At 42.5% G+C, this 55,559-nt stretch carries 55 protein-coding genes and 3 pseudogenes; 30 read left to right on the top strand and 28 right to left on the bottom strand.

The genetic code is table 11. The features are described 5' to 3' along the window. Positions 1 to 343 precede the first annotated feature (343 nt). Both LC653_RS27195 and LC653_RS27190 read left to right on the top strand, forming a co-directional pair. Entirely contained in the window at positions 344 to 2,560 is a 2,217-nt protein-coding gene (locus LC653_RS27195) for a peptidase domain-containing ABC transporter (RefSeq protein WP_229497785.1), read from the top strand. Positions 2,561 to 2,676: 116 nt separating this feature from the next. Beyond that, entirely contained in the window at positions 2,677 to 4,047 is a 1,371-nt protein-coding gene (locus tag LC653_RS27190; RefSeq protein ID WP_229497784.1) for an HlyD family secretion protein, read from the top strand. Positions 4,048 to 4,094: 47 nt separating this feature from the next. Here the strand turns inward: LC653_RS27190 and LC653_RS27185 are convergent, their stop codons facing one another. Both LC653_RS27185 and LC653_RS27180 read right to left on the bottom strand, forming a co-directional pair. Beyond that, the gene (locus tag LC653_RS27185) at positions 4,095 to 4,631 is read right to left on the bottom strand and encodes a CPBP family glutamic-type intramembrane protease (RefSeq protein ID WP_229497783.1); all 537 of its coding nucleotides are present in this window, start codon (positions 4,629 to 4,631) and stop codon (positions 4,095 to 4,097) included. 64 nt (positions 4,632 to 4,695) lie between these two features. Then, positions 4,696 to 4,992: a DUF3288 family protein gene (locus tag LC653_RS27180; protein WP_229497790.1), complete on the bottom strand. Its 297-nt coding sequence runs from the start codon at positions 4,990 to 4,992 to the stop codon at positions 4,696 to 4,698. 369 nt (positions 4,993 to 5,361) lie between these two features. Between LC653_RS27180 and LC653_RS27175 the strand changes: the two genes are divergently transcribed. The 3 genes from LC653_RS27175 to LC653_RS27165 all read left to right on the top strand — a co-directional run bounded on the left by LC653_RS27175 (position 5,362) and on the right by LC653_RS27165 (position 8,709). Beyond that, the gene (locus LC653_RS27175; protein ID WP_233718575.1) at positions 5,362 to 7,815 is read left to right on the top strand and encodes an ATP-dependent Clp protease ATP-binding subunit; all 2,454 of its coding nucleotides are present in this window, start codon (positions 5,362 to 5,364) and stop codon (positions 7,813 to 7,815) included. Positions 7,816 to 8,038: 223 nt separating this feature from the next. Then, complete coding sequence (locus tag LC653_RS27170; protein WP_229497782.1) at positions 8,039 to 8,329, top strand: hypothetical protein; 291 nt, start codon at positions 8,039 to 8,041, stop codon at positions 8,327 to 8,329. A gap of 101 nt (positions 8,330 to 8,430) precedes the next feature. Continuing rightward, complete coding sequence (locus tag LC653_RS27165; RefSeq protein ID WP_229497781.1) at positions 8,431 to 8,709, top strand: hypothetical protein; 279 nt, start codon at positions 8,431 to 8,433, stop codon at positions 8,707 to 8,709. A gap of 222 nt (positions 8,710 to 8,931) precedes the next feature. Here the strand turns inward: LC653_RS27165 and LC653_RS27160 are convergent, their stop codons facing one another. From LC653_RS27160 to LC653_RS27150, 3 genes are all read right to left on the bottom strand, one after another. Beyond that, a complete protein-coding gene (locus LC653_RS27160) occupies positions 8,932 to 10,032 on the bottom strand; it encodes an AI-2E family transporter (protein WP_229497780.1) in 1,101 nt (366 codons plus the stop codon). A 301-nt stretch (positions 10,033 to 10,333) separates the two neighbouring features. Then, positions 10,334 to 11,767, bottom strand: coding sequence for a bifunctional orotidine-5'-phosphate decarboxylase/orotate phosphoribosyltransferase (locus LC653_RS27155; RefSeq protein ID WP_229497779.1), 1,434 nt, complete (start codon positions 11,765 to 11,767; stop codon positions 10,334 to 10,336). A 263-nt stretch (positions 11,768 to 12,030) separates the two neighbouring features. Next, positions 12,031 to 12,627, bottom strand: coding sequence for a cytochrome b/b6 domain-containing protein (locus LC653_RS27150; protein ID WP_229484066.1), 597 nt, complete (start codon positions 12,625 to 12,627; stop codon positions 12,031 to 12,033). Positions 12,628 to 12,876: 249 nt separating this feature from the next. On the opposite strand from LC653_RS27150, the gene LC653_RS46970 reads away from it, so the two are divergent. After that, on the top strand, positions 12,877 to 13,785 hold the full coding sequence (locus LC653_RS46970) for a helix-turn-helix transcriptional regulator (protein ID WP_229497778.1): 909 nt from the start codon (positions 12,877 to 12,879) through the stop codon (positions 13,783 to 13,785). 46 nt (positions 13,786 to 13,831) lie between these two features. Here the strand turns inward: LC653_RS46970 and LC653_RS27140 are convergent, their stop codons facing one another. After that, a complete protein-coding gene (locus tag LC653_RS27140) occupies positions 13,832 to 14,323 on the bottom strand; it encodes a GNAT family N-acetyltransferase (RefSeq protein ID WP_229497777.1) in 492 nt (163 codons plus the stop codon). Positions 14,324 to 14,573: 250 nt separating this feature from the next. Between LC653_RS27140 and LC653_RS27135 the strand changes: the two genes are divergently transcribed. Beyond that, complete coding sequence (locus tag LC653_RS27135; RefSeq protein WP_229497776.1) at positions 14,574 to 15,011, top strand: DUF6640 family protein; 438 nt, start codon at positions 14,574 to 14,576, stop codon at positions 15,009 to 15,011. After that, positions 15,008 to 15,832: a nickel/cobalt transporter gene (locus tag LC653_RS27130; protein ID WP_229497775.1), complete on the top strand. Its 825-nt coding sequence runs from the start codon at positions 15,008 to 15,010 to the stop codon at positions 15,830 to 15,832. The genes LC653_RS27135 and LC653_RS27130 overlap by 4 nt, the downstream gene beginning before the upstream one ends. 112 nt (positions 15,833 to 15,944) lie before the next feature. Here the strand turns inward: LC653_RS27130 and LC653_RS27125 are convergent, their stop codons facing one another. Further along, entirely contained in the window at positions 15,945 to 17,471 is a 1,527-nt protein-coding gene (locus tag LC653_RS27125) for a PAS domain-containing sensor histidine kinase (RefSeq protein WP_229497774.1), read from the bottom strand. A gap of 540 nt (positions 17,472 to 18,011) precedes the next feature. On the opposite strand from LC653_RS27125, the gene LC653_RS27120 reads away from it, so the two are divergent. Beyond that, a complete protein-coding gene (locus LC653_RS27120) occupies positions 18,012 to 19,379 on the top strand; it encodes an AAA-like domain-containing protein (protein WP_229497773.1) in 1,368 nt (455 codons plus the stop codon). Between the two features lie 67 nt (positions 19,380 to 19,446). Here LC653_RS27120 and LC653_RS27115 read toward each other — a convergent pair whose 3' ends face one another. Beyond that, complete coding sequence (locus tag LC653_RS27115; protein WP_229497772.1) at positions 19,447 to 19,863, bottom strand: putative toxin-antitoxin system toxin component, PIN family; 417 nt, start codon at positions 19,861 to 19,863, stop codon at positions 19,447 to 19,449. Then, positions 19,863 to 20,102, bottom strand: a complete 240-nt coding sequence (locus tag LC653_RS27110; RefSeq protein ID WP_229497771.1) for a hypothetical protein — start codon at positions 20,100 to 20,102, stop codon at positions 19,863 to 19,865. The genes LC653_RS27115 and LC653_RS27110 overlap by 1 nt, the downstream gene beginning before the upstream one ends. Before the next feature lie 130 nt (positions 20,103 to 20,232). On the opposite strand from LC653_RS27110, the pseudogene LC653_RS27105 reads away from it, so the two are divergent. Then, positions 20,233 to 20,325, top strand: a pseudogene (locus tag LC653_RS27105) (AbrB/MazE/SpoVT family DNA-binding domain-containing protein); the annotation flags it as partial. Here LC653_RS27105 and LC653_RS27100 read toward each other — a convergent pair. Then, positions 20,325 to 20,534, bottom strand: coding sequence for a hypothetical protein (locus LC653_RS27100; RefSeq protein ID WP_229497770.1), 210 nt, complete (start codon positions 20,532 to 20,534; stop codon positions 20,325 to 20,327). The pseudogene LC653_RS27105 and the gene LC653_RS27100 overlap by 1 nt on opposite strands. A 200-nt stretch (positions 20,535 to 20,734) precedes the next feature. On the opposite strand from LC653_RS27100, the gene LC653_RS27095 reads away from it, so the two are divergent. The 4 genes from LC653_RS27095 (at position 20,735) to LC653_RS27085 (ending at position 22,221) form a co-directional block, all read left to right on the top strand. Then, positions 20,735 to 21,007, top strand: a complete 273-nt coding sequence (locus LC653_RS27095; RefSeq protein ID WP_229497769.1) for a type II toxin-antitoxin system HicB family antitoxin — start codon at positions 20,735 to 20,737, stop codon at positions 21,005 to 21,007. A gap of 73 nt (positions 21,008 to 21,080) precedes the next feature. Further along, positions 21,081 to 21,215 carry a hypothetical protein gene (locus LC653_RS46400; RefSeq protein WP_267923181.1) on the top strand — a complete coding sequence of 45 codons (135 nt, stop codon included), beginning with the start codon at positions 21,081 to 21,083 and terminating at the stop codon, positions 21,213 to 21,215. A gap of 384 nt (positions 21,216 to 21,599) precedes the next feature. Further along, the gene (locus LC653_RS27090; protein WP_229497768.1) at positions 21,600 to 21,845 is read left to right on the top strand and encodes an AbrB/MazE/SpoVT family DNA-binding domain-containing protein; all 246 of its coding nucleotides are present in this window, start codon (positions 21,600 to 21,602) and stop codon (positions 21,843 to 21,845) included. Beyond that, entirely contained in the window at positions 21,832 to 22,221 is a 390-nt protein-coding gene (locus LC653_RS27085) for a type II toxin-antitoxin system VapC family toxin (protein ID WP_229497767.1), read from the top strand. The genes LC653_RS27090 and LC653_RS27085 overlap by 14 nt, the downstream gene beginning before the upstream one ends. Positions 22,222 to 22,369: 148 nt before the next feature. Here the strand turns inward: LC653_RS27085 and LC653_RS27080 are convergent, their stop codons facing one another. Beyond that, positions 22,370 to 22,657 carry a hypothetical protein gene (locus LC653_RS27080; RefSeq protein WP_229497766.1) on the bottom strand — a complete coding sequence of 96 codons (288 nt, stop codon included), beginning with the start codon at positions 22,655 to 22,657 and terminating at the stop codon, positions 22,370 to 22,372. A gap of 227 nt (positions 22,658 to 22,884) precedes the next feature. Between LC653_RS27080 and LC653_RS27075 the strand changes: the two genes are divergently transcribed. The 3 genes from LC653_RS27075 to LC653_RS47500 all read left to right on the top strand — a co-directional run bounded on the left by LC653_RS27075 (position 22,885) and on the right by LC653_RS47500 (position 23,636). Continuing rightward, the gene (locus tag LC653_RS27075) at positions 22,885 to 23,115 is read left to right on the top strand and encodes a DUF433 domain-containing protein (protein ID WP_099103625.1); all 231 of its coding nucleotides are present in this window, start codon (positions 22,885 to 22,887) and stop codon (positions 23,113 to 23,115) included. A 9-nt stretch (positions 23,116 to 23,124) separates the two neighbouring features. After that, positions 23,125 to 23,277, top strand: coding sequence for a DUF5615 family PIN-like protein (locus LC653_RS27070; RefSeq protein WP_229497765.1), 153 nt, complete (start codon positions 23,125 to 23,127; stop codon positions 23,275 to 23,277). Positions 23,278 to 23,405: 128 nt separating this feature from the next. Further along, complete coding sequence (locus LC653_RS47500; protein ID WP_372478227.1) at positions 23,406 to 23,636, top strand: DUF5615 family PIN-like protein; 231 nt, start codon at positions 23,406 to 23,408, stop codon at positions 23,634 to 23,636. A 169-nt stretch (positions 23,637 to 23,805) separates the two neighbouring features. Here LC653_RS47500 and fxsT read toward each other — a convergent pair whose 3' ends face one another. Both fxsT and LC653_RS27060 read right to left on the bottom strand, forming a co-directional pair. After that, positions 23,806 to 26,751, bottom strand: a complete 2,946-nt coding sequence (fxsT, locus tag LC653_RS27065; protein ID WP_308189148.1) for an FxSxx-COOH system tetratricopeptide repeat protein — start codon at positions 26,749 to 26,751, stop codon at positions 23,806 to 23,808. A 75-nt stretch (positions 26,752 to 26,826) separates the two neighbouring features. Then, positions 26,827 to 27,216, bottom strand: coding sequence for a hypothetical protein (locus tag LC653_RS27060; RefSeq protein ID WP_229497764.1), 390 nt, complete (start codon positions 27,214 to 27,216; stop codon positions 26,827 to 26,829). A gap of 190 nt (positions 27,217 to 27,406) precedes the next feature. Here LC653_RS27060 and LC653_RS27055 point away from each other — a divergent pair, with 190 nt between their 5' ends. Further along, positions 27,407 to 27,628, top strand: a complete 222-nt coding sequence (locus tag LC653_RS27055; RefSeq protein WP_229497763.1) for a RelB antitoxin-like protein — start codon at positions 27,407 to 27,409, stop codon at positions 27,626 to 27,628. Between the two features lie 613 nt (positions 27,629 to 28,241). After that, positions 28,242 to 28,931 (top strand): PD-(D/E)XK nuclease family protein, encoded by a 690-nt coding sequence (locus tag LC653_RS27050; protein ID WP_229497762.1) that lies wholly within the window; start codon positions 28,242 to 28,244, stop codon positions 28,929 to 28,931. 223 nt (positions 28,932 to 29,154) lie between these two features. On the opposite strand, the gene LC653_RS27045 is transcribed toward LC653_RS27050, so the two are convergent. The 6 genes from LC653_RS27045 to LC653_RS27020 form a co-directional block, all read right to left on the bottom strand. Next, entirely contained in the window at positions 29,155 to 29,607 is a 453-nt protein-coding gene (locus LC653_RS27045; RefSeq protein ID WP_229497761.1) for a type II toxin-antitoxin system VapC family toxin, read from the bottom strand. Beyond that, positions 29,588 to 29,830, bottom strand: a complete 243-nt coding sequence (locus LC653_RS27040) for a hypothetical protein (RefSeq protein WP_229497760.1) — start codon at positions 29,828 to 29,830, stop codon at positions 29,588 to 29,590. The genes LC653_RS27045 and LC653_RS27040 overlap by 20 nt, the downstream gene beginning before the upstream one ends. 97 nt (positions 29,831 to 29,927) lie before the next feature. Beyond that, a complete protein-coding gene (locus LC653_RS27035) occupies positions 29,928 to 30,164 on the bottom strand; it encodes a hypothetical protein (protein WP_229497759.1) in 237 nt (78 codons plus the stop codon). A 94-nt stretch (positions 30,165 to 30,258) separates the two neighbouring features. Continuing rightward, positions 30,259 to 30,501, bottom strand: coding sequence for a hypothetical protein (locus tag LC653_RS27030; RefSeq protein WP_229497758.1), 243 nt, complete (start codon positions 30,499 to 30,501; stop codon positions 30,259 to 30,261). A gap of 15 nt (positions 30,502 to 30,516) precedes the next feature. After that, positions 30,517 to 31,731: a DUF790 family protein gene (locus tag LC653_RS27025; protein WP_229497757.1), complete on the bottom strand. Its 1,215-nt coding sequence runs from the start codon at positions 31,729 to 31,731 to the stop codon at positions 30,517 to 30,519. Further along, a complete protein-coding gene (locus tag LC653_RS27020) occupies positions 31,661 to 33,310 on the bottom strand; it encodes a DEAD/DEAH box helicase family protein (protein ID WP_229497756.1) in 1,650 nt (549 codons plus the stop codon). The genes LC653_RS27025 and LC653_RS27020 overlap by 71 nt, the downstream gene beginning before the upstream one ends. Positions 33,311 to 33,559: 249 nt before the next feature. Between LC653_RS27020 and LC653_RS27015 the strand changes: the two genes are divergently transcribed. Continuing rightward, positions 33,560 to 34,066: a DUF4118 domain-containing protein gene (locus LC653_RS27015; RefSeq protein WP_229497755.1), complete on the top strand. Its 507-nt coding sequence runs from the start codon at positions 33,560 to 33,562 to the stop codon at positions 34,064 to 34,066. Further along, positions 34,020 to 34,178, top strand: a pseudogene (locus tag LC653_RS46395) (response regulator); the annotation flags it as partial. The gene LC653_RS27015 and the pseudogene LC653_RS46395, both read left to right, overlap by 47 nt. A gap of 584 nt (positions 34,179 to 34,762) precedes the next feature. Here the strand turns inward: LC653_RS46395 and LC653_RS27010 are convergent. After that, positions 34,763 to 34,963, bottom strand: a complete 201-nt coding sequence (locus LC653_RS27010) for a hypothetical protein (protein WP_229497754.1) — start codon at positions 34,961 to 34,963, stop codon at positions 34,763 to 34,765. A gap of 273 nt (positions 34,964 to 35,236) precedes the next feature. Between LC653_RS27010 and LC653_RS27005 the strand changes: the two genes are divergently transcribed. Next, positions 35,237 to 37,081 carry a tetratricopeptide repeat protein gene (locus tag LC653_RS27005; RefSeq protein WP_229497753.1) on the top strand — a complete coding sequence of 615 codons (1,845 nt, stop codon included), beginning with the start codon at positions 35,237 to 35,239 and terminating at the stop codon, positions 37,079 to 37,081. 305 nt (positions 37,082 to 37,386) lie between these two features. Here the strand turns inward: LC653_RS27005 and LC653_RS27000 are convergent, their stop codons facing one another. The 3 genes from LC653_RS27000 to LC653_RS26990 form a co-directional block, all read right to left on the bottom strand. After that, positions 37,387 to 38,091, bottom strand: coding sequence for a DevA family ABC transporter ATP-binding protein (locus LC653_RS27000; protein WP_229497752.1), 705 nt, complete (start codon positions 38,089 to 38,091; stop codon positions 37,387 to 37,389). Positions 38,092 to 38,186: 95 nt separating this feature from the next. Beyond that, positions 38,187 to 39,362 carry an ABC transporter permease DevC gene (gene devC, locus LC653_RS26995; RefSeq protein ID WP_229497787.1) on the bottom strand — a complete coding sequence of 392 codons (1,176 nt, stop codon included), beginning with the start codon at positions 39,360 to 39,362 and terminating at the stop codon, positions 38,187 to 38,189. 153 nt (positions 39,363 to 39,515) lie between these two features. Next, entirely contained in the window at positions 39,516 to 40,826 is a 1,311-nt protein-coding gene (locus LC653_RS26990) for an HlyD family efflux transporter periplasmic adaptor subunit (RefSeq protein ID WP_229497751.1), read from the bottom strand. Positions 40,827 to 41,108: 282 nt separating this feature from the next. Here LC653_RS26990 and LC653_RS26985 point away from each other — a divergent pair, with 282 nt between their 5' ends. Beyond that, on the top strand, positions 41,109 to 41,723 hold the full coding sequence (locus LC653_RS26985; RefSeq protein WP_229497750.1) for a TetR/AcrR family transcriptional regulator: 615 nt from the start codon (positions 41,109 to 41,111) through the stop codon (positions 41,721 to 41,723). 379 nt (positions 41,724 to 42,102) lie between these two features. On the opposite strand, the gene infC is transcribed toward LC653_RS26985, so the two are convergent. After that, positions 42,103 to 42,570, bottom strand: coding sequence for a translation initiation factor IF-3 (gene infC / locus LC653_RS26980; RefSeq protein ID WP_225892454.1), 468 nt, complete (start codon positions 42,568 to 42,570; stop codon positions 42,103 to 42,105). A gap of 257 nt (positions 42,571 to 42,827) precedes the next feature. Between infC and LC653_RS26975 the strand changes: the two genes are divergently transcribed. Further along, complete coding sequence (locus LC653_RS26975) at positions 42,828 to 44,171, top strand: DEAD/DEAH box helicase (protein ID WP_229497749.1); 1,344 nt, start codon at positions 42,828 to 42,830, stop codon at positions 44,169 to 44,171. Positions 44,172 to 44,895: 724 nt separating this feature from the next. Here LC653_RS26975 and LC653_RS26970 read toward each other — a convergent pair. Further along, complete coding sequence (locus tag LC653_RS26970) at positions 44,896 to 45,639, bottom strand: hypothetical protein (RefSeq protein WP_229497748.1); 744 nt, start codon at positions 45,637 to 45,639, stop codon at positions 44,896 to 44,898. A 455-nt stretch (positions 45,640 to 46,094) separates the two neighbouring features. Beyond that, on the bottom strand, positions 46,095 to 48,050 hold the full coding sequence (gene dnaG, locus LC653_RS26965; RefSeq protein WP_229497747.1) for a DNA primase: 1,956 nt from the start codon (positions 48,048 to 48,050) through the stop codon (positions 46,095 to 46,097). 281 nt (positions 48,051 to 48,331) lie between these two features. Here dnaG and tftA point away from each other — a divergent pair, with 281 nt between their 5' ends. Next, positions 48,332 to 49,684: a hormogonium tapered terminus morphoprotein TftA gene (gene tftA / locus LC653_RS26960; protein ID WP_229497746.1), complete on the top strand. Its 1,353-nt coding sequence runs from the start codon at positions 48,332 to 48,334 to the stop codon at positions 49,682 to 49,684. Between the two features lie 390 nt (positions 49,685 to 50,074). On the opposite strand, the pseudogene LC653_RS47980 reads toward tftA, so the two are convergent. Beyond that, positions 50,075 to 50,645: pseudogene (locus LC653_RS47980) on the bottom strand (IS982 family transposase); the annotation flags it as partial. Between the two features lie 130 nt (positions 50,646 to 50,775). Here LC653_RS47980 and LC653_RS26950 point away from each other — a divergent pair. The 5 genes from LC653_RS26950 (at position 50,776) to LC653_RS26930 (ending at position 55,256) form a co-directional block, all read left to right on the top strand. After that, positions 50,776 to 52,305, top strand: a complete 1,530-nt coding sequence (locus LC653_RS26950) for a YifB family Mg chelatase-like AAA ATPase (protein WP_229497745.1) — start codon at positions 50,776 to 50,778, stop codon at positions 52,303 to 52,305. 829 nt (positions 52,306 to 53,134) lie between these two features. Beyond that, positions 53,135 to 53,989: a DUF4394 domain-containing protein gene (locus tag LC653_RS26945; protein ID WP_229497744.1), complete on the top strand. Its 855-nt coding sequence runs from the start codon at positions 53,135 to 53,137 to the stop codon at positions 53,987 to 53,989. A gap of 139 nt (positions 53,990 to 54,128) precedes the next feature. Further along, complete coding sequence (locus tag LC653_RS26940) at positions 54,129 to 54,332, top strand: hypothetical protein (protein WP_229497743.1); 204 nt, start codon at positions 54,129 to 54,131, stop codon at positions 54,330 to 54,332. 160 nt (positions 54,333 to 54,492) lie between these two features. After that, positions 54,493 to 54,909, top strand: a complete 417-nt coding sequence (locus LC653_RS26935; protein ID WP_229497742.1) for a hypothetical protein — start codon at positions 54,493 to 54,495, stop codon at positions 54,907 to 54,909. Positions 54,910 to 54,947: 38 nt separating this feature from the next. Further along, positions 54,948 to 55,256 (top strand): hypothetical protein, encoded by a 309-nt coding sequence (locus LC653_RS26930; RefSeq protein ID WP_229497741.1) that lies wholly within the window; start codon positions 54,948 to 54,950, stop codon positions 55,254 to 55,256. Positions 55,257 to 55,437: 181 nt separating this feature from the next. Here LC653_RS26930 and LC653_RS26925 read toward each other — a convergent pair. Next, positions 55,438 to 55,559 (bottom strand): transposase (locus LC653_RS26925; protein WP_229497786.1); only part of this gene is annotated, 122 nt, incomplete at its 5' end.

The raw sequence follows: 55,559 nt of genomic DNA, 5'->3' as shown, positions 1-55,559 counted from the left end.
AGAAGTTACTACTCTTAAGGCGGAAGCTGCTACAGACTGCGCGAAACACCGAAACGTGAAGGCAGAAGTTACTACTCTTAAGGCGGAAGCTGCTACAGACTGCACAAAACACCGAAACGTGAAAGCAAATCAAATTTATCTATCAGCATGAGAATTAAGTCGCACACGACATAACCCAATACGCTTGGGTTAAGGATAATTGTAGGTTGGGTTGAGGCAATGCGTTACCCAACAAAGCCGAGAGAATGTTGGGTTTCGTTCCTCAACCCAACCTACGCAAAATCAGGTTTTTAGCTCTAACCCAAGCGTATTGCGACATAACCAAGTAATCCCCGGATTTTTTATGAAATACCAAGTTGTTCTCCAACATAGTGAAGAAGATTGCGGCGCTGCTTGCCTTGCAACTATTGCCAAACATTACGGACGCACTTTGACTCTGAGCCGGGTACGAGAAGCGGTAGGCACGGGGTCACGAGGTACTACCCTGCTTGGTTTGAATCGAGGTGCAGAAGCTTTAGGATTTAATGTCCGCCAAGTCAAAGCTTCTGCTCAATTGATCGACAGTTTAGATAAAGCTCCAATGCCCGCAATCATACATTGGAAAGGTTACCACTGGGTAGTTTTATACGGGCAAAAAGGAAACAAATATGTGATTTGTGATCCTGGCGTTGGTATCCGCTACCTCAGTCGTAAGGAATTAGCCGAGGGTTGGAGTAATGGGATTATGCTGCTATTGATGCCAGATGACACCCGTTTTTACGAGCAGCCGGACGATAAAATGAGTGGCTTTGGACGCTATCTGGTGCGTGTTTGGCCCTATCGCTTCCTTCTGGGCCAGGCGATCGCCATCAATATTGTAATCGGACTTTTGTCTCTCGCCTATCCCTTGATGATGCAACTCCTCACTGATGATGTGCTAGTGCGGGGAGATACTCAACTATTAACTACCGTGGCAATTGGGGTAATTGCCATCAACTTGTTTAAAAGTGCAATTGGTTTGGTACAGTCTCACCTCATCGGTCACTTCGGTCAACGGCTGCAATTAGGAATGCTGCTGGACTACGGTCGAAAACTTTTACACTTGCCTTTATCTTACTTTGAAGGACATCGTAGTGGGGAAGTCGTCAGCCGAATTGGCGATATTAATGCCATCAATGGGTTAGTTTCCCAGATTGTCCTTGGCTTACCTAGCCAATTTTTTATTGCTCTAGTTTCCTTGAGCTTTATGCTGTTCTTGAGTTGGCAACTGACTCTAGCTTCTATACTCGCATTTGCCATCGTTACTTTAGTTAATCTGCTTTTCCTGCCCGCCTTGCGCCAGAAAACCCGTAAACTTATCGTTTTAGGCACTGAAAACCAAGGCTTTTTGGTGGAAACTTTTCGCGGTGTCCAAGTACTTAAAACCACCCAAGCAACTCCTCAAGCTTGGCAAGAGTATCAAACCAATTATGGTCGCCTCGCTAACTTGGGTTGGAGTACGATGAAATTGGGACTCTACAGCAGCACATTCACTAATATTCTTTCAAGTTTAACTAATATAGGTTTACTCTGGTTAGGCAGCTATTTAGTAATTAATCAAACATTATCCATTGGTCAGCTGCTAGCGTTTAACGGCATGAGTGGGAATTTTCTCGGTTTTTTGAGTTCAGTAATCGGGCTAGCTGATGAGTTTATTACTGCCCAAATTGTCATCCAACGAATGGCAGAAGTGATTGACGCTACCCCAGAAGACTTGAATGCAGAGAAAAAGCCTTGGGCAGCAATTTCCACTGATGCAAATATTATTTGCACTAAAGTTAACTTCCACCATGCTGGTAGAGTTGATTTGTTACAAGATTTTTCGTTGACTATCCCTAGCGGTAAAGTTATTGCTTTAATTGGTAAATCTGGTTGTGGTAAAAGTACCCTAGCCAAACTGATTGCTGGTTTATATTCCCTCCAGTCAGGCAATATCCGTTATGGCATCTATAACATACAAGACTTATCTGTAGAATGTCTGCGACAGCAGGTAGTCTTAGTACCGCAAGACCCGCACTTCTGGAGTCGCTCAATTTTTGATAACTTTCGCTTTAGCTATCCCGACATAACTTTTGAAGAAATTGTCACAGCTTGCCACATAGCAGGAGCTGATGAATTCATTAGCGAACTACCTGACAAGTATCATACCGTTTTAGGAGAATTTGGAGCTAATCTTTCTGGTGGACAACGCCAAAGATTAGCGATCGCTAGAGCAATAATTACTAACCCACCTATATTGATTTTGGATGAATCCACTGGCGCTCTCGATCCGGTGAGTGAAGCTGAAGTACTAGATCGACTGCTTACCTATCGCCAAGGCAAAACCACAATTTTAATTAGTCACCGCCCGAAAGTCATTGAGCGAGCCGATTGGATTGTATTACTAGAGAAAGGACGTTTGCAAATCCAAGGTTCTCCAGAAGAATTGCGCCAAATTGCTGGCGAACACTTGGGCTTCCTAGACGATGTTCGGTTATCAACTCCGAGTTTACTGGTGAAATCTTCCGGTCATGCTAATGGCAAATATGCCGCCATTAGTTAATACCATCTTCTTTCTTTGAGATTTTGGATTGCTCCTCGACCAAATAATTACTAATTCGTAATTCGTAATTCGTAATTCGTAATTCAAATCAAAAATCATCTCTTCCTCAATTTATTATGGTTAGTCAATCGAATTCTGTCTTGCTGCCCCAAGTTGAAGAAAACGATTTTCTTCCACCACTTGGTAATTGGACTACTATTGGCGGCGCGATCGCATTGGTTACTGTGACAATAGCAATTGCTGTAGCCTCTGTAACTAAATATAAAGTCATTGTTCAAGCACAGGCAAACCTGCGTCCGGCTGGTGAGTTGCGGCTCGTTCAGGCTGCTACGGAAGGCCCAGTTATGCGGATTTTTGTGAAAGAGAATCAGGTAGTGAAAACAGGAGATGCGATCGCTACTATTGATGACTCCCGCCTGCAAACCAAGAAGAGTCAACTAGAAAGTAGTATTGGGCAAATCAAATTACAACTGGTTCAAATCGACGCTCAAATTCATGCTCTTAATAACCAAGTTGTAGCCCAAACTGACAGCACCAAGCGTGCGGTTGCGGGCGCTGAAGCCCAATTGAGCAGTCGCAAGCGGGATTATCGAGATAAGCAAATTACTACTGTTAGTGATGTTCAAGAAGCCGCAGCGAATGTCAGAGCAGCAGATGCTGGTTTAAGAGCAGCCGAGTCAAAGCGAAACCGATATGAGAACGTAGCCAAAGTTGGAGCTTTGTCACAAGATCAATTCGAGGAAGCACAACTAGCTGTTCGCCAGCAAGAACAAGCACTCTCTGCTGCCAAAGCCAAATTGCAAAGCCTACAAGCTGCCCTGAATCCAACTCCAGCAGAAGTAGCGATCGCACAAGAACGCATTGCTCAAGAAAAAGCTACGGGGCAAGGTAACATCGCCACATTAAACAAAGAACGCAACGCGCTGATTCAGCAACGGATTGAAATGCAAAAACAGTTCGAGCATGATGGCCGCGAACTTAAACAGGTGAATATCGAACTTAAGGAGACGATCGTTTCTGCCACAGCAGACGGTGTTATCTCCAAACTCAACCTACGTAACCCCGGCCAAACATTGCGCCCTGGAGAAGAAATCGCCCAAATTGTTCCTACTTCTGCCCCCTTGGTAATTAAGGCAGTGGTAGAAACTGAGGAGAAAAGCAAGTTGAAGCCAGGACAAAACGTCCAAATGCGAGTTTCTGCCTGTCCCTATCCAGATTACGGTACTCTCAAAGGTAAAGTTAAATCAATTTCTCCAGATGCATTTTTCCCACCAACGAATAATGGTGCTTCTACAATGGCAACTACTCCCAAAGCTACTGCTGCCTTCTATGAGGTAACAATTGAACCTGAAACTCTTTCTTTAGGTCGAGGAAACAAACAATGTTCCGTTCAAATGGGAATGGAAGGCAGAGCCGAGATTATTTCTAAAGAAGAGACTGTACTCCAATTCTTTTTGAGAAAAGCAAGGCTAATTGTAGATGTTTGAGTTGTTACTCACTATTGGCGCAATCAAGAATGAGTTTGATGTCAGTCTTACTCTTGGTGAGTATTTAATTTACTGTATCCACCCAAGAAGAGTAGCCAAACTATTACAACTATCCAATGAATAATAACAGATGTCCATAAAGAACCTGTTTTAAAATATATAATGATGCAGAAACTTCCTAAGAGTGCTGCTAATAACAGAAAGACTGGATTAATGAATGTAGGAAACCCTGCTTTATACACTGTGATGGCTTCAAGAGGATGATAAATAACAAAAATTACTAAACTGAGACATCCCCATAGCCATTGGTCACTTATTGAAACATTTTCTGTCAAATGAGGAAGTAATAAAACACGAAAAAATAATTCTTCTGCTATTGCAGGGGCAAAAATAGAAATTATTATGATTTTAGCTGCTTCTAATGATGACTTTTGAAACAACTCAAACTTTAAAAATTTGAAATATAAGCCTATAGGCAAAGAAAGTACTGCAAATAATACTACTAATATTGCCGAGTATAGCCAAGCTTGAGGAGAAGGAATTGTTAAAATTGCGTGGTGTACACGGAAGATAAGCGTATTCATTTTTTACACTATAAGCAACACAGTAGGTTAGGTTGCCTAATACCCAATATCCAATGCCCCATTCCTAATTCCAATCCTGTTCTTCCTTCTTCCCGTGACTTTTGTAAATACCCCCCAGGTTGTGAATTTGGCGAGTTTTCTCATAAAGTTCGGCCTCGGTCAAACCCCACTGCTGCAAGACTTTATCAAGGTCTTTTTGGATATCTCTTGCCCCTGGAAACCCTTGATAACGCATTCGCAGCCTAGCTAATTCTGCTAAGTTATAGTCTGTCGCCTCTTGAGAGAGTAAAATATCAATAAGGGGGCGATCGCGGTTATAAAGAGGATGTTGTTGGTCTTTACCTGCGGGTGCATTAGTCATCATGAGTCAGTCCTGAGTGTCGTTAGCGGATAGTTATGGTTGAGCCAGTGCTGAGTCCTGAGTTTTAAGTTTAGCCCAGAGATGAGGAGCAGAAAAGGCAAAAGAAAATCATCTTCTGCACTGACAAGGTAATTGTCAAATTGAGAACTCCTGTACGCGATTAATCGCGTCTCTCCTGTACGCGATTAATCGCGTCTCTACTCCCAACTCTTCTTAGACGGCTACTACACCTGAGGTCTTACGGCTCTCACCACTGCCAGCTAACTTTAAATAAAGTTACATTAGTCCTTAAGAAAATACAAAAAACTTTAGATGAGGGTGAATTTTATCTCACCCAAAGTCCAAGCAGCTAGGGAGCAAGAACCCATTATGTTTGAACACTTCACTTCCGAAGCCATTAGAGTAATTATGTTAGCTCAGGAGGAAGCACGTCGCCTGGGACACAATTTTGTAGGAACTGAACAAATTCTCCTAGGTTTGATGGGAGAAGGAACTGGGGTTGCTGCTAAAGTGCTGGCGGAATTAGGCGTTACCCTCAAAGATGCACGTCGCGAGGTAGAAAAAATTATTGGTAGGGGTTCTGGCTTTGTACCACCAGAAATTCCTTTTACTCCTAAAGTAAAAAGCCTCTTCGAGCAATCGTTTAAAGAAGCTCATAGTCTGGGACAGAATTACATTAACACTGAACATCTACTCTTAGGATTGACCGAGGCTGGTGAAGGTGTTGCCGCCAAAGTACTGCAAAATCTAGGAGTTGACTTCAAGACTGTCCGCAGTGCCATAGTTCGCCGTTTGGGTGAAAATGCACCAGCTATAGCTGGTGGTGGTGGTCAAAAGCGCACTCAACCGCTAACTATGGAAGAGTTTGGTAGGAATTTGACCAAATTAGCACAAGAAGGCAGACTCGACCCTGTAGTTGGTCGCCAGAAGGAAATTGAGCGGGCGATCCAAATCCTTGGTCGCCGCACCAAGAATAACCCAGTGTTGATTGGAGAACCAGGAGTTGGTAAAACTGCGATCGCAGAAGGTCTAGCTCAACGAATTATCAACCAGGATGTTCCCGAAAGTTTGCAAGACAAGCAAGTTATCAGCCTCGATATGGGGTCATTGGTAGCTGGAACTCGCTTCCGTGGCGATTTTGAAGAACGCATCAAAAAAGTTGTGGAAGAAGTCCGCACTGTGGGCAATATCATCTTGGTGATTGACGAAATTCACACCTTGGTTGGCGCTGGTGGTACAGAAGGTGGTTTGGATGCAGCCAACATCCTCAAACCAGCCTTAGCACGGGGTGAACTCCAGTGCATCGGCGCAACTACCCTCGATGAGTATCGTAAGCATATCGAGCGCGATGCCGCCCTAGAGCGTCGTTTCCAACCAATCATGGTCGGGGAACCCTCAGTAGAGGAAACCGTACAAATTCTTTACGGCTTGCGCGGCGCTTACGAACAGCACCACAAAGTCACAATTTTGGATTCAGCACTTGTAGCAGCAGCAGAATTATCAGACCGCTACATTAGCGATCGCTTCTTGCCAGATAAGGCAATAGACTTGATTGATGAAGCTGGTTCTCGCGTTCGTTTGCGGAACTCTCAAAGTTCTCCGAATAAAGAACTCAAGCGTGAACTCGCTGGCGTTACCAAAGAAAAAGAAGCAGCAGTCAGAGTCCAAGATTTTGACAAAGCTACACAACTGCGCGACCAAGAGTTAAAACTCGCAGAACAACTGCAAGCAACGTTTGCACAAAACGATCAACCTGTCAACTCGACTGTAGTTGACGAAGAAGACATCGCCCAAATCGTTGCCTCTTGGACTGGCGTACCAGTCAACAAACTAACCGAATCTGAGTCAGAGTTGCTCCTGCACCTAGAAGACACTCTGCATCAACGGCTTATCGGTCAAGAGCAAGCAGTCTCGGCTGTATCTCGCGGTATCCGTCGCGCCCGTGTCGGCTTGAAGAATCCCAATCGTCCCATTGCTAGCTTTATCTTCTCTGGGCCTACCGGAGTCGGTAAAACAGAATTGGCGAAGGCACTAGCTGCCTACTTCTTCGGTGCGGAAGACTCCATGATTCGCCTAGATATGTCCGAATACATGGAAAGCCACACCGTCGCCAAGCTAATTGGTTCGCCTCCTGGTTATGTGGGATACGACGAAGGCGGACAGCTTACAGAAGCTGTGCGGCGGAAACCTTACACGGTATTGCTATTCGACGAAATCGAAAAAGCACACCCCGATGTATTCAATATGCTGCTGCAAATGTTGGATGACGGTCATCTTACCGATGCCAAAGGTCGGAAAGTGGACTTCAAGAACACGCTAATCATTTTGACTTCCAACATCGGTTCCAAGGTGATTGAAAAAGGTGGTAGTGGTTTAGGCTTTGACTTCGATACTCAAGCCGATGCTAGTTATAACCGCATCCGCACCTTGGTAAATGAGGAATTGAAAGCTTACTTCCGTCCTGAGTTCCTTAACCGTCTCGATGAAATTATCGTCTTCACCCAGCTTTCTAGGGATGAAGTTAAGCAAATCGCTGAGATTATGCTTCGTGAAGTTTCTAAGCGCTTGACAGAAAAGGGAATTATCTTAGAAGTTAGCGATCGCTTCAAAGAGCTTGTAGTCCAAGAAGGCTACAGCCCCAGCTACGGTGCTAGGCCATTACGTCGGGCAATTATGCGCCTTTTAGAAGATTCTCTCGCCGAAGCAATGCTGTCTGGTCAAATTACAGAAGGAGACACAGCGCTTATCGATGTTGATGATGACTCTCAGGTGAGAGTACAAAAATCAGAAAAACGAGAATTGCTCTTGGCAAATGTTGGCTAATTTTATACCAGATCGCTTTTTGCTGTAATATTTGAGAAACACTCCAGCCTCTTATGTAAGTAGAGGCAATGGCAGGGGCATCTCCGACAAACATAAAGTGAAATGGTATTATATCTCACCCCTAGTATAAATGCTGGGGGCTTATTTTTATGCAATTCCTTTTTAATGGCCAATACCCACCTACCCACAGCTGTTTATAATGAGTTTAGGACATAGCAGCAATATGATTGAAAATCAGAACTTCCACATAGTTAAAGATACTGTCAGAACTGATGAAAAAGGACGATTAACCTTGGGTACTGTTGCCAAAGCAAAGAGCTACCGAGTCCTCATCAATGACGCAGGACAAATTCTGCTAGACCCAGTTGTAAACATTCCAGAAAGAGAACTTTGGATATGGGAAAATTCTGTAGCTCGTACTTCGTTAGAAGTTGGTATAAAACAGGCAAGTTCTGGTGAACTTCACGACTTAGGCTCATTTACCCAGTATGCGGATCTAGAAATTGATGAATAGGGTGTCTCTACGACACAAAGATGTCACAAGGACACTAGCCCTGGACACTGATCTCAAAATATAATCTTTGTCACAAGGTTAATCTCCAACACTAAGCAATAGTGAATTTTAAGATAATATTTTCAACCGAGGCTAGTACAGCATTAGCTAATTTACAACAAACTGACTCTAAGAAGTACCAAAAAGTTTTAAAAACGCTGGGTTTAATGGAAATAAACCTGCGACACCCTAGTTTGAATACTCACAAATATGAATCTTTATCAGGGCCTAATGGAGAAGAAATTTTTGAAGCCTATGTAGAAAACAAAACACCTGCTGCTTTTCGAGTTTTTTGGTATTACGGTTCTGAACAAGGAGTTATATCATGTCCGGATAATTAGTTATGATTCCCACAGTCATTGCACCCCTCCCCTTAATCCCCTCCCCTTACTAAGGGGAGGGGAGACAAAGCGTAGCTTTGGCGGGGTGGGGTTCTCCGGGTTTAGTAAGTAATCAAGCGGACATGATATTATAACTATACTGACAATTACACCCCATCCTTAATAACACCGTTGAACTTCTTGTTAACGGTATAAATGGGGCATAATATTTTTATCTACAAATCATTGCGATATTGATTTCTCTGTTAACAATTCTGATGCTACTTCACTCTTAACTACATTATCAGAATCACCAGATTTAGAAAAACCATCTGCTACATCTTTGATAAAACCAGCTACAGGTACCGCGATTAGCAAACCCAAGACTCCACCAACATTGGTTCCTACAAGCAAAGCAATTAATACCCATATTGGTCTGATGCCAGTAAATTTACCTAAAAGCCGTGGTGCGATCGCTTGATCAATTAACTGGTCTATGACAACAGCTACTGCAAAAATCTTTACTGCTAGCCAAAAGTCATGTGTGGCTATTATTAAAGTTATTACAATAAGACTAACGACATCGCCAAAGGGAATTAAACTCAAAAGCCCAACCCCCAAACCAAAAAGTAAAGCAAACTGGACTTGAAAAGCTAAAAACAATAATGTTAATGAAACTCCCATCAGCAAAGCCAAACTTCCCTGACCAATCAAGTAATTTTGAAAGTTTTGTTGAATAGATTGGCTTACCTTCTGAGCAAAACTTCCAGGTAGCTTTTTAAATATCCCCTCCCAAATCCTTGGGCCATCTAACAACAGATAGAAAGTCAATACTATTGTGATTAATGCCTCAGAGATACTATCAATCGTATCTATGATAATACTTAAAAGTTTATCTGAAAGAAACTCTAATTCACTGGGTAATTGCTCAGTTAATCTGCTTAATAACTGACTTAAATTCACATTTAATTTGTGTGTAAAAAACCAATCATTTAAAATATGAAGTTTTTCTTTGCTAGAATCAATCCATTGGGGAAGGACTTTCACCATCTCATTAAATTGCTCTAAAACAATGGGAACCAAAGTAATACCCAGAGCCATAATAATTATCAATGCTGATATAAAAACTAATGCTACTGCATAGCTACGTTTAACTCCTCGCTTTTGGAGAATGGCAACAGGATAGTTTAAAACGAATGCAAGCAAAGTAGCTAAGACAAGAATTGTTACGACAGGTTGAAAGTTTTTAACCAGCAAAAATGCTAGCCAACCATTCAGAAACACTAAAGGAAATAACAGCGTAAAAATTAACCATCTAAGTAATTGATTCAGTGGAAAATTCATAATTAATTTAAAAGCGAAAATTATTCTAGTTACTAGATTGAACCGAGTAATTAAATCTACTCAAGAGGAAGTAAGTAGAGCGGCGTAAATAATTAAAGGTTCGTAGTGAGGACTAAAGTCCTCAAATAAGGACTAAAGTCCTCACTACGAACTAATTTCAATATTTTTTACATTACTTAACTTACTTTGATTTCTTCTCGCCTACTTACTTAGACAAGAAAAATCTTCCCCCATTCCCCATTCCCCATTCCCTATTCCCCACTCCCCACTCCCCACTCCCCACTCCCCATTATTCCAATCACTAACTTTCAGCGAAAGCTAAAAATTGCTCCTCATTTATTCGCCCTGCTTGATACAGAGTATTAGTAATTTCCGAAATAGTTAAAACTGCGTGACTGCGATAACCATTTTGCTGTAGCCTATCTTTCACCCCTTGTTCATGGTCGATAAATACCACAATATCATTAACATTTAATCCTGCTGATTCCAACTTTCCTGCCCCTTCCATAACACTTTTACCACTGATGAGAATATCGTCAACCACTACAACTGTTTCACCAGGATGAAAGTTACCCTCAATGACTCTCCGAGTTCCGTGTGCCTTTACCTCTTTACGGGGGAAAATCATCGGACAATGGAGGCGCAAAGCTAAACCAGTCGCAGTAGGTAAAGAACCATAGGGAATACCCGCTAACCTATCAAAAATGAGGTTCTTCAAAATATCCTCATAAGCTGTGAGAACTTGATTAAAAACTTGGGGATTGGAAATAATTTTGCGTAAGTCGATGTAATAAGGAAATATAGCTCCTGATGCTTGGACAAAGCTGCCAAACATAATGCAGTCAATATCATAAAGTTGTAAAATCAAATCCTGGTGGGGGTGCTGATTTAGGAAACAAACATCAGGAAACCACACAGAACATGTGGAATTTTCGTGAATAATCTCAGCTTTAATTTGATTAATTTCTGCGCGTAGAGACTGGATTTCCTCAGATAGTTGTGTGTTTCCCAACATATCTTGAGGAACAGGAATCAGCAAACCATCACCGTTAGTATTCAAGCCCGCTTCTAAAATTTGCTTCAGGTTTGCGCCTTCCGCCCAGATGCTACGCGCCATAATAATTCGTTCAGGCGCGATCGCTCGAATAAGTGCTAAAATCTCAGGATTTGTAGTTCCCACTTCCAAACCCAATTGCTCTGGAGTTCCCCAGGTTTTTGATTCTCTTACCACCTGTAAATAAAGGGGTGATTCGTTTGTAGGATATTGCTGTAAAGCTTCTGCACTTGGATTAGAAGTACAGCATAAAATAAACACCGCTTTATCAGGATAGACTAAAAAAGGTGCTACATGATCTTGTCCTGTATAGGGGCTGAGAGTGATTGCATCCACCTGCCATTGTTTAAACACAGTTTGGGCAAAAATGGTACTAGTATTTAAGTCACTGTGTTTGGCATCTAAAATTACTGGAATATGGGCTGGAATAGCTGCTAAGGTTTTGTACAGCAATTCTAAACCGGGAATACCTAGCGCCTCGTAGAAGCCAAGTGTCGGTTTATAAGCACAAACGAAATCAGAAGTTTCCGCAATAATGAATTGCAACCACTTCCACAAACCAATGATGAGTTCTTCAGATTCATAACGCACAGGCATCATTTCTGGATTTGGATCAAGTCCTACAAATAGTAAGCTTTGATTTTGCAAGATATTACGATTCAATTTATCAAAAAAGTTCATTTTTTTTATTTAAAAAAGAGTCATTAGTCATTGGTCATTAGTCATTGGTCATTAGTCCCCGCGTTTCCCTATCTCCATGACCAAATAATTACTAATTCGTAATTCGTAATTCGTAATTCGTAATTAAAGGTACAGAGCAACTAACTAACATTTTATGGAGACAAATAAATTTATTCCTTATTTCAGAGCAAGCGACTTCAGTCGTGGGGTAATAATTACGAATTACGAATTATAAATTACGAATTATTTTGACCATAGTTTATTTACCAAAACATTGATTCTGTTAATTCAGTACCACCAGCTTTCCGCCCTAATCGAGAGTGAATTGCTACAAATAAGATAACCATCGGCACTGAGGCAAAGTGAACAATTCGCAATGCTTGCCAATCGCCAAACAAATCCACAATCCAGGGAAATTGAGCAGGTTTATACATTCCTATTCCTGTCAATAACGCTAGCAGCAAGATAGGAATAATTGCTGTATACGCAATCCGATGCCAAGCATAAATTAGACGTTTGGAATTGTGACTTTTTTGTAATGCTTTGAAGTCATTAGCACCTACAAAGCGATGTCGCCAGCGTCGGGTAATTAAAACGTAAATTCCATACCACAGGAGATTCAGTGAAAATAGCCACATTGCTGCAAAATGCCAGTGTCTACCTCCTGCGAGCCAACCTCCTAACGTAAATATCGGAGGAATGTGCAAACCTGCACGTCCACCAAAAACAGGGTTGGCGTTGTAAATTTGTAGTCCACTGGTGAGCATGATAAATAGACTAATGATGTTACACCAGTGGAAAATTTTGGCTCCTATTGCTTGGGTGGGTGGCTTTCGAGTTTGAGAGGGGGTCAAAGTCATAGATTTTGACTGATAAAATTTGTTGTTTATCTGTCTTGGGTAAATAGTCCAGCAAATTTGGGGGTGGACATTACTCACCTTTATTTTCCCATCCTATGACTCAGTATTCTGACATTGATGGTTTACCATCTGCTGTTTTAAATGTCAGTTTAGGTGTGGCTAAGGTTGTTTTAAGCTAAATTTTCAAAATTGGGCGATGTCTACAACGGGCTGTTGAGTGATGCTGCTAAGATGCTGTAAGCTGTTTTAGTGCCCACGATCAAAGATATTCTATGCAGTGTATCCCTAGCGGCGATCGCTAATCGGACTGATATGAAGGAAACATGGATTTCTGAGCGCCGGATGATTCAATTGCCTGGATTAACTATTGATCGTCATATTTCAGCACCGAACGAGCTTGAATTCCCCGGATGCAACCATCATCTCCTTTGTCTTTTGTTAAGCGATTGCAATCAACAAAAAATCACTCGCATCGGTGAACAAAAATCGGAAAAACCTCAAGCCAAAGAGGATTTCTGGATTTGTCCTGCAAAGATGTCGGGGCTTTGGGCATGGGATAGTACTGATGAATCGCTGATGTTTGTGATTGATCCACTGTTTTTGTCTCGAACGGCAGAAGAAGTTGGTGGGCTGAATGAAAACAAAGTGGAATTGCTCAGTAAGGTAAGTGCCCATGATCCACAGATTAAAGCGATCGCTTGTTTGTTTCAAGCAGAATTTGACACGGGTGGAATCGGTGGTTATCTTTATGCCGAATCGCTGGCAGAGGTGTTGATCGTTCACTTGCTGCGACAATACTGTGCATTTTCACCAAAAATACAGCCCAACGTGGGAGGTATGCCTAACAATCGACTCCAGGCAGTGTTGGACTACATTGACAGCTATTTGGATCGACCGCTACATCTGGTTGAACTAGCAGAAATTTCAGGCATGAGTCAATATTATTTTTGCAGATTATTTAAACAGTCAATGGGTGTAGCACCCTATCAATATGTGCTTGGGCAACGAATGGAAAAAGCTAAAGAACTATTGCAACAAAAAAAATATGCGATCGCAGAAATTGCTTTGCTCGTTGGTTGTGCAGACCAAAGCCGCTTTACAAGACATTTTAAAAAATATGTCGGAGTCACACCCAGGATGTTTTTAAAGAAAAATTAGAATGGGTACATCTGGTTTGGGAAGTTCTAAATTAGTCAGTACTCCTTTACTGATTGCTGTTACAGTAGTCTGTTCGCAATAAAACAATAAATTGCATTCCATCACTTCCTCGCTCAAATGATTGCTGATACTGGAATCCCAATTTCTGCCATACCCGTATCGCACGCTTGTTGAATGCTGCGATCGTTACCCGAAAAGTTTTTGGTTTAAATAAACTCTCTGCAAATTCCAATACGGCATTAGCATACTCAGCACCCTTTCTTTGTCCGGTCAAGTCAGGGCGAATTCCCATGCCAATATCCAACGCCTGATTATGGTAATTACCACCAGTGACCTGTCCATCTTGTCCAAATGAACAGTAAGCTACTAACTCGCTATTTTCATCCATAATGCTGTAGAAGGTATTCTGGGGGTGAAGAATATGTTGTAGTAGATTAGCTTCATCCTCTAAGTAGTTGTATAAATCATAGGGTGGCTGATATCGCCAACTTAGGATAGCGCGTGCGTTACTCTCGTCGATTAGGTGAAACGTAAACATTACTACTGTGCTGTTTGTACTACCCTTATACTCCCCTAGCCCTAACCTTACGCTTAGTAGAACTCCGCGATACGAATCCCGTAGGCGTAGCCCGCCGTAGGCATCGCAAGAATGACCTAAATCATGATTAGATATAGCAAGAAAAGTCTATCGTTTATCCAGTAGCACATTGTACCTTCATTTGTGGGATCTACGACTGATGAACACACACCAGTGAAAGCGATTAATTAAGGGTACACCAAAAAATTTTATGAGAAGAATTAGTCGTATATTGCTTTCTGTCGTTCTCGTCAGCACTGCTGTAGTTTCCGTAGCGGTAGATTGGAACGCGACTCACCTCTTTAACCCCGAATGGCATCCCCATGCTAAATTCCATGATGCAGTGATGCTATGGTTACTGAGTGGAATGAGTATTGTGGCGCTGTGGTTACTATGGCGACGAACTACCGAACCTGACATCGGTTACACCGTCGCAATGTTAGTACCTGTGACCTTCTGGTCGCCCTTTTTCTTTGTGACGCTAGTGATTCCTGGAACCAGTTTGCAAGCCGATCTTAAAGAAGCTCCACCAATTATAGGAGGCATTCCCATTTATCCTAACGTTGCTGTTGCAACAGTCAGCGTTATTTTGGCGTTGATTGGCTATGGTTTGTACCGCGCTTCTAAGTCGGAAGCGAGTGGTCTATGAACAGGCTGATCCTGGTTTTCGGTTTGGCATTGCTAGTTAGTTTTCTGCCGAGTCAACCAGCCGTGGCTCACATCGGACATGGTAGCTTTCTGATGCAAAACCTGGCTCAGATGACCCTCTCTCCATCTTTAATGTTCAGTGGTATCGGCATCGCGCTGATGGCGGGAGCCGGACACGCTCTTTCACCTGGACACGGAAAAACGATGGTAGCAGCATATCTCGTTGGTTCGCGGGGTACTCCTAAGCAAGCAGTTGTGCTGGGGCTGGTGACAACCCTTACCCACACAATCAGCGTTTTTGCACTCGGTATTTTAGCCTTGTTATTATCTCAATATATTTTACCAGAGCAATTGTATCCATTTCTCAGTTTACTGAGCGGATTGATGGTCTGTAGTGTTGGTTTTTGGTTACTTGATCGCTATCTCAACCCCGCACCCAAACATCATCATCACACTCACAATGATTCTGCTTATCATCATCACACTCACAACGATCGCCATCATTCTGCAAATTCTCAAGTTACGTTACAGTCTCTTTTAACTCTGGGAATCGCTGGTGGTCTAGTTCCTTGCCCGTCAGCGCTGGTATTATTGTTGAGTGCGATTGCACTTCACCAAACTGCATACGGTTTAATCTTGGTGTGTGCATTCAGTGTGGGATTAGCAATCGTACTAGTAACCATTGGTTTAGTCATTATTTATGCTCACCAATGGCTGAAGGGTTTTTCATGGGTGCAACCATTACAGCAGTATACGCCGATAATTAGTGCGATCGCGGTAATTGTCGTAGGAAGTGTACTGATGGCTTGTGCTGTAATTTAGGTGTAAAAAAGACAAGACTAAATCTATCGAACTTAGGTATTGTGAATGCGAAGGCCGCCTTGTTAATGCATCGACTTGCAAAAATTAACACGTTCTGCCCAAGGTTAATTACCTAAAAACTGGCGTGTTTTCTAATAGCGGTATAGTGTCTTGCTGTTGTATTCATCTCAATCACCAACTCTGTGCCTTGACCTAATTGAGAATTACACTTAAGTTTACCTTGATGTTTTTCAACTATAATTTGCCGACTAATTGATAGTCCTAGCCCTTGACTTTTGCCTACTGGTTTAGTCGTAAAAAATGGTTCAAATATCTGTCTTTGAATATGGGGAAGTATGCCTTTGCCATTGTCAGAAATGCGAATTATAACTTTGTGTTTTTTTCCTAGTAGTTTATCATTTACCCAAAGTTCATTACTATTGACTAATGATAAATGACTGCTAATAATTTCTGTATGAATAAAAATATTGGGAGTAAAGGAATAATCATGTTTCATCCTTTCTTCTAAGGCATCAATGGCATTAGTCAAAATGTTCATAAATACCTGATTTAGTTCACCAGGGTAACACTCGATTAAGGGCAATTCCCCAAAGTTTTTAATTACTTCAATCCCGGCTCTATCAGGCTTTTCTTTCAAACGATGCTGCAAAATCCTTAGAACACTATCAAGTCCTTCATGGAGGTCAACCTTTTTCATTTGACTTTCGTCAGAGTTTGAAAAATTCTGCAAGGCGAAAACAATTTCTTTAACGCGCTCAGATCCGGCTCGCATTGACCACAGCAGTTTCAAAAAGTCTTTCTTCACGAAACCAAGGTCAAGGCGTTGCAGCTGTAAGGCTATGACTGGTGTCGGTGTGGGATAGTGATGTTGGTAAAGTTCAATGATTCTGATTAAGTCTTCAGCGTATTGACTCGCAGGATGGAGATTGCCGTAGATGAAGCTAACGGGGTTGTTAATTTCGTTAGTCATATCCGCCACCAGTTGACCGAGGTTAGCCATTTTCTGGTTCTGCAATAACTGCTTTTGGGTATATTTGAGTTCTTCGAGGGTAGTTTCTAGCTGCTGTGATTTTTCCCTAACTTGGTCTTCGGTAGACTGGAGTTGTTCAAATAGTTGGTATTGTTGAGTAGCGTAGGCGCAGCCCGTCGTAGACATCGCTTTATCCTGAGTAATATCCTTGTGCGTCCCCGCCATCCGCACTGGCTTACCGAATTCATCCCACTGAAATACTTTCCCACAAGCCAGAATCCACTTCCACTCACCGGATTTAGTCAACATTCGCAATTCGACTTCAAACACAGGTGTGCATCCTTCCAGATAATCGTGCAATACCTGGCGAATTCTTGGTAAATCCTGTGGATGTACAAGTTGCTCAAAGGATTTATAGTCATTATCGATTTCGTCTACTCCATACCCCAGAATGCCTTTCCACTGAGGATCATAATAGGTTTTATTGGTTATTAGATTCCAATCCCACAACCCCAAGCCACTGGCTATTAATGCCATTTGTAAAGCGGCTTGTGAGCATTGACAAGTATCTAAATTTTCTTGAGATAAGTCTTTTGTTTCTGGGAAACTCTGGGAATCTTGTACTGATAGAGCTTCCGGTTCATGGGTAACGGGTTTTTCGATATGCATAGCTGCTGGTACGATGAGGAAGATATCCTGTAGCTCTCTCTACGCTGTCTTAGCACCCTGACGATCCAGTTATAGACAGGACTTACGCAAACAATAGTCGAAACCCTTATTTCACGTAGGGGCAATTCATGAATTGCCCCTGAGCGCGTGTACTTTTGCGTAAGTCCTAATAGATAAATCGTCTACTTAGTTGATTAGGCTGTCACTGCCCATATCATCAATTTGGATGGAATTTAGAAAAAGGTAATGCGATCGCAGTGGCCATTTTTAGAAAAAATAGCTCCATTGTGTGCATCTACATTCTAAGATATGTCTAAAAAAAGTAGTTAAAATCACATATAATTACCTAAAAACTCGAAAAAATTTGTAAAAAAAATTCTATGCTGAAGTCACGTCAAATTTTTCAGGATACAAAAAAATTGTCAAGCTTTGTTTGTAGATTTTTGGGAAAGGACTGGCTGCTATCCATAGAAGCCAGGTTACATTGAGTTCCAAAGAATAATGGTGTGAGAAAATTTCATGCTTTAGAGCCGATGAGTAATGACTATAGATGAAGTAGTATTGCTACTAAAAGCCAGTCAAGCAACCGGTTTAACGACACTCCAAGAGATTATATTGCGTTCTTCGTGGGAAGGAAAAACCTACACAAATATAGCCTGTGAAGCTGACTACGACGAGGAACGTGTCAGGAAAATTGCTGCTCATTTATGGCAATTACTGAGTAATTTTTGCAAAGAACCGATAAATAAATCAAACTTCCGCCAGAGTGTAGAAAATCACCGTCTTAGCAAAGCGCATCAACAGTTAGTTAAGGAATTCAATAAAGCAGCCACGGCTATATCCTTAGAATTTCCTAGTGGCCCAGTATCCCTTAATTCCAGATTCTACATCCCTCGCCCGCCAATTGAGGAACTCGCCTACGCAGAAATGGCTAAACCTGGGAGTGTCATCTGCATCAAAGCACCGAAGAAGATGGGGAAAAGCTCTCTGATTTTGCGGTTGCTTGCACGCGCTAACAATCAAGGCTTTCGCACCGTGACGTTGGACTTTCAGCAAGCAGATAAAGCAGTATTTGCCAGTTTGGATACATTTCTGCGCTGGTTCTGTACAAACGTCAGTCGGGAGTTACAGCTAGAACCAAAACTTAATGATTATTGGAATGAAGATATGGATAGCAAAGTCAGTTGCTTTATCTATTTCCAAGAATATTTACTGTCTGCGCCAGAAACTCCCCTTGTTTTGGTATTGGATGAGGTGGACTGGGTGTTTGAGCATCAAGAAATTGTTGAAGAATTGTTACCATTGGTGCGATCGTGGTATGAACAAGCCAAAGGGGTAGAAGTTTGGCAAAAACTGCGTCTAGTTCTGGTTTATTCAACGGAAATTCTCGTTCCGATAAAACTGACTCAATCACCATTTAATATTGGTTTACCGATTAATTTATCTCCCTTTACAAGAGAGCAGGTGCTGGATTTGGCACTACGTCACGGCTTGGATTGGACAAATGGTAAAAACGTCGAGAGTTTAATGGCAATGGTGGGAGGATATCCTTATTTGGTGCGATTGGCTTTTTATCACCTTGTGGGTAAAGGGGGACTAGAAAGGGATTTAGAACAGCTATTGCAAGAAACACCCACAGAAGCAGGAATTTATCACGAGTATTTAAAGCAGTTTGTGTTAGTGCTACAAGATGAGCCAGAATTGCAAAATGCTTTTTATGAGGTAATTAACGCTACAAATTATGTGCAATTAGAGCCAGCATTGGCATGTAAATTACAGAGTATGGGGCTAATTAATTTAGAAGGCGATCGCAGTACTGTTGCGTGTGAATTATATCGTTTATATTTCCGACAATATCTGAAAAAAAGTGAGAGTTTAAATAATAATCGTATTGAACACTTGTTTTAATTGCGATGTCTCTTGACTCGCCCCTGCGCGTCTAGGCATTCCATTATTCACCAGAAGAGAAAAGCAATCATCCCTTTTGCTCAAGTAATCCCAGAAAATCGCCAGCTTTGAGAATAGGAATATCCTGATATTTATCTAATGATAGTAGGTGCTTATCACCTGTGATAATGTGTGTTGCTCTCCCGATAACTGCACACTCGATAACCATATTGTCATCAGGATCATCAACAACAACTTTAAGGGTATTAGGAATTTCCACCAAGCGTGAAAAAGCGAGAATTTGCTCAATGTCAATGGCTGCATCCATTGGAGAACGATTTTGCTTTGTCTGCAACTTTTCGCGTAACTCTAATAAAATTTCTCGACAAGTTACAGATTCAATCTGCCCGTTTCTAGCAAGTTCTAAACAACGATAGGGACTACCTCGCCAACCTAGCCCGGAAAAGAGCATGTTTGTATCGAAAACAACTACATAAGAGATCATTACTTTTCATGCATGAGATCGTCTATGAATTCTTCTCGCTCTTGTTCACTCATAATATCCCAGTTGAGTCCCCGTGTTGTACTCAAAGAGCGCATCTGTAACTCTCCCTGTTCGAGTCTATTTTGCCACCAAGCATCTTGCTCTACTTTGATGGCTTGCAATATCATCCGTTGCTCTGGAATTGCTAGTTGCTTCACTAGTGTTATGACTTGCTCAATATTAAGTTGAAGCGTTGCCATCTTTGTTGCACCTCAAGTATTTGGAGTTAAGGATATTTTACCTCAATTACTTTGATGCCGTGATGATTAATACTAGATTGGTAAATAAACATTATAATCAAGTAAAGAACTGATGTAAGGAACTTGAGTAATGGCTAGTGCGACCATCACGAGCAAAGGACAAATAACTATTCCTCAAGAAATTAGGGATTATCTTAATCTTGATACTGGTAGTAAGGTTGATTAGGATTCATCTTGATATTCTTTGACTTTGGCATATAAACTGGCAACTGTTTCTTCAGCAAACAGTTTTTCTTTAAGTTCCAAATAATCGCCTTCACCTAGTTTACAAGCTGCCCAAAATTTCATTACCTTCGATGGTTCTAAGTGGGTGAGTAGAACCTGCATCACTTCTTGTAAATTTTCTTGTTCGTCAATAACTTTAATTTTCATTTCATACCTCTAAAATAAAATCAATTGGGTTGATTACCTTGACGCAATTATATTCATCTCTCAACTCTCACAGGCGACGCCGAATAGCCCGTCGTAGACATCGCCTGTAGATTTACACTTGAAAGTAGAGCGTAGACGCTTCATCGGCGAAACACCATCATTTAACATAAGATTAAACTGGTAGTACAACGCGAGATTTCATGGCGATAAGGTTTATTTTGAGCGACTATGTTGATCGAGCGATCGCTCAGGCAATTTATGACAAGTTAGAAGATGGTACATTTGCAGGTAGAATTCCTGTTTGCAAAGGAGTGATAGCTTTTGCATCAACTTTGCGCGAGTGTGAGGATGAATTACGCTCAACACTGGAAGACTGGATTTTGCTTGGGTTAAAGCTGGGACATTCTCTACCAGTAATTGATAATATTGACCTCAACAAGGAGCCGACTCTTGAGCCGATGGATACCCTGTAAGCGTCGGGATTTTTTGAAGAAATTACGATGGATTGGGTTTGAGGGGCTTTTTTCTGGAACAAGACATCAGTTTATGGTTTACGGGGAATATCGTCTAACTATTCCTTCTAATGATGAGTATTCTGTACCGCAATTGCGGATGATGATTGGGGAAGTTGAGGTTATTCTAGAGCGGGAAATCACGCCAGAAGAATGGAATAGCCTTTAAGATTTGCCGAGAAGCGATGTCTGACGACAAGCCCTTCTCTACAGAGGCTGCGCCAACGGGTTCGGGGGTGACGCTACGCACAGTCGCTAACGCTGCGAAGAGAGCAATCGACGGGAACCGCCAAGACTGCGACCCCCTCACCGCTTTGCGTCTACGCTTTTCTGTGTTTCTGAAGAGAATTATATGATTTATGTAGCTGATTTTTTGTTGGGCGACGCCGAATAGCCCGTCGTAGCGAAAAGTTGGAGCGGAGGTTTCCTCCGGTCCAAACTTTTTAAGGCAGACATCGCTCGCCATTATTCACAACCACATAAGAGCGATCGCTTTCTGGATTAGTCAATAGACGTTATCCTTAAACAAGGAACTGATGTAAGGAAAACGCGTATGGCTAGTGCGACCATCACCAGTAAAGGACAAATAACTATTCCTCAAGAAATTAGGGATTATCTTAACCTTGATCCAGGTAGTAAGGTTGATTTTGTCATTGATGAAAATGGAACAGTTAAACTGATTCCCCTAAATATCCCCATCCAAAGCTTATCGGGGATTTTACACCGTCCGGGGATGAAAAGCGCAACTTTAGAAGAAATGGAAGCAGCAATCCAAGAAGGTTCAAGTGATTGGACTTGATACAAATATTTTAGTGCGTTACCTGACAAAAGATGATGAAAAGCAGTGGAAGCAAGCTGCGGAAATTATCGAAAGGGGAGAGCAATGTTTTGTTGCTAATATAGTTCTCTGTGAATTAGTCTGGGTTTTGCGCGGGAACCCTTATCAATTTAGTAGTGAAGAAATTAGTAACACCATAGATTTGATGCTGCAATGTTCTGTATTTGAGTTAGAAAATCGTTCTATAGTTTATCAAGCATTACAGCGATTTCAGCAGGGAAGTGCAGATTTTTCTGATTATTTAATTGGTGTAATTGCTCAAAATTCTGGTTGTAGTTCAACAGCAACTTTTGACAGAAAGTTGAGAAGCGAAAAGGGATTTGATTTATTTGAGTAATGCTCATCTCTAAACTAGGCGATCGCTTGTCGATTTATACTCTAAACTAAAGCGATGTCTCCGATGGTCACTGAGCTTTGTCGAAGTGCGGGCTACGCCTACGCTTTTCTTTCGGCTCAATGATATCCAAAATGAATGCGTAAATTACTCAAATGAGAAAGCAAACTGGGGTTTGAGAAAGTAAAAGCTCCTTTTGCTTGCGGAAAACACCAAAATGAGGAAGTAAAAGCTGCTTTTGTTTGTGGAAAACACTAAAATGCGAAATTAAAAGCTGCTTTTGAAGAAGTAAAAGCTGCTTTTGTTTGTGGAAAACACTAAAATGCGAGATTAAAAGCTGCTTTTGAAGAAGTAAAAGCTGCTTTTGCTTGTGGAAAACACTAAAAAGGGAAAGTAAAAGCTGCTTTTGAGAAAGTAAAAGCTGCTTTTGAGTAAGCAATCAGGCATTTTTACTTAATTCAATATGAATTTTAGTCTAGGCGATCGCACTTTTCAGTTTTATTACGGTACGCTTTTCATAAAACCTGTAAATTTGTAGCTCCATGTAGTTTATTCTGGATTTGAGGGGAGGCGATCGCTTGTGGGTTTAAAATCAAAAATAGAGCGTTAGGCTTTACAATATCATTGCACCTCAGAACGATAAAAAAGATTTTGGAGCGATCATTTATGTTAGGTCTGGAGAGAATTACATTTGACCCTAGCATTATGGCTGGACAAGCTTGCATTCGCGGGATGCGAATTCCAGTTTCTTTAGTGGTAAATTTGGTAGCTCATGGAAAGCCTATAGAAGAAATTTTAGAAGAATATCCTGATTTAGAAGCAGAAGATATTCGTCAATCTCTTCTTTATGCAGCGTGGTTGACTCAAGAACGGGTTTATACCTTCAAAAGTGCTTAACAAGTAATAATGAAGTTTTTGGCAGATATGGGAATTTCACTACGCACTGTAACTTGGTTGCGTGGTGCTGGTTATGATGTGGTGCATTTGCGCGATGAAGGTTTGCAAAGACTACCAGATAATGAGATTTTAATTAAAGCCCGTGCAGAAGGAAGAATTTGATTAACTATATAGCGGTTCTCGAATGGAAGCAATACACTTTGACCTCACTTCCATTCCTCTCTCCTAAAAGGAGAGAGGCTTTGAATTTTACTCCCCAACGCTAGTAGGGAAGGGGTTGGGGGTTAGGTCTGTATTGTACTCAACAGAGAAGTGCTATAGATTTAGATTTTGCCCAACTTTTAGCCGTGAGTGGGGATAGTTTACCCAGTGTGATTTTGTTTAGGTTGGGGAACGAAAATTATGATGCAATTAATGAACGGTTGACTCAAGTTTTGAGTGAATGCCAGGAAGATTTAGAGTTAGGGACAATTATTTCTGTAAGTAATGAAACTTTCCGAGTAAGGCGATTGCCTATATAACAATACGCTTGGGTTAAGGCTAAAAACTAAAACTGGCGTAGGTTGTGGGGAACCTCATTCTACCTCAGAGTTCAGAACAGGAAAGGCCGAGTTAAAGCGATACCTTCGGTAAGCTCCGCTAACGCTCTTTTCAGTTTTATCACGGTATGCTTTGCCCAGAAGTCAAATTTTACTGTGGTGGGGGGAGGCGATCGCGCAAATATGCTAAATTTTCACGAACACTAATAGTATTGGGATGATTCAACCCTAACTGTCGCTCAAAAATATCCAAAGCTTGGATGTAAAGGGGTTCGGCTTCGCTGTATCTGCCTTGGGAGTAGTACAGAGAAGCTAGGTTGTTGAGGCTAGTGGCGACAGATGGATGTTCATCTCCGAGCAGTTGACGCATGAGTGCCAAAGCTTGGATGTAAAGGGGTTCGGCTTCGCTGTATCTGCCTTGGGAGTCGTAGAGTAACGCTAGGTTGTTGAGGCTAGAGGCGACATCTGGATGTTCATCTCCGAGCAGTTGACGCCTGAGTGCCAAAGCTTGGATGTAAAGGGGTTCGGCTTCGCTGTATCTGCCTTGGGAGTAGTAAAGTGACGCTAGGTTGTTGAGGCTAGTGGCGACAGATGGATGTTCATCTCCGAGCAGTTTGCGCCAGAGTGCTAAAGCTTGGATGAAAAGGGGTTCGGCTTCGCTGTATCTGCCTTGGGAACAGTAGAGATAAGCTAGGTTGTTGAGGCTAGAGGCGACAGATGGATGTTCATCTCCGAGCAGTTGACGCATCAGTGCCAATGCTTGGATGAAAAGGGGTTCGGCTTGGCTGTATCTGCCTTGGGAGTAGTAGAGAGAAGCTAGGTTGTTGAGGCTAGAGGCGACAGATGGATGTTCATCTCCGAGCAGTTGACGCCTGAGTGCCAAAGCTTGGATGTAAAGGGGTTCGGCTTCGCTGTATTTGCCTTGGGAGTTGTAGAGATTAGCTAGGTTGTTGAGGCTTTGGGCGACAGATGGATGTTCATCTCCGAGCAGTTGACGCATGAGTGCCAATGCTTGGATGTAAAAGGGTTCGGCTTCACTGTATCTGCCTTGGAAGTTGTAGAGTTCTGCTAGGTTGTTGAGGCTTTGGGCAACAGATGGATGTTCTTCACCCAGCAGTTGACGCATCAGTGCCAATGCTTGGATGAAAAGGGGTTCGGCTTCGCTGTATCTGCCTTGGGAGTTGTAGAGAGAAGCTAGGTTGTTGAGGCTTTGGGCGACATCTGGATGTTCTTCACCCAGCAGTTGACGCATCAGTGCCAAAGCTTGGATTAAAAGGGGTTCGGCTTCGCTGTATCTGCCTTGGGAGTTGTAGAGTAAGGCAAGGTTGTTGAGGCTTTGGGCGACATCTGGATGTTCTTCACCCAGCAGTTGACGCGTGAGTGCCAATGCTTGGATGAAAAGGGGTTCGGCTTCGCTGTATCTGCCTTGGGAGTTGTAGAGATTAGCTAAGTTGTTGAGGCTAGTGGCGACAGATGGATGTTCATCTCCGAGCAGTTGACGCATCAGTGCCAATGCTTGGATGAAAAGGGGTTCGGCTTCGCTGTATCTGCCTTGGGAACGGTAGAGTTCTGCTAGGTTGTTGAGGCTAATGGCGACATCTTGATGTTCTTCACCCAGCAGTTGACGCCTGAGTGCCAATGCTTGGATGTAAAGGGGTTCGGCTTCGCTGTATCTGCCTTGGGAACGGTAGAGTTCTGCTAGGTTGTTGAGGCTAATGGCGACATCTTGATGTTCTTCACCCAGCAGTTGACGCTTGAGTGCCAATGCTTGGATGAAAAGGGGTTCGGCTTCGCTGTATCTGCCTTGGGAGTGGTAGAGTAACGCGAAGAAGCTGAGGCTAGAGGCGACATATGGATGTTCTTCACCCAAGCGCTTTTTAGTGACTTCTAGACATTGTTCCAACCAGGGTAAAGCTTGGTTATATAAACCTTGAGCATTATAAAATTTAGCGTTGCCGACGAAAGGCCAAGGTAAATCATCATCGCTGACGTATTGAATGAGATGAGTCGCTACTTCAGCTATATGAGGAATGGCAGGGGAAACAGCAGTAATTTGCTTAAGGGTAGCGTTTTCAGAAATTTCTTTTGCAACTGCTACCATTACCTCGCAAAGCGATCGCTTTAATTCCTCTGCCTGTTCTAAACCTGTAAGCTTATATTGGAAAAACTCCCTTAGCAATGGATGCAGTTGGTAGATTTTCTCACCCTTATATTGGAGTAGATGTAACTGTAACAAATCACGTCTGGCTTTTTTCCAATCTTGAGCTTCATCTGCTATTGTTATAGCCTCCACCAGTTTCCAAGGAATCGGAGCTAGGGCACATAAACTCAGAAGACAGCCTAAAAGTTGGGCATTTTCTCGCAAACGTCGCCAACTCAACTCAAAAGCAGCAGCCACACCCAATTTAGCAGTCATTTCTGGTCGAGCTTCGTCTAAAGATTCATTCGTCAGACGCTCATTTTCCAAGTCTTGCAGCATTTCTGCTAGAGATAATTCCTCATCACCTAACAAATAACGCCCGACTAATTCTAAACCCAAGGGCAAATATCCCAGCCACTTACAAAGTTTTCTAGCAATCCAAGGCTCATGTTGCAGTCGTTTTCTACCCACCAAAGATTTTAATAAATTGATTGCCGCTAGTGGTTTCAGCACATCTAAATGTAATAGCACTATCGGCGGCTGTAATTTTTCCCGCGTGGTAATCAACACTTTAAACCGGGAAGATGGCGGAGGTAGGTAAGGCTTAACTTGTTGATATTCTCCAACATCGTCTAATACTAGCAGCACATTACCCTCGCACCAAAGCCGAAAGCAGTATTGCACTTGGGCGAGTATATCAAAATCTTCTGGTGGGTTTAAATCAAGCTGAGTTCTGGCAAACTGCACAATTTGAATACCCACATCTCCAGCCTTTGCCAGCAACCAGCAAATTCCACCTTTGTAAGTTTCACGGTGAGCCATTGCATATTGTAAGGCCAGTTCTGTTTTACCCAGTCCACCCATGCCAGCGATCGCAGCAATTACCACCTGATTATTTTCCTGCAACATCTCATGCAGGATTTGCAATTCATCTTCACGTCCAACAAACTCCACCACCCCACTCAGGGGTAAATTTTGCGGTGTTTCAGTAGAGGGATTTGACTTTACCCGTTCCCGTTCAGGCGACTGTAGTCAGAAATTAAACGTTTGATTGCGGTTGTCATTAGAAACGTTCCCAACATTCCCGCCATAATTTTTATCAACTGTGTTCGTAAAATTCTGGATGATAGAGGGTTGAGATTTAACAGTATCCGCCACATCCTTAACAGCTTGAGCAATTTCAGGGTCTTTCTTTGCAGCTTCTTCTACCTGCTCAACCAGAGAAGCTTGACCATAATCTAAAGGTTGTGCTTGAGCTAGTTCGATAGCTGTCGCTGTGGTAGGTTCTTTACGCTTAAGCAATGATAATAAGTTACCACCTTGCTCTAAAGCTTTTTCTCCCAGGATTTCGCCAGTTTTCTCAAAAGCTTTTGTAATCACTAAGGTTGCGATCGCAGCTGCTGTCAGGGTTACAGGCTCCATATTTTACCCATTAATTACAAAATAAAACTGTGAGATATTTTACTTTAGTGCATCTCATCTGAGAAGAGATAACACAAAATTCTTAATATTTATCTTGGAAGGCGGGTTTTATCGCGTTTTTCTCTTGAGTAAAATCTCACAAATACATTTACTAAAGCCATACTATATCTATTAACGCTAAAGTCATAGTATGACAACTAAAATCACAACCCAAATGCAAGCTGATAAATACCCTTTTGCTCAAGAACTGATTACTGATATGGAAGGTAATATCCGCAAAGTAGTCATAGATTTTGATGACTATCTACGCTTGCTAGAAGCTATTGAGGATGAAGGACTTATCTTAGCAATGAAGGCAGTAGAACATGAAACACCTTTGAATATTGATGAAGCATTAGCACAACTAGAATAAGAGTGATTACCCAATATCTACCCAGCTTTATCAAGGATCTCAAGGCTCTGAAAAGTACACCTTACTATGAGACTATTAGAACCCTTGCTTTTGAATAAATACCACAAATATTAATCTTTGAAGAAATTACTAACCTTAAAAAACTTCAGGGTTATGAAAATGCTTATCGCATCCGCGTCGGTGATTATCGTATTGGACTTATTTTTGATGGAGAAACAGTTTTATTTCAGCGAGTAGTACACCGGAAAGATATTTATCGTTATTTTCCCAAATAAAATCATTTTCAATGATCTGGCGAATAGAATTCGCGCCCATACAAACATAGACGCTTTGTGGCTTAGGGACTTCCAAGTAGTAAAATATCCCAATATTTCTTGTAGGATGGGCGTCTCGCCCGTCCTGTGAACTGGGCGGGCAAGATGCCCACCCCACAACATTGAATAATTTATTTGTTGGAGTTCCCTTACCGCAGGGTAGTCTACCTACGCGGACTAATAAAAATTAAAGTTTTAAAACCTGCAAAAGCAAGTTTTGCCTGTGTGGAAGATGAACTGAAATTTATAATCGCCACTTTCTTAATTACGAATTACGAATTACGAACTACGAATTACTGATGCATGATACCCAACTGCTACCACGTATTAATGCCACATCCAAGAGAGAAAATGGTAAACAATATTATGTAGATGCCAAGGGAAATCGCTTTCCCAGCGTTACTACAATACTTAATGCCACCAAATCACAAGCAGACCGAGACAGATTATTAAACTGGAAAGCGCGTGTTGGTACAGAAGAAGCTACCCGTATTACTACATCTGCTAGTCGTCGGGGAACCCAAACACACAAGCAAATTGAGCGCTACCTTCTTGGACAAAACCCTGTTTGTCCCGAAGCAAGTCGCCCTTATTGGGAGAGTATCAAGCCAGTTTTAGAACAAATCGACACAGTTAGACTAGTGGAAGGCTCTGTTTTTCATGATGATTTGGGTTATTCTGGCAAAGTTGATTGTATTGCCAGCTATCAAGGTATTCCCTGTATTTGCGAGTGGAAAACAGCAGATAAACCCAAAGGCTCAATTGAGCATTTATATGAACATCCACTGCAACTTACGGCGTACATAGGAGCAGCTAACGAGTATTATCAAGATTATGGCATTCAGCTAAAGCACGCTTTGTTGGTAGTAGCGATTCCAGAAATGCCAGCTGAGGTATTTTGGTTTGAATCAGCAGTTATCAAAGATTACTGGGAACAATGGGAAAAAAGGGTCGCCCAGTTTTGGGAACGCAGAAGTGTTTGGGGTTAGTCAGTGGGATTGCAATACGGTTCGGTTAACATATTTGTCTCTTGAAAATCCCCCCAACCCCCCTTAAAAAGGGGGGCTTTTTCTCCTCTTTACCCCCTTTTTAAGGGGGTCGCCGCAGGCGGGGGGATCTTATCCGAACCGTATTGAGTGGGATTGCACAATTACCGAAAGACTGCATTTCATAACGTGAAGTAAATTTTCACGAGTAGTAATAACAAGCAATCTAACCTTGTAATGGCAAGACAGTAATTAACCCAGAAAATCTTGCAAAATCACCTGTGTTGTGAGTTAGTAATTGAGGAATACCATAAACCAGCATCGTGGCGACAATATTTGCATCATGAACTTGCTTCCCACCAATAGCAATTTGCTCCATTAGAGATAAAAGTCTTTCTGTCACTTGGGCGGTTTCGTCAGCTACTCGAAATTGAGCTTGAAAAAATCGGGTACGCTCAATTATGATCGCAACAGGTCGGGGATTCATCAATGCTTGTGGACGACTGAGAATCATCAAGAATTCCCGCAACACCTGGCGACTAATCCATAACTCAATTCCTGCGTCATAACGATTTTCAATAGCTTGTAGTGCTGCTTGGTGAAAGGGAGATTCGGACACATTTGCATACACCAAGATGTTCGTGTCCAGAAATACAGAGTTAGCGACCCCAATCACCATACATATTCTCACGTCTTAGAGAAAGATTCTCAGGCCAATAACCATAATTATCTACAGGAAAGTTTAGAGGAGGACGTTTCTCCCTGCTCTCTGCTTTCTGTACTAAAGGCTTTTCATCAATTACTATTACCACCTGATGCTCACCCTCTGGAATATCCAATGGTAACTGCGCTGTAATCTTACCATCTTTGGTAACTGTGGCAATTGTTTCTATACTTTTCATACTATTTCTATTAGATTAATACATCACTACTTGGTGAAAGGGAGATTCGGACACATTTGCATAAACTAAAATATTCGTATCGATGAATACAGGGTTATTAGTCGTTTGCATAAAGGTCTTCTCTGCGGAAAGTTAAACTTTCCGAGACTAATCCTACAGGATAGGCGGAAAATTTGAGAGGTGCTTTCTTTTCTTTCTTCTCCGTTTCTTCAGTCAAAAGCTTTTCATCAATTACTATTACCACCTGATGTTCACCTTCTGGAATATCCAATGGTAACTGCGCTGTAATTTTACCATCTTTTGTAACTGTGGCAATTGTTTCTATAGTTTTCATAGTATTTCTATTAGATTAATACATCACTACTTGGTAAAAGCGATATTCAGACACATTTGCATACATTAAGATGTTCGTGTCCAGAAAAACAGGATTACCGCCCCCAATCACCATACATATCCTCACGTCTTAAAGAAAGATTTTCAGGCCAAGGCCCATAATTATGCACAGGAAAGTTTAGAGGAGGACGCTTTTGTTTGCTCTCTGGTTTCTCTACCACAGGCTTTTCATCAATTACTATCACCACCTGATGCTCACCCTCTGGAATATCCAATGGTAATTGGGCTGTAATATTACCATCTTTGGTAACTGTGGCAATTGTTTCTATAATTTTCATCTCATTTATCCTTAATCAATCCATTACAGCTAACACAGCTTTTGGCAATAACTTATCTTTAAACCAAACAATTCTCGCGGGGACATCATTTAATTTTACTCCCGCTTTTTCTAAATTAAGCCGCTCGGAAATAGCCAAAATCAAGTCATCACGTCCAGCCTTCCGCACCTGAGAAAACTTCTTTTGTAAATATTCTGGTCGCCAATAACCAACAATTTCTAACAAGAAAGTACGTCCATCAGAATGCACCAAGCGAAAATCAGGAATCATTACGCTACCAGGAATCGGTATCAAATCAACTTCTCGCTCTAACGCCCAACCACTTTTCAACGCATCCCACTTATCAGCAAAGGATGCTTCTAGCATACTATCGTAGGGTTTACCTGGTGGATAATGGGATACCAAACCACATTCGGAATTGAGAGTAAAACGTCCAGTTTTCCAAGTATTTGTATAAGCATCGCGGGTTTGGAGAATCGACGAAAGACTCCATTTAGTAACGTGAAGTAAAGCCGGAATAAGTTTAGCGATCGCTAACCCATATCGCGTACTAGGATTAAACAAACTCGTCGGCCCATCTATCGTAATTGTAAACCCGTGGTCAGCATCACCTTCAATATAAGCCATCAATTGAAACAACTTCAAATAGCGAAATAACAGCTTATATTCACCCGGAACATTTCGGTGAGCATTTAACACCAATTGACTGGCCTTATAAAATACACCCTGCACCTGAGATAAGTTATATCGATTTAACAAATCTGGCGCTGTTGGTGCATCAAACACTGTCAAAATTTTATTTTCAGATAAATCAGCATAGAGTCCATTCCGAACCTGTTCTAATAAAACTTCCCGCTCAAGTTCTTGAGTTAATTCATCAGCAATTTTACTCAAAGTAACTTGTGTATATTCTCGACTAGAAACCGACTTTGCAGCCAACGAAAACACCCGTTCTCTTAACATCTGTGGCTCCAAAGGACTAACCACCTCAAAAGTGCAAAAACTGCTTTTGAGAATATAAGCTAATCCCCGCTTCACCCGATAATCTGTAGAATCTCCTTCAAAATCAGTCAATTGTCGCTCAAGCACACCTTGAGTCTTCCCCACTGCTGATTGAAAATAATTAATTAACTCAATCGCCAACTCCGAAGTTTTCTGATCAATCTTCAGTCTCTTCGGAATGATCTCCTCCCCGTTTTGGCGATGCATCAGTAAATCTGTCGGTAACATCTGCTGAATTTTGGATTTTAGATTTTGGACTTTCCTGCGGAACGCTACGCGAACGGCTTTGCTCAGTCGAACGATTTTGGACTGAATAATTAATTTCTAACTGTTCCGCAGCCTTCAAACTCCTTTCCTTCCCACTCCCATACACAACCTGTAACTTCCCTCTCTTCTCCTCCTCCTCTCTGCGTCCTTTGCGCCTCTGCGGTTCGTCTCTCCTCTCCCCTCTCCGCCTAGCCGAAGTCCCCTCCTCACTCGTATCCTCCGCCACCACCTCATACAAAATCGCCTGCTTATTCTCAATATTCCCCTTTCGTAAAATCCTCCCCAAGCGCTGAGTATACTCCCTAGCCGAACCCGTCCCCGATAAAATAATCGCCACAGAAGCCGCAGGTACATCAACCCCTTCATTCAACACATGAGAAGCAACCAAAGTATTATATTTACCCTCCCGAAACTTTGTTAATATCTCATGGCGTTCCTTCACAGGAGTTTGATGAGTAATTGCCGGAATTAGCAACTCTTGAGAAATGCGATAAACCGTCGCATTATCAGCAGTAAAAATCAAAATTCTTGCCGGATAATGTTCTGCCAATAAATCAATCAGAATTCGCAACTTCCCATCAGTACCCAAAGCGATATCTTTGGCTTCTCGGTGCGCTAACATCGCCCTACGTCCAGATTGCGATCTAGCACTCATTTGCACGAACATTTGCCAACCTTGCAGACTCCCTAAAGAAATCTTTGATTGCTTTAAAAAGTCGTTGCGAGTTTGAATTAGTTGATTGTATCTTTCCCGCTCAAGTTGCGATAACTTTACCTTAATTTGGACAATTTCATGTTCTGCTAACGCCTTCCCCGCCAAATCTTCAGCGCGTTTGCGATATACTTCTTGACCAATGAGGATATTTAAGTCAGCGTGTTTACCATCGGTGCGTTCTGGTGTAGCGGAGAGTCCAAGGCGATAAGGTGCGATCGCATATTCAGCAATCACCCGATTAAAATCTGTTGGTAAATGATGACATTCGTCAAAAACAAGCAACGCATATTGATTTCCCAACGTCTCAGCGTGAATTGCTGCACTATCATAAGTTGCAACTAGAATTGCCGTTCTATCCCGCGAACCACCCCCCAACAATCCCACCTCAGCATCGGGGAAAGCCGCTACCAAGTGTGCATACCACTGATGCATCAAATCCAAAGTTGGCACCACAATTAGCGTCGTGCGCGGCGTTGACTGCATCGCCATTTGCGCTAAATAAGTCTTTCCCGCCGCCGTCGGAAGTACGACGACCCCCTGTCTACCCGCCAGTTTCCAAGCTGCTAGCGCCTCAGTCTGGTGGGGATAGGGTTCCATTTCCAAACTGGAAACCAAATCTACAGGATAAAATTGCTTTGCCTCATCGATAAAATAAACATCTTCCGCTTGTAGTGCTTCCACTAGCGATCGGTATCTAATTGCTGGAATGCGGAATTTTTCAACTCTATCATCCCACGTAGCATAATCCATCCAACCTTTGCCGCGTGGTGGTGGATGCAAAATTAATGTGCCGCGATCAAAATTTAATGTAGGAGTACGAGCCATTTATGGGGATTGGGGATTAGGTACTGGGTACTGGGGATTGGGGATTGGGTAGAATTGAGTCCCTAGTCCCTTGATTACTAATAACGCAAAAAGTGCATAATTCATCCAAGTAACTCTGACAAAACCCAAGTAGATACGCTCGTTAGTAATGGAATGTATGATCGACAAACCAACAATAACCTTGCCGAATCATACAAATAACAACAACAAACCTTTCTGCTGAAACGGCTGCAATTGCAGGCTCAGATTATGCTAATTCTTTGCTTACTGTTATTTTTTCCTGCCGTGGCGGTTAGTACCTGGTATGGCGGTATAAAAGCAGGGTTACTAGCTACTGCTTTGTCTACTTTAGCCGTCAGCTACTTTTTCTTAGAGCCAGTGTTTTCGCTTTTTGTTGATAATATTGACAGCATAGTGCGGTTAGGCTTGTTTATGCTGGTGACAATACTCATCAGCTTGCTCACCTCAGAGTTACGCACTGCTAAACAACATCTTCAAGTGAGTTTGCAGAAGCTACAGGTAAGCGAGGCAAAATTTAGAAGGTTGGTAGAGTCCAACATTATTGGGGTAATTGTAGCCAATATGGACGGGGCGATCGCAGAAGCTAACGATGCTTTTTTAACAATGGTAGGTTATTCGCAAGAGGATTTGCTAGCAGGGCTTCGATGGCGCGACATGATACCACCAGAATATATTGAAGCTAACAACAGAGCAGGGTGGGCGGATTCCAGCAGTGGCGCTGACAGCCTATGCTAGGGCAGAAGACCGCACGCAAGCCCTCTTAGCAGGCTTTCAACTCCATGTGCCCAAGCCAGTTAATCCGGCCGAGTTAGCAGCTATAGTTGCCAATCTCACCGGGCGTACTTGAATAGTTTAATAAAAATAGGACTTACGCATTGACAAGAAATACCAAATATGGAGCAAGGTTAAAAACCATATCTTTCGTAAGGGCTAAGCAATGTTCATACGTGTCAACTTAAGCTAGAAATAGCTTAACTGTTAGCTTCCTCACCCGCCCAGAAATAAATTTCTTTGGCTTTTAGCTAAAGTCTACTGAAGTAGACTACAGATTTTTGGGTATATTTTAGTCATCAACAGAAGACTTTCGCTATTAGCAAGGAACTTCAGTTCCTTGCGAGACATGACTTTTACGTTAAGTTGACACCAATGAGCAATGTTTAGCCCCTACAGTATGGTCTATTTACGATCGCAGGATAATTAAGAAAAGCCTGAAAACTTCCTCAAGATAGGTAATGCACATCACGATGCATTTGTACAGTGCGTAAGTCCTACTAAAGTAGAAAATTTATATTAGCGGAAAATGCACTAGATACAAGGTGCAAAACCGGAGAAGTTTTTTGTCTTCTCCGGTTCTTGTTTCAATACCACCTTTTTAAACGTAAGAACAATAGCTGCTTTCTATCTTATAAAATTGCTAGTAGCAACTTATACTTACGTTGTTTCAAGTTGTTTTTGCACAACATCTATTAGGGGATCTGTAGTGAGTTTCACAGCATCCTTAGCACCACTTATGGTCAAAGGAATGGTAGTACCACCCGTGTTATTAACGATTGCCTTTACGGCTTTGGTAACGGCAGGAACGGTCTCGCCAATACCTCCTTTACAGCTTTCTTGTTCTTCTTCGGTAAGCACCGTCAGAGTACTTAATTTTAAAATTTTAATAACCATTCCTTAAACCTGTAAAATTAAAACTTACATAAAAAATGTATAGCAAATGCATTGATATATCAATACCTCCGTTTAACTTTATTTTAGACACACTATGAGATGTATAAACGCCCCACCTTAGTCAGCCCGTCAGACATTGCCTACCCCTCGAATGCTCTCAATCCCTACAAACGTCCAATCCACTCGGTCAAACTCAGACTAGAATTAGAATGGACGTGACATTCTTTAGTAGCCAAAGTGCCAGACTCTTTGCCATTGCGCGATCGCTATCTTGCCTTAATTGATGAAATTGTCGAAACCACCCTCAAGGGCAAAATTAGCTCTGTTGAGATGGTGTATCAAATGCTGCTTAAAGGGATTACTTCTGGTACAGGGGAAGTCTTTGAGCTAGTTTTGAGCGATCGCCTGAATGCTCTCCAAAGCCAAGTCGATAATGAAAAAGACGAACTCAAAAAAGCTAAGGCTACTCGGAGTTTGAGAGCCATTAAAACTATTCAAAGTCAATGGCAACGTTGGCAGGAGCAAAACAAAGTCACAGAAGCGATCGCCTCCGCAGTTACAGAAATTACCACAGCCACTGCTGACGAGCGTCTAGCGGTGTTTTTAAGGGTTACTGATCCCAATCAGAAGTATCCGCTAAATTTGCAACAGCTACAGCAGTTGTCAAAAGCATTACAGCAATTTGCCCAGGCAGATGCTGATTTACAACAATTTTCCGAAGGTATTACCCGTGGTTTAGCTTCTTGGCAGCGATTGCAAGACAACTTGCTCAGTTGGATGTACGAGCAAAAAGAATCTCTGGGATTTGGCGGCGTACCAGGAGAACGTGGCCCTTGGGCAAGTTGGGCGAAACAACTCAATAGTGAGTTACCCCAAGCACTGCTTCGCACCTTAGCTATGGAAGAATCTGCCATAGAGTTTGCCGAGCGACAACGGGGGATCACCCTTAGAGATTGGGTGGAAATGGCATTGATTTTACAGTACTTGCAACGGGGACTAATTAACTGGTTTGACCAACAAGCTTACGATGTTAAAGCCGGGCCAAAGTTGTCCATTTCCACTTTTTTGACCTTTGCAGTGATTTGGAGTCAGTTAGCAAGTGGTTTTAGGAGCATTGGGACAGTATACAGCGATGCCTGTTCTCAAATTATGCTCCAGATTTTGCGAACCTTTGCCCAGCGTCCATATTTTCCCTTTTACGGCGGGATTTTTGCCTCTTTTACTGGCACTTATTTGCGAGATGCCCTAGATTATTTGGATGAACCGCTACGACGAGGCGAGGGAACCCAAGAAAAGGCGCGGATTTTGACCCTTTTAGGCTATTCTCAGCGTGCTTTAGGACAATACCAGCGCTCTATTGATTTTCATCAGGAGGCGTTAGAGATAGCCAGAAATGCAGGCGATCGCGCCTGTGAAATCGCCAATCTCAACCACCTCAGCCGCACCTATGTGCAACAGCAAAATTATGCTGAGGCAATTAACTACAGTCAACGAGCATTAATACTGAGTCGGCAAGCAGGCGATAGAACAGGGGAAGCAAACGCGCTGGTAAATTTAGGTTACAGCGAAGTCATGCAGGCTCAACAACTGGAGAATCTAGAACCAGAAACCTATGAAGCCGCAATTAACTATTTAGAACAAGGTTTAAAATTATCAGAAAAATTAGGCGATATTCAAAGTAAAGCCTTATGTGTCAGCAGCTTAGGAATTGCCTATTTAGTAATTGGAGAACACCAAACTGCAATTAAATATCTTGAAGATGGCTTTAAAACAGCGCAAGTTTCCGGTGATTTGTATCTTCAAGGGCGTAACTTAGCTTATTTATCAGAAGCTTATTACCATTTACAAAACTCTGAAAAAACTGTTTACACTGGCTGTTTGGGAATGTATCTTTTGGAGCAAATTGCTTCTCGTGAATGGCGTCAAGCGGCAGGATTACTAACAATTTTACAAGGACAGATAGGGGCAGAAGCTTTTCAAAAGTTCTTACAGCAACATCGCCCTAAAATCATTGCGGTTATTGGTGTAGATGGGTATGATCACATTCCGCAATTGTTAGAAGAATATAAACAAGATATGTAATATTATGTCCGCTTGATTACTTATTAAACCCGAAGAACCCCACCCCCAGCCCCTCCCGAACAGCGGGGAGGAGTTCTTTTATTATGGGTAATTTGGCGGACATGACATAAGACAATACGCTTGGGTTAAGGCTAAAACTCTTTATCAAAGTCAATTTTTTAACGAACCGCTCCAGACGCAGAGGAAACAGAGAGAAGAGAAAAAAATGCTTAACCCAAGCGTATTGTACTAGAGCGAATGAAACAGCCCTGCTTTTTAAGGGGTTGGGGGATCTGTTCTGCGTAAAATCCTAATAAAAAACCAACCTAACTACCTGCAACAACAGCAGTGTTATTTACTAACTTGCCATCTTCCATGTAGACGATGCGATCGGCAATATCTAGAATGCGGTTGTCATGAGTAACTAAGAGAATAGTACAATCCTGTTCTTTAGCTAGGCTTTGCATCAGGTTGACTACATCTCGTCCCGATTTACTGTCAAGGGCGGCGGTGGGTTCATCTGCTAAGACAATTTTAGGACGACCGACCAACGCACGAGCGATCGCAACTCTTTGTTTTTGTCCCCCAGATAAATCATCAGGATAATAATTCAGGCGATGCCCTAATCCTACCTCCTCTAACATTTGGGCTGACCGGGTTTTCATTTCTGCAGGCGAAATATTATTATGTACTTCCAAGCCCATTCTGACGTTCTGGAGTACTGTCAGGCTACCGTGCAAGTTGTGCGCTTGGAAAATATAACCGTTACTGCGTCGCGCTTGGGTAAGTTGTCCTTTGTTAGCGCCACACAGTTCTTGTTCCAATATTTGCAAACTGCCGGATTGGGCAGAACGCAAGCCGCCGACTAAGGTGAGAAGTGTAGTTTTACCAGAACCAGAAGGCCCAGTCATAATAATAATTTCGCCAGCGTTAATATCCAGGTTGATATCAAAGAGAACTTGCTTGCGGAGTTGACCATGACCAAAATAGTGGTCGAGATTTTTAACAGAGATGACGGGTTTGCTAGTCATAAATAGCTCGATTACTCGTGATGATTGTCATTTGTCCTTAGTCATTAGTCCTTTTGAGTAACAAATGACAAATGACTAATGACAAAGGACTAGTTTCAAAACATATCTGCCGGATCAGCTGACTGTAATTTACGGGTGGCGATCGCACCAGAAATTACACACATAATCATAGTTAGAGTTAATACCGTTAAGGCCCGCCCTACGGTCATATAAAGTGGTAAATTGGTAGCATTACGAGTTAAATGATAAAGTCCTAAAGGTGCGATCGCTCCTGGAATAAAACCTAAAACTGCCAAAATTATCGCCTCTTCAAACACCACACTTAATAAGTAGAGATTGTTATACCCCATTGCTTTGAAAGTGGCGTATTCTTTTATATGAGAATTCACATCTGTAGAAAGAACTTGATAGACGATAATCACGCCCACCATAAACCCCATTGCTACACCCAGGCTGAAGATAAAGCCGATAGCCGTATTTGTTTTCCAGTAATTTATTTCAAATTCGATAAATTCTGCTTTAGTTAAAACTTTAACATCATCATCTAAATAACCTTCTAAAGTTGTTTTCATTTGCTTTGGGTCGTAGCCTGGTTGTAGTTGCACTAAACCTAGACTGACACCGCTAGCTTCTCGTCTGGGAAATAGTCGCAGAAAGTTCTGGTCGTTGGTGATTAAACTACCATCGGCTATGAAGGAAGCCCCCACTGAAAATAAGCCGCTAATGGTAATTGTCCGGCGTTCTATTTCGGTTGTGACAGTTTTACCTTGTTCAATTTGGGCGATCGCATCATTGTAATCTCCTCTAGAGGCGCGATCAAACAAAACGGTATCTGGTAGCTTAACAGCATCTATCTGGCGATTCACATCCGCTAAGTTAAACACTTGCCGATCGGGATTGAACCCCATAACTAATATTGTCGTCTTCTGATGTGTTTGGGGATTTTTCCAATCAACAATGTTGATATACATTCCTTCTGCTGACTTTACACCTGGTATATCCATTGTTTGATACAGCCGTCGCCGCGTAAAGCTAGACATATTCGCTAGGTTACGTGCTTGGGGACTGATGACAAACATATCAGCCTGCATACTGCGATGTAGGATTGTGTTACTTTCAAACAGGGCATTCTGAAACCCTAGCTGCATGAACATCAGAACATCGGCAAAGGCAATGCCTGACAATGCTACCAAAAGACGGCCTTTTTCATGACTCAGTTGCAGCCATCCTAAAGGCGTTCGCCGCCGCACTTGTTCGATTAATTTCATAATAGTGGAAGTGGGGAGTGGGGAGTGGGGAGTGGGGAGTGGGGAGTGGGGAGATGGGGGAGCAGGGGGAGATGAGGGGGACAAGGGAGATGAGGGGGACAAGAAGAATGCCCAATGCCCCATGCCCAATGCCCAATTTCCAATGCTCAATTCCCTTTAAAGTTCAATTACCGCCTTGACTTGCAAATTAGTGAAGCTAGAAGCATTTTGGCTAGATAGTTTATTCAGTTGCACATGGACTTCCACTACTCTGGCATCAATATTGCTAGAGGGGTCAGTGTTGATCAGATTTTGCCGCTTTACCTGCATACCAATCCAATCCACTCTTCCTTCTAATTCATTGCGTAGGGAATCACTACTTACCCGCACATCCTGTCCCGGACGAACTTTCTTGATATCACTTTGGTAGACTTCTACTACTGCATACATCTGGTCGGTTTGACCTAGAGCTACAATTCCTTCATTGCCAACAGTTTCTCCGGCTCTTGTATTAATCTCCAAAATTCGACCGGCTTTAGGAGCCACAACGTATGCCTGCGCCAGTTGTACTCTAATTTTATCCGCCGTGGCTTGAGCGCTGTCTACCTCTGCTTGTGCGTTTGCTATATCTGTTGGACGGACTTCAGCAGTTTGATTCAAGTTAGCTTTTGCTTCGTTAATCTGCTGTTGCAAACTAGCGAGGGTTTGATCCTGGTTGGCTTTTGCTTCCTTAAGTTGCTGTTGTAGGGTAGCTACAGTTCTTGTCTGGGTGGCTTGGCTTTCAATTAACGCTTGAGTGGAAGTTTCGGCGTTTAAGCGTCTGCTATCAACTTCCTGGCTAGAAATTGCTCCTGCTTTGTATAAAGTCTCGTAGCGCTGCACGTCAGCTTCGGCATTACGTCTCTCTGCTGCTACGCGAGCCACTGTTGCTTGCAAGCTCCGTTGTTGCCCAAGGAGTTCTGCTTCTATACGATTAATTGTGGCTTGCTGAGTTTTAATGTTTCCTTCTAGTTCTACTTGCAAACGATTCACGGTAGCTTGACGCGCTCCAATTTCTCCCTGTTTGGCTCCAGCTTTTACCTGGTTAAGGCGAGATTTGGCAACTTGAACTTGTTTTTGTGCTTCAGCCAAATTAGCTTGTAGGCGCGAGCGGTTGTCCATAATCGCAATTACCTGCCCAGCTTTAACGCGATCGCTTTCTTTTACCAATAGTTGTTCTACCCGATTTCCTTCACCACTTGAAGAAGGCGCTGACAGTTTTATTACCTCTCCCTTTGGTTCCAACCGCCCTAATGCTGTTACCGTTTTTACCACAGGCTGAACTGCTACTGGTGTTTTTTGTTTTTCATTAGCTGTAGCCTGAAACTTCATTACAGCATAAACACTGATTCCGCCTATTGCTAGAGATGTAATTATTGCAAGTAGAACAGGCGATCGCACAAGATTCTGAGAAGACCTTAAACCCTCTAAATTCCTGTTTTGCTCCATACTATTTTCCCTTACCACCAGTAGCAACTTGTACTAAACTGTCCAGTTCAATTTATGCTAAACTAAACGGACTAGTTTAGTCAATATGATACAACTAAACTTGTCAATTAATTTGCAAAGGCATTATGCAGCGAAATGCTATTCCTGCCCCCAGCAAGAACTGCCCCCTGCCCCCAGCAAGAACTGCCCCCTTCAACGAAGGGTATATTTATTTTCGCCATTTTGTACTGGGGCATTTTGCAGCATCTATTAATATTGTTTATAAGAAAGGATGATTAATAAATGGTACGCATCAAAGCTGACGAAGTTGATCGAGACAATTCCGTTGATAAAGTGGAGCAAATTCTGCAAGGGGCAATGCAAGAATTCCTTCAACATGGTTATGCTGGCACAAGTATGGATCGGGTAGCAGTAGCAGCAGGTGTTTCTAAAGCGACAGTCTACAGCCACTTTCAAGATAAAGAAGGACTTTTTAAAGTACTGTTAGAGCAACTGGCAAGCAAAAAGAACATCTCTATTTTTGGCACAGAACCTATTGAGGGAGAACCAGCCGCCATAGTGCACCAGGTAGCAACCAAAGCATTAGAGCAGATGCTTAACGACAAAGAACATAGTGCATTTATGCGAGTACTAATCGGAGAATCTGGGCGTTTTCCTGAGTTAGCTCAAATTTGTGTTCGGGCGATGATTAAGCCAGTAGCGGAAACTCTCACTCACTACTTAGCGGCTCCTGAATTAAACATACCTGACCCAGAGGCAACAGCGAGAATTTTCTTAGGAGCATTGGTGCATTTTCATATTACTCAAAATGTGATGCATGGACAGGACATTGTACCAATGGAAAGCGATCGCCTGATTGATGCCTTAACACACCTAATCACTAAATGCACTGATTGATGCTTAACAATCGATAAAATGAAGAGAATTTTCAATCCCCCAATGCCTCTTTTATACGTAAAGCGCATTAGATAAATCCAAAAGCCGCACTTTTAAATGTCAGTGCGGCTTGCAGAAATCAATATTCGTACAAAGGATCTAAGATGTTTCGATGTCCCAGTACTTGGGGTTATGGCATCCCCCACTGGTTTAAGGTTCCATCCTCATCTCCAGTGTAGCTCTGTGCAAGCGCGAGTCGATGCACAGCGAAAAAATCCCCTTGCTGTCTTCAGTGGGGAGAATCTCAATGTTTTTTCCATAGAAGCTACAGTGTTGCTTCCAGCTTTTTTTGTTCCTAACAAGCTCTCACCAATATATCCTCTAGCGATCGCAAGATTAACTAGGCAGGAATCACTTGAACAACTAGTGCGCGTTTATCCAGTGACTGGATTTTACCTACTTGACTGAGATCATTTGCAATTCGGTCTAGCAGTTCTCCCGCTTTGTCACGATATTGATGTTCTCGGCCTCGTAACCGGATGGCAAACTTGACTGAATCGCCTTTACTCAACCATTCACCTGCTTGTTGGATGCGTAAATTGTAATCAGCCACGCCCACGTTTAGGCCAAATCGAACTTCCTTTACCGTCGGTCTAGCACTCTGGCTCTGACGTTTTTTCTTTTGATACTGAAGCTTGCCATAGTTGAGAATCTTGGCGATTGGAGCCTCTTTACCTTGGGAGACTACAACTAAGTCAAGCTCTAAGCTCTCAGCTAGCTGTAGCGCCTCATTGGTGTCGATCAGACCACGATTGTTATTCTCATGGTCAATCAAGAAGACGCTAGGTGACTTGATTTGTGAATTAATCAGTTGCTTTTGGATTGCGATAACGAATTTCTCCTAATTGTTCAACATTTTACATTCCAAGTAATGCTAATTTAACACAACGCTGAATTAGAGCAACTTTAACGACACAATGGACTACAATCTGTTAAAATGTGGAATTGCGGCACTCGCTCTTCAGTCTTTACGCTATTGCCCATCAGCTTTTCAACGCTTTTTTATCCGTCCGCCTAAGACTGACGCCGCCATTGGCGACAGGCCGATGTTATTTTTGGAGTTTTATGTCTTTTTCTACTCTCGGCTTGTCCAATGAAATTATCCGTGCGGTTACCGAACGCGGGTACACCGAACCCACACCAATTCAGATGCAGGCGATTCCAGCCGTCTTGTCGGGTAGCGATTTGCTAGCTGGGGCACAAACTGGTACTGGAAAGACCGCTAGTTTTACCCTACCGCTTCTGCATCGGTTGTCGTCTGACAAGAGCATCAAAGGTACATATAAGGGATACCCGCCGATCCGGGCGCTGATTCTTACCCCGACTCGTGAACTCGCTGCACAGGTAGAAGAAAGCGTGCGCGAGTACGGTAAGTACTTGCAGTTAAACTCGATGGTGATGTTCGGCGGAGTCGGTATTAATCTGCAAAAACAGCGTTTGAAGAACCGAGTGGATATTCTAGTCGCTACTCCAGGGCGACTGTTAGACCATGTACAGCAGGGCACGCTGAACCTATCGCATATAGAGGTTTTGGTGCTAGATGAAGCAGATCGGATGCTGGACATGGGCTTTATTCATGATATCCGCCGCATCCTCTCACTCTTGCCCAAACAGCGACAAAATTTGCTATTCTTTGCTACTTTCTCGGACAAAATTAAGGCACTGGCCGCCGGGCTGCTTAATAACCCGACGATGATTGAGGTAGCACGCCGCAACGTTACCGCCGAGACGATCGCACAGAAAATTTATCAGGTAGACCGTGACAAGAAACGCCAATTACTTGCTCACCTGATTCGTCGAGATAATTGGTATCAAGTGCTAGTGTTCACCCGCACTAAGTATGGCGCTGATCGTTTGGTTAAGCAGTTGGGCGAAGACCGCATTCAAGCACTGGCAATCCACGGGAATAAGAGCCAGCCGGTGCGTACTAATGCTCTGGCAAAGTTCAAAAATGGTAGCTTACAGGTATTGGTGGCGACAGATATTGCAGCTAGGGGTCTTGATATCAGCGAACTGCCTCATGTAGTTAACTTCGATCTACCCAATGTACCAGAGGATTATGTTCATCGCATTGGGCGTACTGGCCGCGCTGGCGCGTCAGGTGAAGCCGTATCGCTGGTGTGTGTCGATGAATACCCTCTATTGAAAGATATCGAAAAACTGATTGAGCAGCGCTTGCCAAGGGAAGTGGTGGCTGGTTTTGCGCTCAACCCCGATATCAATCCCGAACCAATCCCAAATGGACGGCAACACAGAGCCAAACCTGAACCTGATAAACGTCCGGCTCGTACTCCTAAACCTTTACCACAGACATCGGCTAAACGTAAGGCAGCGCCACCCGCCACGAATGGCGATAAGCCTGGTGCTCGTTCGTCGGCATCGCGCCGTTCCGCTAAACGCGATCGCTAATATTCGTTAGCTGTTTAAATGGACAACCTCTCTCCTAACGCATTTGTGAGAGGTTAAGCTTTATATAGAACTCGTATTTGATTGCGTGAAAAAAATCAGTACACCCTGTAAAGGCTTCTTCGCCACTCCCTACTGGCTGTCTACGAAAATAATTTCAAAAATCAAAGCGGACTGCTATAGGTCTTAGTACAGCATTTCATAAATCCGTGACGAATTGAGCGACCTATTAATAGGGCTTTGCGAGATTTAATAACGCTACGAACTTGTGAAATACTGTACTTAAATAATACTAGAACTTACGCATTGAAAGGAAGTTGACTATATAGCAATCCTAAATGAGTCGTGAAAAATATAGATAAGGAAACGAACCGCCAAGAACGCCAAGAGGAGAAAGAAAAAAGAGATATATAATTTTCACAAATGATTTAGGACTGCTATATGGATTCAAGCCCACCTTAATACTTTCACTTGCCCAAACTTTTTCAGATACACTATTAAACCAGTTTCGGGAATTTCTAGATTTTGGACTTGGGTAATCTCTCAAACTCTTATTACTTCTCTGCGAGACGCTGCGCGAACGTGTCCTACCCTGCGGGAAGCCACTCCGTGTCTATGCGTCCAACTCTTACGAGACGCTGCGCGTAGCTTGCTTCTCCGTAGGAGTATGCGGTAGCCTGCGGCAAGCCGCTTTGCGTCTATGTTTTTTCATAATTTTGCGTAAGTCCTACCTCTGTGTCACTTCATAGTTCCAGATGACTGTCTTGCCTTCTGTTGTCATAAAAGCCCGAACTTGCACAGAATCATTAGAGGAAGATTTATCTGATGAGTCTTGCATTTCTCGCCAAACTTTTTCTGCTGGAGCGTTGCCATCTTGATTAATATTCCCAACAGCAATTTTTCTCTTACCCGTTACAGGCCATGAAGCTGCTAATTGTATAAACCCTAACCCATCTATAACTTGGTAATTAGCTCCCAAAGAAAATGTATTGCTAACCGAATTGTAGTCTACTTCTTTTGAAATGCTCGTATTTGCAGGAATATCACCCAAAGTCCAATGTCCTGAATCATTCTTTACGCCTACGTATTGAAGGTCATACTTGGTTTCGTTAACTACAGAAATAAGAAACTTCTTGTCAGAGGTTACAAACTTGATGATCTGGTCTATAGCTGTGTTGGGATCAAAGTTTAACTTTATTGTGTAGTCTCCTATTTGTAGCTCTGTCTTATTGTCAACGGGGTTAGCAGGACAAGCTTTAATGTTGTAGAAGCCATTTTCTTGGCTTACTTGAAGTATTTCTGCCTGATAAGCTTCAATATCAATCTGAACGAAAGTTGCATTCTTGTTACCCAAATCAACGGTCGAAGGGCAATTGAATCCCGTGTTAACATAGTTTATTGGAGAATTGACAATGGAGACAAATTTCTCGCTTTCTTCGTACCAGTTTTTAATTAACTCTTCAGTTCGCATTAATTATAGTTGCGTAAAGGCGCGGATAGCACTAAAAAAGTGAGTACGGAAAAGCCTCAGATGTCCTCACCATGAATATGATATGTAGCTTAACTTCATCAAATAAATCCTTGGGTTCATACCGCTCACGTAGCAAAAATCTATTGACACTAAGTAAGTCGGCGCAAATAAAGCTAACTGGTGAAGGCTGTCATTTGTCATTTGTCATTTGTCCTTTGTCATTAGTAAGGGTTTCAGGTGTATTTACTTTTCGTAATATAGTTCTGTTTTTTCCCACCGAATTACTTATCATGAGACAAATCTTCCATGATTTCTGCCAAACGTGTACTGATTTTATTCTCAATAAGCTCAAGCATTTTTAGGAACAGCTATTTTCCAGACAATAGGCTGGTCAACATTTTCAGAGTTTAAAGTTCATCGAACTCACGTTAACGTAAAAAGTCAGGAGTGCGAGGCTACAACAACTCTGTGATGGAAAATAACCGTTGTCGGTCTATTTTTTGAAGCTTGATTTTTTCAGCGTAGAAAGCCTGATAATAGGATTGATATCGCTCTGGTTCAGTTTCTGGATCAGTTTGTTGCCATAATTCCAAAAAGTGGCGATAGCGTTTTTCAAGCATCACTAAATCCATGCAAGCGATCGCAGCTTGAACTACTTGCGGAGTCCGAAGTATTTCTTTCTGGTTTATTTCATCCACATGAAATAAATGGGAAATTAACCCCATCTCGCTACCAAATTCTAAGAACTGGTCTTGCAGGCGAGAAATTAAATCTGGTAGAGACGCAAAATTTTTCGTTTCTCCATCACCAGATGAAATTTCTAAAATTTGTTGCCATAAAAATCGGTGGTGGGAAAGGCTAAATTGCAAATCTCGCTCCTCTAGTTCGGCAATAATCGCTTGACGCTGTTCGGGACAATGCAAGTAAATTCGCAGTAACAAGGCTTCTGCGTGTTCTAAAAGGCTCCGTTCTGTGGGGAGTGGGGAGTGGGGAGTGGGGAGTGGGGATTTGCTACTTCCCCATGCTTTTCTGGCTGACACAGGCTTAGAGTATGTAGCCGGAGGGGGAGCAATTTGGGTTAGCAGATTTTCGACTCGTAAGGGTATAAGTCTGGTATCTCCTAAGCTGAGTATTTCTGCACAGTAGGAAACGTAATAGTTGCGTGTATCGCTGTTAGCTATATTTTTAAGTAATTTGACTATTTGCTGAGTTACTTGCTGAAAATCAGTAGCCTGTTTTAAGTCGCGGTCTTGAATAATTTGCTGAATCTGCCAGTCTAACCAAAGTGGCGCATTTTTTAGCAGTTCTCCATAATCTTCTGGGGTGTGGCTATGCAAGTATTCATCAGCATCTTTACCATCGGGTAAATTGAGAACCTTTAGCTGAACTTCGCCTTTGTACGCTAATTCGGCAATTTCACCGATCGCCCGTTCTGCGGCATTGGTTCCGGCTTTATCAGCATCAAAGTTGAGTACTAATTGTTTCGATTCGGTGTAGCGTAATATTAAGCGGACTTGTTCTAAGCTTAAGGCAGTACCTAGAGAGGCGACGGCATTATTAATACCAGCAGTGTGGAGAGCGATCGCATCAAAATATCCCTCTACCACCACCGCTTGATCGAGTTGAGAAATCCCACCCTTGGCTTGATCGAGGGCAAATAATGTTTTACCTTTACTAAAAAGTTCAGTTTCTGGTGAATTCAGATATTTAGGCTGCTCATCAGTCAAGGTTCTACCACCAAAGGCAATGACGCGCCCTTGAACATCACGGATGGGAATCATCAAGCGATCGCGGAATACATCATAATAACCGCCTCCTTCCCGCCGTGGCTTAATTAATCCCGCTTTTTCTAGTATCTGCGCTGGGTAATGTTTATCTTCCACTAAATAACGATAGAGAGTTTCCCAACTGGCGGGGGCATAACCTAAACCAAATTGCTGTATAGTTTCTTCTTTGAGTTGGCGGTTAGATTGCAAATATTGAAGTGCCTTTTGCCCTTGGGATTGTCTCAGCGCGTGTTGATAAAACTGTGCGGACGTTGCCAGAACTTCATATAAATGCTCACGCAAAGATAGCTGACGCTGTAATTCCTGGCGTTGTTCGGGTAAGAGTGTTTGTACAGGTACTTGGTAACGCCGTGCTAAATCCAGCACCACATCAGCAAAAGAACGCTTCCCCAACTCCATGACAAACTTAATCGCATTTCCTCCAGCTTGACAGCCGAAGCAATAATACATTTGCTTAGTCTGGCTGACGGTGAAACTGGGAGATTTCTCGTCGTGGAAGGGGCACAAACCGACGAAATCTTTCCCGCGTTTGCGTAAAACTACGTATTCCGAGACGACATCTACAATATCAGCCCGTAGTTTAACTTCCTCAATTGTGTCTGGGTGCAAGCGGGGGATTTGCATATTTAGTCATTGGTCATTGGTCATTAGTCATTGGTCATTGGTCATTTGTCATTTGTCATTGGGTATTGGGCATTGGGCATGGGGCATGGGGCAATAATTAATAGTTCTTCTCCCCCTGCTCTCTCATCTCTCTCATCTCCCCACTCCCTGGACATTAACTTTGGAGAAATAACAAAGGATAAATGACTTTAGACTTCTGATGGCTATTATATTCTTGTTGCTAGACCAAGAAGCATCTATATAATTGCTTACATTTAATTTTATCAGAGGAATTACTTAAAATGGGGCGTATTTTTATTTCGGCGGCTCACGGAGGCAAAGAAGCTAGAGGGATAGATCCAGGTGCGATCGCAGGTGGTACAACTGAAGCTAAAGAAATGATTCTGCTGCGGGATTTGATTGTCACGGAACTGAGGGCGCGGAATGTGGAAATTTTGGCGGTTCCTGATGACTTGAGTGCCGCCCAAACTATCACCTGGATCAATTCCCGAGGCCGCCGGGGTGATGTCGCCCTAGAAATTGAATCTGATACGGCTAATAGCCCTTCTGTGCGTGGGGCTAGCGTTTTCTATATTGCTAATAATAGCGATCGCAAGACCAATGCTGAACAATTGCTAGTGGGGTTGTTGCGCCGCGTACCCCAATTGCCGAATCGGGGAGTCAAGCCAGATACAAATAGTGGCTTAGGTAGTTTAGCATTCTGTCGCCAGACAACGCTTCCAGCTTTAGCGATGCAAGTGGCGTTTCTGAGCAATCCAGAGGATCGGGCTTTGCTGCAAAGTCGTCGCCGCGATTTTGCTTTGGGAATTGTCGATGGACTAGTAACTTGGAGTCGTGTGATTGACCCCACTCCTGGAACTTTGATCGAAGCAAATTATCCGCCAATTAATATTAATATTAATGGACAAAAATACTCAGAGCAAGGAGTTTTAGTTAATGGTAATGCTTACATTCCCATTGATTTAGTAGACCGTTTGCAGATTGACCTTTCAAAAACGGCTAATGTCAATCGGATTACCTATCGCAAAGTAGTTTATGTTAAAGCGATCGAACTGCGAGATTTTAATATTGCAGTAAGTTGGGATGCTGCAACGCGTACTGTTAGCTTGCGATCGAATTTGGTGGTTTGCCCTGGTCAATTTTCGCGGGTGATGTCGAACGGGAATACTTCCGAAGTACAGTTACAATTATTTCTTAGAAACAATAATGAAAATGCTTTAGTACAGTTTCCTGACATCCCAAAACTTTATCGGGAAGAAGCAGGTATAGAGGGAGTGAACTATGATATTGCCTTTTGCCAAATGTCTGTAGAAACTGGATTTTTACGGTTTGGTGGCGATATTAGACCTGAGCAAAATAACTTTGCAGGCTTAGGTGCGATCGGTGGTGGTTCGGAGGCTGCGTCTTTTCCGAGTGCCAGAATTGGAGTGAGGGCACACATCCAACATTTGAAAGCTTACGCAAGTTTAGAACCTTTGGTACAAGAAGTAGTAGATCCAAGGTTTCGCTTTGTCACACGCGGGATTGCGCCATTAATTGATCAGCTATCAGGGCGGTGGTCAGCAGATTTAGATTATGGTACGAAGATTTCAGCAATGCTCAAACGATTATATGAATCAGCAGGACTTCTTTGAGTATTGAGTAAATAAACTTGCACTAATTACTTGAACCCTCTCTTTATTAGCGTACTTGGCGTACTTGGTGAACCAGCGCTGTAGGCGGGTTTCCCGCCGTAGGCGACTGGTGTTAGCGTAGCGGTAGCGAGTCTTCTCCCAAGGGGAGACGCCAAGGCAATACGCTTGGGTTAAGGATAATCGTAGGTTGGGTGGAACTTAAGTGTTACCCAACAAACCCGCGTCGTAGGTTGGGTTTCGTTCCTCCACCCAACCTACGCAGTTTATGGTTTTTGCCGCTAACTGAACTGTATTGGACGCCAAGGGCGAACGAGCGTCACCCGAAGGGCGGTTCGTTTAAGAAATATTAAGTGCATCCTCATAGCGAAATGATATGAGGTTCTGCACAACGCGATCGCCAAATAATTTTCCAAAGAGATTTTTTGTCATTTCTGGTACAGGTTTACGGTCATCTACGTTAGCAGGGGTAATCATAAAAGATAAAATTTCTCGCCTCTTCATTAATTATTAAATGTAACTTAAAGCCAAAGTACCATCCTAAAGAACTCTTTCCCCAATTCGCCAAATTTTTGAAAACTCGATTACGCTTCGCTCTTTGATTTAAACATATTTCTAGGGAAGTTGAATCAATAAAATTGATGCCAGTACTTTGTCCACGACGCAGATGTAGATACTAACACAAGGGGATTAAAGCACTTTTCTCCAATTCTACAAATCGGTTGTAACTTACTAGTTGAGGAAAATATTTTGGGAAAAGACTACATACGTGCTTAGTATAATAATCCTTAAAGTTTCTATAAGATGATTGATGAAAATAAATAATTATTGTCATGACTTCGCTTAAGCATAAATTAGATTTTTTGTGACGTTTACGCTCACTGGTAGGCAATAGTTCTTGCTGCCAAATTTTTTCAAAAAGCAGTTTCCTTCTTTGCGGGAAATTGATGAACTTATCGAAAATAAGCTACTGAGTATGTCGAATCTGTCAGAGAACAATCCATTTTGCTCAAAAAATCGTCTCTGTAGTTTCACTAATGCCAATGTAGCGACTCATCTGCTAGAGATTTGAAAGGTTTACTGTTATATAATAAATGCTTGCCAGAGTCTGGAGTGCATCAATTGTGGGCATCGATGCCGTCAAAGTCGGCGTGGAAGTCGATGTGTCAGGGGGATTACCGGGAATTGTTGTCTTGGGACTGCCAGATTCAGCGATTCAAGAATCAAGAGAAAGAGTCAAAGCAACGCTAAAGAATGCAGGTTTCGCCTTTCCCATGCGAAAAATTGTGATCAATTTAACTCCGGCAGATTTACGGAAAGAAGGCCCCTGTTTTGATTTGCCTATTAGTGTGGGAATTTTGGCGGCTTCTGAGCAAGTTAGCGCTGATTTGCTGGGGGATTATCTATTCTTGGGCGAAGTCTCTCTAGATGGCAGTTTGCGTCCGGTGGCTGGTGTTTTGCCGATCGCAGCAGCAGCCCAAAAGATGGGAATTGCAGGTTTAGTTATCCCTGCTGATAATGCCCAAGAAGCAGCAGTGGTTCAAGACTTGGCTGTTTACGGCTGCAAACATCTGTCTGATGTGGTGGATTTTTTAAATAATCCCGGACGTTACAAACCTGTGCAAATTGATCATACAACGGAGATAGCAACAGTATCTTACCCTGGCGCAGATTTGCATGATGTGAAAGGACAAGCTCATGCGCGTCGTGCTTTAGAAATTGCTGCTGCTGGTGGACACAATTTAATTTTTGTCGGGCCGCCTGGTAGTGGGAAAACCATGTTAGCACGGCGCTTACCAGGAATTTTACCGCCGCTAAGTTTTGCCGAATCTTTAGAAGTGACTCGCGTCCATTCGGTGGCTGGTTTATTGAAAAATCGCGGTTCGTTGGTACGCGATCGCCCTTTTCGCAGTCCCCACCACTCAGCATCCGGGCCTTCTCTTGTGGGTGGTGGTAGCTTCCCTCGTCCTGGGGAAATCTCATTATCTCACAGGGGCGTGCTGTTCCTTGATGAATTAACTGAGTTTAAACGTGATGTTTTAGAATTTCTGCGTCAGCCTTTGGAAGATGGCTATGTGACAATTTCCCGCACCAAACTATCAGTAATGTTTCCCGCGCAGTTTACTTTGGTGGCGAGTACTAATCCCTGTCCTTGTGGTTACTATGGCGATACCATCCAACAATGTACTTGTTCTCCCCGTCAACGTGAGCAATATTGGGCAAAACTTTCTGGGCCGTTGATGGATCGAATTGATTTACAAGTTGCGGTGAATCGGTTGAAACCAGAGGAAATTACCCAACAACCTACCGGAGAAGCATCAATAACAGTGCTACAACGAGTGCAACAAGCAAGCGATCGCGCAATTACCCGCTTCCAAGGAGAGGCAAATCTGCGTTGCAATGCTCACATGCAAAGTCGTCATCTCCAGAAATGGTGCAAGCTAGATGATCCTAGCCGCAATTTATTAGAAGTAGCCATTAGAAAGTTAGGTTTATCGGCAAGAGCAAGCGATCGCATTCTCAAAGTAGCACGAACTATTGCAGATTTAGCAGGAGAAGATGAGTTAAAAACCAATCATGTAGCGGAAGCAATTCAGTATCGCACAATCGATAGAATGCAGTAAGAATCTTGTGATGATGGCTTAAGTCTGTTAAGGGTTAAGGCAGATAGTTCCTGTTCCCAGCAGCTAGAACAGTAAGGCTAAAGCTGTGATTCTAATAAATGAGTCAGAGTCTAAACTTTATGATAATCAATACTTTAGGGACTTCCAAGAAATAAATTACCCAAATAAACGTAGACGCTGCATCGGCTTGCCGCAGGCTACCACTCCAGACACAGAGAAGCCAGTGCGTTGGGCGGGTTCCCCGACTTGAAGCAACTGGCGCGACACAGAGGAATGAGGAGGAGAGAGCTTTTTCGTTAATTTTTGAGTATTTTTTTATTTGGAAGTCCCTTAGCAGAATCACAGACCGCAAATTTAAAATTCAATATTTTGCTGGAAAATAAAGAGATGGTAGCGCGATCGCAATGACATACAGCGTATTTCAGGTAAATGAAGTACACGGGTAGGGGCACAACATGTTGTGCCCCTACGATATCTCTACCTCACGCCTGTTGCAATCTGCTGTATTAAATTTTATTATTTCATCGAATAATAAAAACTGGGATGCACCCTTTTAGAACTTCCACAGTATCGTGTTGAAGGCAACACTTAAAAGTGGGTTTAGTAGGAAAAGTAGGATATTTTCTATAAAGCATTAAATAAACTTTTATTTAAATTCATTCTTGAGAGGTTCAGCGTACTATTTTTAAAAAAATTAATTTTTTCTTAACCCGTAAAAAATGATTTCAGTGTAATCTGTAGTCATCAGTAAGTTTTAACCATTAACCCTTTTAGTAAAGGATAATTCATTGCTGAATCAAAATCAGAAAACCTTATTTGGGAGTGTAGGATGAAAGGTTTTATCACACGTAAAATTGCCCTTGTAGTTACTGTAGTCACTGCAACTCTTGGCTTGAGTGCTAACAAAATTTTAGCTGACGTTGGGATCATCAGAATAGGTGATATCCTTCAAATCAATGTTACAGGCAAATGGTCTCCTTTAAGATTCATTGGCTTAACCTCAAATAATACTCTCGTAAATATAGATCCGAGTGGATTTGCTTTCACAGTTAAAGTCAAAGGAATTGACGGCAACTTACAAGGTATTGACTTCCGTCCAGCAAACGGTCTACTTTATGGTGTCACAGATACTGACAACATATACACGATCAACTCTAGAACTGGTCGGGCTACGTTTGTGAGCAAACTATCTAGCAGCTTTAATGGAGGATTTCAGTCAGGTTTTGACTTCAATCCCGTACCAGACCGCTTACGGACAGTAGGTAGCAATGACCAAAATTTTCGTACCAATGTAGATACTGGTGCAGTCACCGTCGATACAACCCTGGCGTATGCTACTGATGATGTCAACGCCACAGTTGACCCCAACATTACCGGTGTCGCTTACACAAATTCGGTTGCTGGAGCCACGACAACTCAACTTTTTGGCATTGATTACGATCTTGACGTGTTAGTACTGCAAAACCCACCCAATGATGGCACTCTCAGAACAATCGGCAAGCTTGGTGTTAACTTTGCACCGATAAGCGGGTTCGACATCTTTACAGATGCACAACACAAAAATACTGCCTATGCACTGTCTGGTTCAGTTCTTTACACTATTAACCTATCTACTGGCACTGCAACTAAAATCGCCGATGTACCTAAAGATAACTTCATTGGTTTAGCCGTTACATCTAAGTAGGCATCCCCAAGCTCGACTTGATCTATTGGTTAAAAGCGTAAACGCGTATGCCCTGCTCTTGATTGTTAAGATATCCAATCGAGAGCAGAGCAGGCGCTTCAGAAACTCTCACGAACTCCTCTTAAACACATCACGAACTATGCTTGAAAAGTTCGTGATTTGTGTTTTCCACGCTAAAAGAAGATTCGCTCTTTTCCAGAGAAGAAATTTAGAAATTACTCGTCGCCTAAACATTATTGACGCTAGCGAAGTAGCGATTACAATTTTCACTGTCGAGGAACAACTTCGTGGACGATTCCAAGTTATTCGACGAGTGGTTCCTAATGATTTGGTTTCGGCTTAGAGGCTATTTATAAAGAAATCTAAAGAGGAACAGTTGGATTAAAGACAAACGGTACGATATAGATAAACAGTATATTTCCTGACCTGAATCCCTAAATAGGTTTGTAGGTTTATTGTGCAAGACCAATCCAACTGAAAATAAAATACAGGGGTGAAAGTTGATGTCAGCGAATCTTAGAACGCGAGCAGCTTTGGCAGCAGGCATAATGCTAGGTGGTATGACGATGTTGCCGGGTGTAGCCCTTTCACAATCGCAAACCCCAGGCAACATTACAGGTCGGTGGAGTGCAGTAGCAAACACCAGTGCTGGCAGTCTTAACATTACACAATCTGCAAACGGTGCTATCTCCGGCACTTTCCTTGGAACTTCCTTGGACGGGTACTATAATCCTTCCTCGCGCCGTTTAGTATTTGTACGCATTGCTAATGGAATTCCATTTCAGTTTTATTCAGGATATATCTCTTCAAACGGTTTGGGGCTAGGGGGACAATTCAACGTTTGGACTTACTCACCATTAAATGAGGGAGTTGTTGATTACAACTTTAGCGCCACTAAGGTCTCTGACTTCCCAAACTAGGCAGAAGGGTTTAGTGAATTCGTAGCGCACCTGCTCTATTGAACTCGGCAGTTGAGCCTTTTAACTCGGAAGTTGAGCCTTTTAACTCGGCAGTTGAACCTTTTAGCTCGGCAGTTGAGCCTTTTAACTCGGCAGTTGAGCCTTTTAACTCGGCAGTTGAGCCTTTTAGCTCGGCAGTTGAACCTTTTAGCTCGGCAGTTGAGCCTTTTAACTCGGCAGTTGAGCCTTTTGACTCGGCAGTTGAGCCTTTTAGCTCGGCAGTTGAGTCTTTTGACTCGGCAGTTGAGCCTTTTGACTCGGAAGTTGAGCCTTTTCACTGGGAATATCACCCAATACGTTTCGGTTAGTGATATTTTGCCCAGGAAATCCCCCCAACCCCGCTTAAAAAGGGGGACTTTGATTCCGGTTCCCCCCTTTTTAAGGGGGGTTAGGGGGGATCTTTATACAAGTAAACCGATAGGCGCAAAACCCTGTGTCTTCAGACCAGGGATGTAGCGCCAACGGTGAATTTATTCACCGTGACATTTACTATTTGTGGTGAGGGTCTTCAATATATTTTTTAATTACAGCCGCGCTAACATTTCCAGCAGTTGAATAAAAGTAACTATTAGTCCACATACTAGGCATCTTTTTTAAATCTGGAAATTCGC

The organism is Nostoc mirabile CHAB5784, assembly GCF_020829645.1.
GTDB lineage: Bacteria > Cyanobacteriota > Cyanobacteriia > Cyanobacteriales > Nostocaceae > Nostoc > Nostoc mirabile.
This window is presented reverse-complemented; position numbering and strand designations above follow the sequence as displayed.

Coding starts and splice junctions, on each gene's coding strand:
- LC653_RS27135 (WP_229497776.1), top strand. CDS start 14,574: ATGAGAAGAATTAGTCGTATATTGCTTTCTGTCGTTCTCGTCAGCACT.
- LC653_RS27030 (WP_229497758.1), bottom strand. CDS start 30,501: ATGAAAATTATAGAAACAATTGCCACAGTTACCAAAGATGGTAATATT.
- LC653_RS26950 (WP_229497745.1), top strand. CDS start 50,776: ATGCTTGCCAGAGTCTGGAGTGCATCAATTGTGGGCATCGATGCCGTC.
- LC653_RS26940 (WP_229497743.1), top strand. CDS start 54,129: ATGCTTGAAAAGTTCGTGATTTGTGTTTTCCACGCTAAAAGAAGATTC.
- LC653_RS26970 (WP_229497748.1), bottom strand. CDS start 45,639: ATGCGAACTGAAGAGTTAATTAAAAACTGGTACGAAGAAAGCGAGAAA.
- LC653_RS27190 (WP_229497784.1), top strand. CDS start 2,677: ATGGTTAGTCAATCGAATTCTGTCTTGCTGCCCCAAGTTGAAGAAAAC.
- LC653_RS27100 (WP_229497770.1), bottom strand. CDS start 20,534: ATGAAAATTAAAGTTATTGACGAACAAGAAAATTTACAAGAAGTGATG.
- LC653_RS27125 (WP_229497774.1), bottom strand. CDS start 17,471: ATGCATATCGAAAAACCCGTTACCCATGAACCGGAAGCTCTATCAGTA.
- LC653_RS27140 (WP_229497777.1), bottom strand. CDS start 14,323: ATGTTTACGTTTCACCTAATCGACGAGAGTAACGCACGCGCTATCCTA.
- LC653_RS27020 (WP_229497756.1), bottom strand. CDS start 33,310: ATGGCTCGTACTCCTACATTAAATTTTGATCGCGGCACATTAATTTTG.
- LC653_RS27185 (WP_229497783.1), bottom strand. CDS start 4,631: ATGAATACGCTTATCTTCCGTGTACACCACGCAATTTTAACAATTCCT.
- LC653_RS27025 (WP_229497757.1), bottom strand. CDS start 31,731: ATGTTACCGACAGATTTACTGATGCATCGCCAAAACGGGGAGGAGATC.
- LC653_RS27155 (WP_229497779.1), bottom strand. CDS start 11,767: ATGAACTTTTTTGATAAATTGAATCGTAATATCTTGCAAAATCAAAGC.
- LC653_RS27000 (WP_229497752.1), bottom strand. CDS start 38,091: ATGACTAGCAAACCCGTCATCTCTGTTAAAAATCTCGACCACTATTTT.
- LC653_RS26985 (WP_229497750.1), top strand. CDS start 41,109: ATGGTACGCATCAAAGCTGACGAAGTTGATCGAGACAATTCCGTTGAT.
- LC653_RS27150 (WP_229484066.1), bottom strand. CDS start 12,627: ATGACTTTGACCCCCTCTCAAACTCGAAAGCCACCCACCCAAGCAATA.
- LC653_RS27075 (WP_099103625.1), top strand. CDS start 22,885: ATGTTAGGTCTGGAGAGAATTACATTTGACCCTAGCATTATGGCTGGA.
- LC653_RS46400 (WP_267923181.1), top strand. CDS start 21,081: ATGGTTTACGGGGAATATCGTCTAACTATTCCTTCTAATGATGAGTAT.
- LC653_RS27130 (WP_229497775.1), top strand. CDS start 15,008: ATGAACAGGCTGATCCTGGTTTTCGGTTTGGCATTGCTAGTTAGTTTT.
- LC653_RS26990 (WP_229497751.1), bottom strand. CDS start 40,826: ATGGAGCAAAACAGGAATTTAGAGGGTTTAAGGTCTTCTCAGAATCTT.
- LC653_RS27115 (WP_229497772.1), bottom strand. CDS start 19,863: ATGATCTCTTATGTAGTTGTTTTCGATACAAACATGCTCTTTTCCGGG.
- LC653_RS27180 (WP_229497790.1), bottom strand. CDS start 4,992: ATGACTAATGCACCCGCAGGTAAAGACCAACAACATCCTCTTTATAAC.
- LC653_RS27095 (WP_229497769.1), top strand. CDS start 20,735: ATGGCGATAAGGTTTATTTTGAGCGACTATGTTGATCGAGCGATCGCT.
- LC653_RS27045 (WP_229497761.1), bottom strand. CDS start 29,607: ATGGTGATTGGGGTCGCTAACTCTGTATTTCTGGACACGAACATCTTG.
- LC653_RS26945 (WP_229497744.1), top strand. CDS start 53,135: ATGAAAGGTTTTATCACACGTAAAATTGCCCTTGTAGTTACTGTAGTC.
- LC653_RS27040 (WP_229497760.1), bottom strand. CDS start 29,830: ATGAAAAGTATAGAAACAATTGCCACAGTTACCAAAGATGGTAAGATT.
- LC653_RS27035 (WP_229497759.1), bottom strand. CDS start 30,164: ATGAAAACTATAGAAACAATTGCCACAGTTACAAAAGATGGTAAAATT.
- LC653_RS27090 (WP_229497768.1), top strand. CDS start 21,600: ATGGCTAGTGCGACCATCACCAGTAAAGGACAAATAACTATTCCTCAA.
- LC653_RS27170 (WP_229497782.1), top strand. CDS start 8,039: ATGATTGAAAATCAGAACTTCCACATAGTTAAAGATACTGTCAGAACT.
- tftA (WP_229497746.1), top strand. CDS start 48,332: ATGGGGCGTATTTTTATTTCGGCGGCTCACGGAGGCAAAGAAGCTAGA.
- LC653_RS27160 (WP_229497780.1), bottom strand. CDS start 10,032: ATGAATTTTCCACTGAATCAATTACTTAGATGGTTAATTTTTACGCTG.
- LC653_RS27195 (WP_229497785.1), top strand. CDS start 344: ATGAAATACCAAGTTGTTCTCCAACATAGTGAAGAAGATTGCGGCGCT.
- LC653_RS27070 (WP_229497765.1), top strand. CDS start 23,125: ATGAAGTTTTTGGCAGATATGGGAATTTCACTACGCACTGTAACTTGG.
- LC653_RS27175 (WP_233718575.1), top strand. CDS start 5,362: ATGTTTGAACACTTCACTTCCGAAGCCATTAGAGTAATTATGTTAGCT.
- LC653_RS27050 (WP_229497762.1), top strand. CDS start 28,242: ATGCATGATACCCAACTGCTACCACGTATTAATGCCACATCCAAGAGA.
- LC653_RS27120 (WP_229497773.1), top strand. CDS start 18,012: ATGACTATAGATGAAGTAGTATTGCTACTAAAAGCCAGTCAAGCAACC.
- LC653_RS27015 (WP_229497755.1), top strand. CDS start 33,560: ATGCTAATTCTTTGCTTACTGTTATTTTTTCCTGCCGTGGCGGTTAGT.
- LC653_RS27055 (WP_229497763.1), top strand. CDS start 27,407: ATGACAACTAAAATCACAACCCAAATGCAAGCTGATAAATACCCTTTT.
- LC653_RS27060 (WP_229497764.1), bottom strand. CDS start 27,216: ATGGAGCCTGTAACCCTGACAGCAGCTGCGATCGCAACCTTAGTGATT.
- LC653_RS26975 (WP_229497749.1), top strand. CDS start 42,828: ATGTCTTTTTCTACTCTCGGCTTGTCCAATGAAATTATCCGTGCGGTT.
- LC653_RS27110 (WP_229497771.1), bottom strand. CDS start 20,102: ATGGCAACGCTTCAACTTAATATTGAGCAAGTCATAACACTAGTGAAG.
- LC653_RS26935 (WP_229497742.1), top strand. CDS start 54,493: ATGTCAGCGAATCTTAGAACGCGAGCAGCTTTGGCAGCAGGCATAATG.
- dnaG (WP_229497747.1), bottom strand. CDS start 48,050: ATGCAAATCCCCCGCTTGCACCCAGACACAATTGAGGAAGTTAAACTA.